Below are 55,623 nucleotides of genomic sequence, written 5' to 3'. Positions count from 1 at the left end.
CGGGCACGGAGCGAATCCCCTAAGTAGGCCTATGACAATCAGCCAGACTGCCGAAATCAGCGGCCTCTACCGCTATCCGATCAAGGGCCTGACGCCGGAATCCCTGGCCCGGGTCCCGTTGCGGACCGGCCAGACCCTCCCCGCCGACCGCCGCTACGCCATCGAGAACGGCCCGAGCGGGTTCGACCCGGAGGCTCCGGAGTGGAAGCCGAAAATCCAGTTTCTGATGCTGGCCCGCAATGAGCGGCTGGCGTCCCTCGACAGCCGGTTCGAGGACGCGACCAACAGCCTTACCATCCGCAAGGACGGCCGGATCGTCGCCAGCGGCGATCTCGAGAGCGCGGCGGGGCGCGCCGCCATCGAGGGCTACTTCACGGAGAATTTCCAGCCGGAGCTGAAGGGTCCGCCCAAGGTGCTGTCCGGCCACGGCCACAGCTTTTCCGACGTCGCCCGCAAGGTCGTCTCCATCATCAATCTCAACAGCGTTCGCGCCATCGAGACCATGCTCGGCGGTACTGCCGTCAATCCCCTGCGCTTCCGCGCCAATCTTTACGTGAAGGGCTGGCCGGCGTGGTCCGAGCTCGACCTGGTCGGAGAGACGCTTGCGATCGGGCAGGCCCGGCTAAAGGTGGTCAAGCGCATCAAGCGCTGCGCCGCCACCAATGTCGACCCCGAGACCGCACAGCGCGATCTCGAAATTCCGCCCACGCTCTCGCGCAATCTCGGCCACATGGACTGCGGCATCTATGCCGAGGTCATCGCTGACGGCGAGATCGGCGTGGGTGATAAGGTTGTCGTGGAAGAGCCGAAGCTGGTGTGAGCTAGCACCACTGCCGTAGGGTGGGCAAAGCGAAAGCGTGCCCACCATTCCGGTTCTCAGACTTTGAGACATCGCTGGTGGGCACGGCGCTTGCGCGCCTTTGCCCACCCTACGCACCGTCGCCTCAATTCGGCATCACATACGCATAGATCCGGCCGCGCGAGATCGGCGCCTCGCGGACGCGGTTGCCGTTGTTGCCGGAGATCATGATCGGATTCCCCTGCGCGTCGACGCCGGTGATGATGCCGACATGACCGCCGCCGCGCCGCCCCATCACCGCGATGGCGCCGACCTGCGGACCGGAGACACGCGTGCCGTAATGCGCGAACGAATTCGCCATGTCGGAGCCGGTGCCCTGATGGCCGGTGTGCTGCAGCACCATGTTCATGAAGCGCGCGCACCACAGGCTGCCGCGTCCGGTCGGGTTGCCGCCGATGTAGCGGCGTGCCTCGGAGACGAGACCCGACCCGCCGCCGAAGCCACTGCTTGCAGCCATGCCGTTATGGGCCATGCCGCCGCCGGCGTTCGGATTGTAACTGGCCTGCGTGTCGGCAAAGCCGCTCGCCTGCAACTGCGCCGCGCCGCGCTCGAAGCGCGAACTGCGTGCATGATGGCGATAGTGATTAAGTCTGGCGTGATGCACGTAAGCGTGCCGCTCTGCGCTATGACGATGATGCGGCCGCGCTGAGGCCGGAGAAACGAACGCGGCAACCGCCGCGAAGAAGATCGCCAGCGCGACAACACAACGCGACAGGCGAGACGCAAACAACTCGAACATTCTTCATCCTTCGTTGACACCCCCACTTCCAATCGGCCCATGCGGTGGGCCGACATCCGTCTGGCCGTTAAGCCGCCCGATGTGGCGAGAAAAAGACGCCGCGGCCGCGAATAGCTGCGATGATCTTGCGTCAGTGCTGGCTCGAGGCTGCCTCATTGCGGACAACAGCATTAACTGCGATTCTGAACTCACGGCTTGAAGAGAGGGAAACGGTTAATGCCCCATGCCACGACCAGGGACAACGTCCGCATCTATTTTGAAGAATCGGGTCAGGGAACGCCGATACTTTTTCTGCACGAGTTCGCGGCCGACTACTCCAATTGGGAGCCGCAGATGCGTTACTTCTCGCGCGGCCACCGCTGCATCACCTATTCCGCGCGCGGCTACACGCCATCTGATGTGCCGGCGGGTGAGGTCTACAGCTACGAACATTTCTACACCGACGCGCTCGCGGTGCTCGATCATCTCAGGATCGAGCGCGCGCATCTCGTCGGTCTTTCGATGGGCGCCTATTCATCGCTCCAGATCGGATTGAACGCGCCGCAGCGCGCACTGTCGATGACGCTTGCCGGCGTCGGCTCCGGCTCGGAGATCGAGAATCTCGACAATTGGCGCAAGCAGTGCCGTGCCAATGCCGAGCAATTCGAGGCGCTCGGCTCCGCCGAGGTCGCAAAAGTCACCCGCGAGGCGCCGAGCCGGATTCCATTCCTGGTGAAGGACCCGCGCGGCCACGCCGATTTCTACGCCGCGCTGGCGCGGCACGATTCCAAGGGTTCGGCCAACACCATGCGCGGCTTCCAGGGCGGCCGTCCCTCGATCTACACCATGACGGATGCGATCAGAGGCGTGGCAACGCCGGCATTGATCATCTGCGGCGACGAGGATGATCCGTGTGTGGGGGCTAGCCTGTTCCTGAAGAAGCATCTGCCGGCAGCGGGGCTCGCGATGTTTCCGAAGTCCGGTCACGTGCTCAATCTCGAAGAGCCCGCGCTGTTCAACGCGAGCGTGGAGCGGTTCGTGACGCTGGTGGAAGCGGGACGGTGGCCGGTGCGCGACCCAAGGTCGGCGGCGGCGCATTAGGGCGAAGGCCTTGGCTCGCACTCCGTCATTGCGAGCGCAGCGAAGCAATCCAGAATCTTTCCGCGGTGGGATTCTGGATTGCTTCGCTCCGCTCGCAATGACGATAAATTACTTCCCCTGCCCGCGGCTCAGCAAAAACACGCCCTGCTCGCCGAACAGATTCCACACCCACCATGGCAATCGCAGCCGCAGCGGACGGCCGTAGAGGTCGAGCGCTTCGGCACGCTCCATCTTGACGCCGATGGTGTCGCAGAGCTCGACGAAATCCTTGATGGTGCAGAAATGGATGTTGGCGGTGTCGTACCAGCTCGCCGGCAGATTCTCCGTGCGCGGCATGTGGCCGCCGACCAGGAGCTGCAGGCGCATCCGCCAGAAGCCGAAATTGGGGAACGACACGATGGCGCGGCGGCCGATGCGCAGAAGATTCTCCAGCACGACCTTGGGCTGGCGCGTCGCCTGCAGCGTCTGCGACAGGATCACATAGTCGAAGGCGTCGTCGGGATAGTTGACGAGGTCGGTGTCGGCGTCGCCCTGCACCACCGCGAGGCCCTTTGCCACGCAGCGGTTGACGCCCGCGCGCGACAGCTCGATGCCGCGGCCGTCGATGCCGCGGGTCTCCAGCAACTGAAGCAGATCGCCCTCGCCGCAGCCGACGTCGAGCACTTTCGAGCCCGGCTTGACCATCTCGGCGACCAGCAGATGGTCGGCGCGAAACGGGCCGGACTGCTCCGCAGCGAGGCCGTTGAGCGGCAGCACTTCCTGTACAGACATCGCTAGCCGTCCTTGTCAGTCATTCCCGGTCAGTCATTCTTGCCGGTGAGCCCGCGCGCCTTGCCTGCCGATTGCAGGAAGGCGCGGGAGATGTCGAAGAATTCAGGCACGTCGAGCAGGAAGGCGTCGTGGCCGCGATCGGTCTCGATCTCGGCGAACGACACCCGCGCACTCGACGCATTCAGCGCATGCACCAGCGCACGCGATTCCGAGGTCGGGAACAGCCAGTCGCTGGTGAAGGAGACCACGCAGAAGCGCGTCTCGATTCCGGCGAACGCCTTTGCCAGCACGCCGCCATGGTCGCCGGCGATGTCGAAATAGTCCATCGCGCGCGTGAGATAGAGATAGGAGTTGGCGTCGAAACGCTCGACAAAGGACGAGCCCTGGTAGCGCAGATAGGACTCGACCTGGAAATCGGCATCGAACGAGAAGGTCGGCAGCTCGCGGTCCTGCATGCGGCGGCCAAACTTGCGATGCAGCGCGGCGTCCGAGAGATAGGTGATGTGTGCAGCCATGCGCGCGACCGCGAGGCCGCGATGCGGATGGATGCCCTGATCGGCGTAGGCGCCATTGTGCCAATCGGGATCGGCCATCACGGCCTGACGACCGAGCTCGTGGAAGGCGATGTTTTGTGCCGAGTGCCGCGTCGAACAGGCAATCGCCAGCGCCGAGTAGACGCGCTTGGGATAGGCCGCGGTCCATTGCAGCACCTGCATGCCACCCATCGAGCCGCCGACGACCGCGAACAGCGTGTCGATGCCGAGCCGGTCGATCAGCATCGCCTGCGCGCGCACCATGTCGGGGATGGTGATGACGGGGAAATCCAGGCCCCACACCTTGCCGGTCGCGGGATCGATCGAGGCCGGCCCGGTCGAGCCCATGCAGCCGCCGATCACGTTGGAGCAGATGATGAAGTAGCGGCTGGGATCGAGCGGACGGCCGGGGCCGACCAGCGTCTCCCACCAGCCGGACTTGCCGGTGACGGGGTGCACATTGGCGACGTGCTGATCGCCGGTCAGCGCATGGCAGATCAGCACGGCGTTGGACCGATCGGCGTTGAGCTCGCCATAGGTCTTGTAGGCGATCTGGAACGGGGTGAGATCGATGCCGCAATCGAGCCGCAGCGGTTGGTCGGCGCCGAACTGCGCGACCTCCGAACTCGGATGATCGACCTCATGCGACCGATCGTCGGCACTGATCGCGGGACTGGGGACAGACTTGACGCCAACCATCTCTGACCATCGACCTCGTTTGCGATCGGACTTCAGATCGCGACTGACATCAGGCCATAAAAAACCCGGCCTGAACGATAGGTTCGGCCGGGATCGGAAGTGTCCCCGGCCTGTTTAGCGAGTTTTTTAACGTGGCTGCAAGCCGGCCGGCTCAAATGACCACGGAACAGGCAAAAACCTACCGGCTTGGGCGCTTTTCGTCAAGTCGCGGTTCGGATGAGCCAAATTCGCTCCCGTGCTGCCAGCCGACGCGGGCCTGACTTCTCTTTGCATTTCTCTTTGCTTTCGCCGCCCATCCTGCCTAATCAGAACCTCGACCACAGCCTCTCAACAGCACGTCGCAGATATGTCCCAACGTCCGCCCGCGCCACCATCGCTCCAGGAATTGCGCAAGGAGATCGACGCGATCGACGAGGGCATGCATCGCCTGTTGATGCAGCGCGGCGACATCATCGACCGCCTGATCCAGGTGAAGCAGACCCAGGAGGTCGGCTCGGCGTTCCGCCCGGCGCGCGAAGCCTCCATGATGCGCGACATCGTGCAACGTCATCGCGGCATCCTGCCGCTCGACACGGTCGAGAGCATCTGGCGCGTCATCATCTCCACATTCACCTATGTCCAGGCGCCGTTCTCCGTGCATGCCGACGTCTCGGTGAGCGAGCCGGCGATGCGCGATTCGGTGCGCTTCCATTTCGGCTTCACGGTTCCTTACGTCGCGCATTTCAGCGCGCAGGCAGCGGTCGAAGCGGTGGCGAAGTCCAAGGGCGATCTGGCGCTGGTCTCGGCGACTTCGAGCCGCACGCCGTGGTGGCTGGAGCTGGAAGCGGACGGCGCGCCAAAAATCATTGCGCGGATGCCCTTCGTCGAGCGCGCCGACCATCCGGCGGCGTTGCCCGTGTTCGCGGTCTCGCGCGTCGCCGACAGCGCCGTGGTGACGGAGGTCGAGACCTTCAGTGTGCGTGTATCCGGGTGGAACGTCGAGGTCGCGCGGGCGCTGTCGCCGCTCGCCGAGATCGTGGCGGTGCCCGATACCGCCTTCGACGGCGCGGCGCTGCTGGTCTCGGTCACGAGCGCCTCCAGCATCGACAAAATCAGGGCTGCCCTGATCGAAGCAGGGGCCTCGGTGCGCTCCACGGCCCTCGTCGGCAGCCACGCAACGCGCTATACGGTGCCCCCGACCGGGTCGAAATCGTAAGTCGCGAACTGACCTGGCCACACCGGAGTTGAAGATGTCCCGCCCCGTGCCGAATCCCGGCATTCTCGATATTGCGCCCTACACGCCCGGAAAGAGCCCGGTCGCGGAGCCGGGCCGCAAGGTGTTCAAGCTCTCGGCCAACGAGACGCCGTTCGGACCCTCGCCCAAGGCGATCGAGGCCTTCAAGCGCGTGGCGGACCATCTGGAAGATTATCCCGAGGGAACCTCGCGCGTGCTGCGCGAGGCGATCGGCCGTTCGTTCGGGCTCGATCCGAACCGCATCATCTGCGGCGCCGGCTCGGACGAAATCCTCAACCTGCTCGCCCACACCTATCTCAGCCATGGCGACGAGGCGATCTCGACCACGCACGGCTTCCTGGTCTACCCGATCGCGACCATGGCGGTCGGCGCCAGGAACGTCATCGCGGCGGAGAAGAACCTGACCTGCGACGTCGACGCCATCCTCGAGGTGGTGACGCCGCGCACGAAACTGGTCTGGCTCGCCAACCCCAACAACCCGACCGGGACCTATATCCCGTTCGACGAGGTCAAGCGCCTGCGCGCCGGCCTGCCCTCGCACGTGCTGCTGGTGCTGGACGCCGCCTATTGCGACTACGTCTCTCGCAACGACTACGAGATGGGGATCGAACTCGTCGCCACCACCGACAACACGGTGGTGACGCATACCTTCTCCAAGATCCATGGTCTCGCCGCACTGCGCATCGGCTGGATGTTCGGCCCCGAGCACATCATCGACGCGGTCAACCGCATCCGCGGTCCGTTCAACGTGTCGACGCCGGCGATGTACGCCGCCGTCGCCGCGATCGAGGACACCGCGCACCAGGCGATGTCGAAGCAGTTCACCGAGACCTGGCGCAACTGGCTGACCGAGGAGATCACCAAGGTCGGGCTGAAGGTGACGCCGGGCGTCGCCAATTTCGTGCTGATCCATTTCCCGACCGACAAGGGCAAGACCTCTGACGACGCCGATGCGTATCTCACCAAGCGCGGCCTGGTGCTGCGCGCGTTGAAAAACTACGGCCTGCCGCATTCGCTGCGCATGACCATCGGCACCGAGGAGGCCAACCGCCTCGTCGCCGAGGCCTTGCGCGACTTCATGGCCGGCAAATGAGCGTGGACCCGCACTTCCAGCGCGTCGCGCTGATCGGCTTCGGCCTGATCGGCGGCTCGATCGCGCGCGCAGCGAAGCTCCAGGGGCTGGCTTCCGAGATCGTCACCACCGCGCGCTCGGAGAAGACCCGCGCGCGGGTGCTCGAGCTCGGCATCGTCGACCAGGTCGTCGCGACCAACGCGGAAGCGGTGAAGGATGCCGATCTCGTCATCCTCTGCATTCCTGTCGGCGCCTGCGGGCCGGTGGCGCAGGAGATTGCTGCGCATCTCAAGCCCGGCGCTGTTATTTCCGACGTCGGCTCGGTCAAGGGCGCGATCGTCAGGGACATGGCGCCGCACCTGCCGAAGGATGTTCATTTCGTGCCGGCGCATCCGGTCGCGGGGACCGAGCATTCGGGCCCGGATTCCGGCTTCGCCGAGCTCTTCATTAACCGCTGGTGCATTTTGACGCCGCCGGAAGGCACCGACGCCGCGGCCACCGCGCACTTACGCGCCTTCTGGGCGGCAATGGGTGCCAAGGTCGAGGTGATGACGCCGGATCATCATGATCTCGTGCTCGCGATCACCAGCCATCTGCCGCATCTGATCGCCTACACCATCGTCGGCACCGCCGACGAGCTGCAGCAGGTGACGGAATCGGAGGTCATCAAGTTCTCGGCCGGCGGTTTCCGCGACTTCACCCGCATCGCGGCCTCCGATCCGACGATGTGGCGCGACGTCTTCCTCGCCAACAAGGACGCGGTGCTGGAGATGCTCGGCACCTTCACCGAGGATCTCGCAAAGCTCACCCGCGCGATCCGTCGCGGCGACGGCGAGGCGCTGTTTGATCACTTCACCCGCACCCGCGCCATCCGCCGCGGCATCGTCGAGATCGGCCAGGATTCGGCAGCGCCGGACTTCGGCCGGCCGCATGCGGCGCTGAAGAAGCCGTAGCTGAAGTAAACCCGGATGGGGCGCAAGCGCGGCTCCCTGCCTAGAACGGATAGTACCGGATCTGCGTCATGACGATGTTGTCGTCGGTCTTGGGCGCGCCGCCGACACCGGCGAAGGCGAACCGCTGCGTGTAGGAATACTGCACGCCCGCTTTCAGCGTGCCGTAGTTGCCCTGGTAGATGGTGTCGTAGATGCCGGCGGTGATCTGCCGGACTTCCCTGGTGTTACCGTTACAGGTCGCGGCCGGCGTGTTCTCGGTGAAGCAGCCGGTGTTGTTGTAGAGCGGATTGCCGTAGCCGAACGGAGTGATCCCGACATTGGCAAAACTGGCCTTGGCCTTTTCCAGACCGGCGTAGCTGTAGACATCGAGGCTCGGCGTCGCGTGCCAGATCAGGCCGACCGCGGCCGCCGTGATCGTCAGCGGCAGCACCGTGCCGTCCTGCGCCACCGCCGCATCGGGGAACGGCGTCGCCGTGAAGCGGCCGAGCACGCCATGCGCGCCGTAGAGCTGGAGGTCGAGGGTCTTCGGAATCAGCTCGGCGAAGACGTGGCCGCCGAAGCTGCCGGTGTCGTAGCCGTGGTTGGCGCCATTGAAGCGATCGAACAGCTGGCGATAGAGCGCCCAGGCTTCGACATGCAGCTTGTAGGGCCCGAGCCGCGGGTCCCACGCCGCCTTGACGGTGACGTCGGGCACCTGGTTCAAGCTGACATTGTTGAGGTTGTTGAAGAAGCTGCCGCCCGGCCCGGTCAGATTGACCTGGAGGTTCGGATTGAGCACGCCCTGCGGACCGGCCGCGGGCGTACCGACCGTCGGCATGTTGCCGCCGAAGAAGGCGGTCTGCGGATTTTCGACCGACGCGGCGAGCTTGAACTCGGGCCCGAGATCCTTCCAGACGCGCAGACCTGGCTGGCGTGCCGCCAGAAATCCCGGAACGGATTCGAAGTCGATCACGCCGGGCGCGTCGACGCCGCGAGGATCGATGCCCGTCTTGGTCGGCGCGTTCAGCGACCAGGATTGGCCGGCGAGGAAGTGCAGGCCGAGATCGGTCCGGTCGAGCTCGAGACTGAGCTGCCGCATCCGCGGATTGAAGGAGTTGGTGGCAACCGAGCTCGCCGTCTGCGCCGCGCCCTCGAAGTCGATTTCGCCGTAGCCCGCGAGATGCGTATCGGGATCGGCATTGCCTTCGGCCAGCACCGAGAACCGGCTCTGGCGCGCGGAGAACCGCGTCTCCGGGAAGTAGAAATTGTGGCTCTGCTGATAGGGAATGAAATTGTAGACCGAGCCGGTGTCGGAGGCGATGTTGCGGGAACGGTAGATGCCGGTGAGATCGACCCAGCCGCCGAATGTCAGCGTGACGCCCTTGTAGCAGATCTTGCCGCCCGCACATGCCTCGACGGGCAGCGCCTTGTAGGTCCCCGGCATCGGCATGGCTTTGGCCTGCACTTCGACCTGACGCGTCTTACGCGCCTCCGAATCCACCTTCTGCTGCAGCTCCTTCAGCTTGGTCTTCAGCGCCTGGATTTCGGTTGTGACATTGTCGTCGGCACGCGCCTGTCCCGAACAGGCAGCGAGTAGTCCCAGCATCAGTCCGCTGTTGATGATCCGCACGTAAGCCTCCCTCCACTTGGGAAGCAGGTGCTGTTGGTTGCGCCTCCGGCGCGTGCATGCTTCCCTGGTGTGGAGTGATGCGAATGGGCGAGCAGTTATTCGCAGGCCTGCGCATCTTCTGCGTCACGTTTTCCTGACGATCATGTCCGGAATATTTTCGCCGCTCGCCCGATCCGCACGCGCGCGATCGCCGCGCCGGTGATGCAGCGCGCATTGGGCCCGACCGGGACCATCACGATTAGGCGAAGCGGCCGTGACGTAGCCAGTGAGAGTGACGACAGCTAGTACAGCGGCGGAATCTGGCCGACCTGGACCGGGCCGAGCAGCACGGCGCCGTCGACGAATTTCAGCGGGAAGCTGCGGGCCTTCTTGCCCTCGAGCGTGCTCTCGGTGCCGATCGAGTTGATGCCGGCGGCCACGCCGGCATTGGCGTTCTGCTTGATGACCTTGCCGAGGCCGGGAACGGCACGGTCGAGCGCGCCAAAGAGATTGTTGAGGTCCTTGGACTTCACGCCGGGCGCGACGCGATCGAGCGTTGCCTGCGGCACGCCCTCTTCCAGCATCTTCTCGATGCCGAGCGCCGGGATGACGCGTTCAAGACCGGCCACGGTCATCTGCAATTCGCCATCCAGTCGGCCATTGGCCGAGAGGCCCAGCGTGCCGGCCGCGACCGCGATCATCTCGCCCTGCTGGATCCGCGACTGCACGATCTCGATGTGACCGCCGGCGGCCTGGATCTCGCGGAAGCGCTGCGGCCAGGGTTTTGGGGTGAGATCGGAAAGCCCGGTGATCTTCGCGCGCGTGTCGGCTTCGAACGGCTCGGCGAGCAAGGGATGAACGCCCTGGATGCTGCCCTGCGCGATCTGGAGCACGGTCTCGATCACAGGATGATCGGCCGGCGATCCGTCCGCGATGCGCCCATGCAGCTCAATCTGCTTGGCGCGCGCGAGCGGCACCTGCACCGAACCATCAAGCCTGACGATGCTGGGATCATCGAACACGATCGAGGCGCGTTCCGGGATGGCCGGCAAGCCGACCACGCTGCTGCGGCCGTTGCTCCAGTTCACCACGAAGGTGTTTTGCGTGACGCTATCAGTCAGCGTTGCCGGCGCGGAAAATTCGGCGATGACGTGCTTGGGATCGTAGACCTGCGCCAGAACCAGAATGTTGTCGAGCTTGGCCGTGAACGGCGTCTTGCTCGCATTCTGCGAGACCAGGGCGACGTTGGCGCCGGAGCACTGGACCTCGAAGCGGAACGGGAAGCCGGCAATCGAGCGCTTGGCGCAATCATAGATGCGGCCGGATTTGGCCTCCTGCGCGCGCCAGGCATCGGCCGCGACCTCGGCCTGCGAGGCCGCATAGAACCAGAAGCCGCTCCAGGCGATGGCGAGGATCAGGAGGAGGACGGGAGCAATGAAGAGCCCCCAACGGGAGCGCCGGCCTGCGGCAATAGTCATATTGGACATGCGGCGACCCTTTGACCCCAGATTTTGTCAAATGTAAGCGAGGCCGGCCCCCGACGAAAGGCGGAGAATTCGCTTCGCTTGGGGGCACGGTTCTGCTAGCCGTGCCCGAAATGTCGGAAATCACCCTCCCCTCCGTCACCAGCGCCAAGGGCGACCTCTGGGTGTTCGGCTACGGCTCGCTGATGTGGCGGCCGGGCTTCGAATTCGAGGAGCGCATCCCGGCGCGGCTGGTCGGCGAGCATCGCGCGCTCTGCGTCTATTCCTTCGTGCATCGCGGCACGCCGGAGCAGCCGGGCCTGGTGCTGGGCCTCGACCGCGGCGGCGCCTGCCGCGGCATCGCCTTCCGCATCGCTGAAAAGAACCGTGCCGACGTGGTCGCCTATTTGCGGGCGCGCGAGCAGGTGACCTCCGTCTATCGCGAGGTGATGCGCTCGGTGTGGCTGGAGAACGAAGCGCGCGAGCGCGTCTCGGCACTCGCCTATGTCGTCGACCGCGGTCATGTGCAGTACGCCGGCCGGCTGTCGCTCGCCGACCAGCACCGCCATGTGCTGCAGGGTCACGGCCAGTCCGGCGCCAACCGCGACTACGTGACGGCGACCGTGAAGGCGATCGAGGCCGAAGGCTTTCGCGACACGCAATTGCATCAGCTCGCGACCATGCTGCATGGCGACGCGCATTCGCTGCACGCGCCCGCTCCCGCGGAAGATCGAGAGAACCGCTAGCTCTCCGAGGGAGCGTAGCTCGGCGCGCTGCCGATCAACTGCTCCTGCTCGTTGCGGCCCGCTTCGACGATGCGAGCGGTCGCATCCTCGATCGCCGTCTGCACGCGCGCGAGAAACTCACCCTTGGGCAGGCCCGGAGGCAACGGATCGAGGAACTCCACCACCAGCGTGCCGGGATAGCGCATGAAGGTGCGGCGCGGCCAGAACAGGCCGGAATTGAGCGCGATCGGCAGGCACTGCACGCCACAGGACGAGTAGATCTGTGCAAAGCCGGTCTTGTAGTCCGGCGGTGCTCCCGGCGCACGGCGCGTGCCTTCCGGAAAGATGACGAGCTGGCCGCCTGCACGCACCGTCTCGCGCGCGCGACGTGTCATGTCCAGCAGCGCCTTGACGCCGGCATTGCGGTCGATCGCGATCATCCCGGTCTTGACCAGGAACTGGCCGAACACCGGAATCTGCATGAGCTGGCGCTTGAGGATGAAGATCGGGCGATTGAAGAAACCCAGCAACACGAAGGTCTCCCAGAACGACTGGTGCTTCGCCACGATCACCAGCGGTCCCTGCGGGATCTTCTCGACGCCGCGGAATTCCACCCTGATGTTGCAGACCACGCGCATCAGGACCAGTGTCGCCTTCGCCCACCATCTCGCGACCGTCAGCATGGCACGCGGCGGCAAGGCGAAGGTCGGCAGCGCCACGATCGCGAGGCACACCAGCACCGCGTAGAACAGCACGTTGAACAGCAGCGAGCGCAGGAAAATCAGGAACATCAAGAATCCGATCAATTGGCCTGTGCGGTGGCGGGCCGCCTGGATTGCAGGCCCGCAGGCTGCTCCGACAGTTCGGGGGAAAGGTCAATCCCGAAATCTTCCAGCCGCACCCTGAGCTCGGCGGCGACGTACTTGACATATTCGGACAACAGCAGCCGCAGCGTCGAGGCCGAGGTCCACCACGGCTCCTCGCGCCATTTGTCGCCGACCACGGCGAACGGAACCAGCGTGGTCCCCGGCATGGCATGCGAGAATTCCACCAGCGCGCGCGGCATGTGATAGTTCGAGGTGACCACGATCAGCGATTTGAAGCCGCGCCCCTCGGCCCAGCGCCGCGCCTCCGCCGCGTTGCCGCGGGTCGAGAGCGCGGTGCGGTCGAGATCGACGCAGCAGGCCATGAAGGATTGGTTCTCCGGCAGCGTCCGGGAGATGTCGCTCGCGGTCGAGGTCGGATGCACGCCCGAGATCAGGAGCCTTTTGCCGTAGCCGGCCGCCAGCAGCTCCATTGCATCCGAGACCCTCGAGGATCCACCGGTCAACACCACGATGCCGTCAGCCTTGCGGTCCGGCGCAATCTCGGCGCCGCGCAATTGCGACAGGAACGCGACGAAGCCCGCCGCTGCGCCGACGAAAACGAACGCGATCGTCGACACGACGGTCGCGCGCAGCCAGCCGCGCGGCAGTTTCGGCGATGTGTCGTCGATCGGCGAGGTCATATGATGTCGGTGATCCCTTCCCCGGATTATTTTAGGACGTTTTGAGGCGAAGTGGAGTCCGGTTTGTCGGGCTCAATCCACGTCGTTCAGTGTCGAGAAAAGGGTCTGGCGCGAGGCGACCGCTGTGATGGCGCCGATCAGGACGGCCTGCACCGCGAGCACCACATAGCCGGACGGCCGCAGCGAGAAGGTGCCGAGCAGGGCCGCGAACTGGTCGCCGACCGGGGTGCCGGAGAACCAGCCCGCGATCGACTCGGAGAAGCCGAACAACAGCATGGCGACGCCGCCGCCGATGACGCCGCCTTCCAGGCCGAGCCTGAGGAAATGCCGCAGGAAATGATTGGCGATGTAGCGGTCGCCGGCGCCGACGAAATGCAGAACCTCGACGATCGGGCGGTTCGCCGCCATCGCGCCGCGGGTCGCGAACGAAACCGAAATGATGGTTGCGACGATGACGAGCGCGAGGATGCCGATGCCGGCGAGCACGGTGGCGTTGGTCATCGAGCGCATCCGTTCGATCCAGGCGCGGTGATCGTCGACGCTGGCGCTTGGCGCCACTTGCGTCAAGCGGGCGCGCAAGGCGCCGAGATCGAGCGCTGTGCCCGGCTGCACGCGCGCAATGATCATGCGCGGCACCGGCAGATCGTCCATCGACAGCCCGGTGCCGAGCCAGGGCTCGAGCAGCTTGCCGCTCTCCTCCTTGGTGAACGGCTTGACCTCGACGATGCCGGCCTGCGCGCGCATCGCCTCGGTGACGGCAGCGGTATCGCGCTCGATGTCGCGTCCGGATTGCGGGCGGACCTGGATGGTGATCTCGCTCGCGACATCGGACTGCCATTCCGCGGCCGAGGCGCTGACCAGCAGCACGGTGCCCGTCGTCATCGAGGCGAGGAAAGTCATGATGGCGACAACGGCGACCAGCGCGCGGCCGTGGATCGAGGCGCGCGGCACGATCGGCGACATGTTGCGCGCCCTGGCCGGCAGCTGCGGACGTTCCTGTCCGAGATCGACCAATACGCCGCGCTCGTCGGTCCTACTCATAGACGTGCAGCCGGCCCTGATGCAGCACGAAGCGGCGCGCTTCGTACTGGTCCATCAGCGCGATGTCGTGGGTTGCGATAATGACGGCGGTACCGGATTTGTTGAGCTCGATGAACAGCCGCAGCAGTCGCCGCCCGAGCGTCGGATCGACGCTGCCGGTCGGCTCGTCCGCAAGCAACAGCTGCGGCCGCGAGATCACCGCGCGCGCGATTGCCGCGCGCTGCTTCTCACCGCCGGACAGGATCGGCGGCAGCGCATCCATGCGCTCGCCGAGCCCGACCCAGCGCAGCAGGTCGATGACTTCCTTGCGATAGCTCGATTCGCTGCGGCCCATGACGCGGAACGGCAGCGCCACGTTCTCGTAGGTCGTCATGTGGTCGAGCAGGCGAAAATCCTGGAGCACGATGCCGATGCGCTTGCGCAGATCCGCGATCTCGTCCTTGCCAAGCCGGGAGATGTCGTGGCCGAACAGATTGACGAGGCCACGGGTCGGCCGATGCGACAGGAACAACAGGCGCAACAATGACGTCTTGCCGGCGCCGGACGGGCCGGTGAGGAACTGGAAGGAATGCGCCGGAATCTGGAAACTGAGGTCGCGCAGGACCTCCGGCCCCAGACCGTAGCGCAATCCGACATTTTCGAACCGAACCAAGCTCAGCTCCGTTCGAGAGGGGACGCAGGTCGCACGCCAGCAAGGTTTCGCCGCATGCAATCAAGGGGTTGTGCGACCGTTATGGTTTCCGGTTCGTTAACGGTCGCCCTGTAGCATCCGAGGCAGCATCTTAGAACTATCCTTCCTTAGAAGTCCCTTGGCGCCCGGCTCCGCGCGACAAGGTCATCGTCGAGGCCGTCCATGCATATTGTCTGCCCCCATTGTACGACATCCTACGCGATCAAGCTTGCGAGCCTTGGGGCCAATGGGCGGACAGTCCGCTGCTCCCGCTGCAAGGAGACGTGGATGGCGCATCCCGCGGATGCCGTCGGGGAGGCCGCCGTGCCGGCCTTGGCCGAAGCCAGCCAGACTGACGACCAGTCCGACCTCGCCGAGCAGTGGAACTCCTACGCCAAGGACGATTCAACCGCCGAAACCCCGATGGTCGAAAGCCCCTCGATCGCCAGCGACTGGCCGACAGAGGACGCCGCCGAGCCCGAGGACGAGTGGTCGGCGGCGGCCCGCGCCGCCGAGGAGGAAGTCGTCGGCGCGCAGCACCAGTCCTGGTTCAGCGGCCTTTTCAGCCGCCGCGGGGCAAAGGTGAGCCGCCCGGCCCCGGCCGTGGCCCGGCGAAAATCCCATTTCGGCCTGCCGACCGCCTGCGCCGCCATGGGCGCGCTGGTGCTGGCGCTGGTGATCTGGCGAGGCGACATGGTCCGCCTGCTGCCGCAGACTGCGGCCTTCTACAAGATGGTCGGCTTTGAGGTGAACCTGCGCGGCCTCGCCTTCAAGGACGTCAAGCTCTCGACCGAGACCGTGGACGGTAAGCAGGTGCTGGTGATCGAGGGCGCGATCGTGGGCCAGGGCAAGAGGCCGCTCGATATTCCGCGCCTGCGCTTTGCCGTGCGCGACGCGCAAGGCGCCGAGATCTACGCCTGGAATTCGGTGCTGGAGCAGACCGTGCTGCAACCGGGCGAGCGCGCCTTCTTCCGCTCGCGCCTGGCCTCGCCGCCGCCGGAAGGCCGCAATATCGACGTTCGCTTCTTCAACCGGCGCGACATTGCCGGCGGCAGCGTGTAATCAGGCGCCGTCGCGTGCCGCACGGGAGGTTGATCCAAAGGTTGGTGTCATGCCAAGAGTGTTGATCGCCGATGACGAGGATTCGATGCGCCAGCTGGTGGCGCGCGCCATCGCCATGGACGGCCACGAGACCGTCACCGCACAGGACGGCGCCGAGGCGCTGGAGATCCTGACCCGCGAGGACGGCGCGTTCGATCTGTTGCTCACCGACATCCAGATGCCCGTCATGGACGGCATCGCACTCGCACTCTCCGCTGCGCGTGACTTTCCCCAACTGACCATTTTGCTGATGACCGGCTTTGCCGATCAGCGCGAGCGTGCCTCGAACCTCAATGCGCTGGTGCATGACGTGGTCACAAAACCATTCTCGGTCGCGGATATCCGCACGGCGGTGGCGGATGCGCTGGCGGCGAAGAAGGGGTAGTGGGCGGGGGCGGCCACATATTCCACTGTCATGCCCCGCGAAGGCGGGGCATCCAGTACTCCGCGGCCTCTCGATTCAATCACCGTCGTCTCTGGAATACTGGATCGCCCGCCTTCGCGGGCGATGACAGTGAGCTTGTGGCGACCCCGCCTCAAAAATCCTTCAGCAGCCGCTCGAGATAGTCGAGCTCGATCTGCGGACGCGCGGGGTCGCCGAGGCGGCGGCGGAGCTCCTCGAGGATGCGGCGAACGCGCTGGACGTCGATCTCGCCGGGGATCTTGACCGTGTAGTCGTCGCCGAACTCGCGGCCGTGCAGCGGACGGCCGAGCGGGTCGGTCTGGTTGCCGCCGCTCTGCTGGCGCCCGATGCGATTGCCGGGACCGTCGCCCTGGCCGTCGCCGTCGCCCTGCTGCATCGCCTCGGCCATCTTCTGCGCACCCTTGCGCATCGCATCCAGTGCCTTGCCTTGGGAATCCACCGCGCCGTCAGCATTGCCGTCGCCGAGTTTCGAGCCCGCATCGCCCATGGCGTTGTCGGCGGAATCGAGTCCGCCGTCATCATCACCCTGGTCAGCGTCCTGATCGCCATCCTGGCCGGGCTGGCCCTGGTCGCCTTGCTGTCCCTGCTGGCCCTTCTGTCCCTGCTGGCCTTTCTGGCCCTTCTGCGAGAGGCCGCGCTTGGCCATCTCGTCCTGGAGCTTCTTCAAGCGGTCGCGCAGCGACTGCTGGTCCTGCTGCAGGTCCGACATCGACTGGTCGCCCTGTTGCTGCTTGCCGCGCATGCGATCGCGCCGGGAGTCCTGGCCCTGCTTGTAGGTCTTGTCGCGCAATTGCTGCTGCTTGCGGATCATGTCGCCGAGCTCGTTGAGCGCCTGCTCCATGTCGCTCTCGCCGGACTGCCCCGGCTGCGCCATCTGCAGGCCTTCCAGCATCTGCTGGAGCTGATCGAGCAGCTGCTTGGCCGCGTCCTTGTCGCCGGAGCGCGACAGGCGCTCCATGCGGTCGATCATGTTCTGGAGGTCCTGCTGGCGCAGGATCTTGGTGTTGGGATCAAGCGGACGCGCGAGCTGCTGGGCATCCTTGTTGTTGCGGAACTGCTCGGCGAGCTGGCGCATGAAATTGTCGAGCGCCGCCCGCAGATCCTGCGTGAGCTTCTTGATCTCCTCGTCGCTGGCGCCGCGCTCCAGCGCCTGCTTCAGCGCGTCCTGCGCCGCGCGCAACGCCTTCTCGACGTCGGAGATGTTGCCGTCCTCGATCGTCACCGCGAGCGCCCACAGGCTCGCCACCACCTCGCGCAATGAATCATCCGTGCGCGCGGCCTCGAGCTGGTGCGCGACACTGTACAGGCCGAGATATTGTCCGGCCTCCTGCGTGAACAGCTCGGGCGCGATCATCAGCGCGTCGAGCGCGGTGTAGACGTCGGAATTCTTGTTGGCGTCGAGCGCGAGGATGCGGCGCTGCTCGATCAGCGCGCGTGCGAGTGGCTTGGTGAACAGCCGCTCGGGCAGGCGCATGTTGAACGGCTCGCTCTTCGCCTCGTTACCGGCCTCGTCCTTGGCGGTGAGCGTCAGCGTGACATCGGCGCCGGCATAAGGATCCTCGCTGAGATCCTTCACCGTCTGACCGACGCCGTTACGGGTGCGCGCATTCGGCAGCACCAGCGGAAATTTCGGCGGCTGGAACAGCGGCCGCGCCGCGGTCTTGTTATCAGTCTTGCCATCGCCGTCCTTGCCCGCATCGGCGGAACGCGGAGCGACTTGCGCCTCGGCGCCGGTGACGCCGTAATCGTCCTCGATCTTGTAGACGAGCTGGAGCGCGCCGCGCGCCTGGCGCTCCGGATCCTTGGCCAGCGCAATGGTCGGCGGGCGGTCCGGCGTTGCCGCAAAAGCCCATTGCGGCTGGCCCGAGGGGGCGCGGACATGCGCAGTGCCGTCGCCGGTGATGGTGAAATGCTTCTCGTTGGTGCCCTTGGGCGTGGCCTCAGCCGGCGCGACTTCCTTGAGGCCGCCGGACACCACGACATCCAGGCTGCCGCCGGAGGAGCGCACGATCAGCGTCGAGCCGGCGGGAACACCGAGCGGGCCGGAGGCCGGAAGCGCGGCCGCTTCCTTGTTGGCGGCCGACAGAATCACGGGCGGCTTGCCGGTGTAGAGCGGCGGCGTGACCCAGGCGTCGACACGGACATTGGTCGGCGTCAGCACGCCGTTCCAGTCGAAGGCAGCGCCGAGCCGCAATCCGCGCTCGTCGCCAGCGGCGAAGAAGGTCGCGACCAGCATCACCATGACCAGCGCACGCAGCGCCCAGGGGTCATGGATGGCGAGGTGCGGGTGCGGCAAACCGGCGCGGATGCGCTTGAGCGAGGCCAGCGTGCGCTCGCGCTGTGCCTGCCAGAGCGCCTGCGCAATCGGATCCTGCGAGGTTAGCGTGTCGGTGAGCGTCGTGGCCGGGCGATGACGGATGCCCGAACCGCGGTCGAGCCGGGCGAGCGCCTCCTCGCGGCTCGGCCAGCGAAACCGAATCAGGGGGAACAGGGCGGCAGCCGCAAGGCCTGCGAAAATGACGAGACCGATGGCACGGGTGACCAGGGGCAGTGCCAGCCAGAGGCCGGCCCAGGACACCACCAGGAATAGGCCGACGACGGTGAGAATACGCGCCAGCCCGGGCCAGGCACGTTCCCACGCGATGGCATAAGTGGACCGCTTGAGGGCCTGCGCCAGCTTCAACCGCGACAGAGCGTCGCCATCGCGGATCGGGTCTGACGGCTCGGGGGTGACGCCGTTCAATCAACTCTCCAGGTTACCCGGTGGAGTGAAGCGTACCACAACGGCAGCACTGAGGCATCCGTTCCTGTACGGGACATCCCCCTTTTCCCGCATAACACGAGGACGTGACTGCTCCGGCTCAACCCCGTAGTTTCCGCGCCGCCATCCAAGGAAAACAAGGAAACGTCATGGACAAGAAGATGCACGACAAGGGCCTGGAAGTCCGCAAAGCGGTACTGGGCGAGGCCTATGTCAACAACGCGCTGAAGAACGTCGACGACTTCAACCGTCCGTTCCAGGAGATGCTCAACGAATATTGCTGGGGCACGGTGTGGGGCCGCGAGGAGCTGCCGCGCAAGACCCGCAGCATGCTCAACATCGCGATGATCGCGATCCTCAACCGCCAGCATGAATTCCGTGCGCATCTGAAGGGCGCGCTCACCAACGGCGTCACCCGCGACGAGATCCGCGAGATCCTGATGCAGGTCGCGATCTATGGCGGCATGCCGGCCGCCGTCGACAGCTTCAGGATCGCGCGCGAGGTGTTTGCGGAGATCGACGGAAAGGCGTGAGGCCGACAAACAGCATTCAACGTATTGCTCCGTCATTGCGAGCGAAGCGAGCAATCCAGAAAGCCTCTGCGGCAACAGTCTGGATTGCTTCGTCGCTTCGCTCCTCGCAATGACGACGGGAAGGAAATAACACCATGGATATCGGATTCATCGGCCTTGGAAACATGGGTTTCCCGATGGCGCGGCGGCTGGTCGAGGCAGGACACAAGCTCGTCGTGTTCGACACCCGCAAGGAGGTCGTTGACAAGCTTGTCGCGCGCGGCGCGACCGCTGCGGCATCGCCGAAGGATGTTGCCGACAAGGTCGAGACTGTGATGGCGAGCCTGCCGTCGCTGCAGGCCTCGCTGGAGGTCGCAACGGGCGCGAACGGCGTGATCGAGGGCAGCCGCGCCAAACGTTTCATTGATCTCTCCACAGTCGGCTCGGCGATGGCGGCGAAGATTCACGGCCTGCTCGCCAAGCGCAACATCGTGCAGATCGACTGCCCGGTGTCCGGCGGCGTCGGCGGCGCCGAGAAGGGCACGCTGGCGGTGATGGTGTCGGGGCCGAAGGCGGAGTTCGAGCTGTTGAAGCCCGCGCTCGACGTGATCGGAAAGGTGTTCTTCATCGGCGAGAAGCCGGGCGCTGCACAGACCATGAAGCTCGCCAACAATTTCCTCTCGGCCACCGCGATCGTGGCGACGTCGGAAGCCGTGGTGATGGGCGTCAAGGCCGGGCTCGATCCCGCCGTGATGATCGACGTCATCAATTCAGGTTCGGGCATGAACACGGCGAGCCGCGACAAGTTTCCGCGCTCGGTGCTGCCACGGACCTTCGACTTCGGCTTCGCCACGGGGCTGATGGTGAAGGACGTGCGGCTGGCGCTGGAGGAGATGAAGCAGCTCGGCCTGTCGATGGAGGTCGCGGATGCCGTCGGGCGGCTGTGGGAGACGGTGATCAGCGCCGAAGGCGCCGAGTCCGATTTCACCGCAGCGATCAAGCCGATCGAGAAGAAGGCAGGTGTGGTGGTCGGCGGCAAGACCGGCGGATTGGCGGGGAAATAACCGCGCAGCCCGAGCTGTCGAGACGCCATCGCGCCCTGATCCTCACAACCGAGACGCGAAGCTGCGGGCTGCTTCGCGAGGTGGCGCTTCATCCTTGAGTTGTATTCGTTGTGGGGTATCCTGCGGGCCCTACACGACTGCAAAAAAAATCAGGGAGGACGGAATGAAGCGTCATCGACACTTACTTGTCGGTGCGACCACGGCCCTGTTTGCCTGTGTCGCACTCGGTACGTCGCCCGCCATGGCGACGGCGTGCACCAATCTTCGATCCTTGCAACTGCAGCACACGGTGATCAATTCGGCGGACGACAACACGACCGGCACCTTCGTGCCGCCTGGCGCGAGCCCGATCACCGGCCTTCCCGCCTTCTGCCGCGTCACCGCAACCGTGATCCCGAGCTCGGATTCCAGCATCAAGATCGAGGTCTGGCTGCCCGAGACCACGTGGAACGGCAGGTTCCTCGGCACCGGCGGCGGCGGCTTCCAGGGCGTGATCACCTACAACGAGCTCGCCATCGGCATCCAGGGCGGCTTTGCCGCGACCAACAGCGACCTCGGCACCGGATCATCGGGATGCAATCCGCTATTCTGCGGCTCGGCCGGCAACATGGGAAATCCGCTCGCGATCGAGTTCGGCGATCCGACGGCGCCGTCGACCGGCCTGTTCGGGCATCCCGAGCGGATCAAGGATTTCGGCTACCGCGCCATCCATCTGATGACCGAGCGGGGCAAGGAGATCGTCAGCGCGTTTTACGGCCATCGATCGCAACGGGCCTATTTTGCCGGCTGCTCCACCGGCGGCCAGAACGCCCTGATGGAGGCACAGCGCTTCCCCAACGATTATGACGGCATCCTCGCCGGCGCCGCCGCATTCAACCGCACCCATTTGCACATGGCGGGACTCTATGGCTGGCAGAACACGCATGCGAGCCCCGGCCGGTTCATCCAGGCCGGCCAGATGACGCTGATCAACCAGGCCGTGCTGAAGCAATGCGTCGGCCAGGACGGCGGCGCCAAAACCGATCAGTTCCTGACCGATCCGCGCGACTGCCATTTCGATCCGAAGGTCCTGCTCTGCACCGGCGGCAACGCACCGCCGGCCTGCCTGACCCCCGACCAGGTCACGACCATGCAGCGCTATTACGCCGGCACGATCGACCCGGTGAACGGACAGCTCGTCAATCCGGGCTCCGAGCGCGGCAACGAGACCGACGACATCCTCGCCCTCGGCCTGGCGTTTCAGGAACGACTGCCCGAGCCGGCCTTCGACGGCCTGTTCTACTGGGTGTTCGGCCCGAGCTTCGGCTATCCGGCAAGCCCGACCAATTTTGCCAATTTCGATTTCCACCGCGACATCGACAAGGTCGACGACCAGCTCGCCACGGTGCTGAACGCGACCAGCACCGATCTCGGCGAATTCAGGGGACACGGCGGCAAGCTGCTGATGTACCACGGCTGGGCCGACCCGCTGATTCCGTCCCAGAGCAGCATCAACTATTTCCTGGCCCTGGTGGGGAATGAAGGCCCGGGATTCCAGCAAGGCCTCCAGCCGGTCGGCTTCTTCGATCACGGCAACGGCAATCCGGCGCTGCGACGGACCCAGAGTTACGCGCGTCTGTTCATGGTGCCCGGGCTGTACCACTGTTCCGGCGGCCCCGGTCCCAACACGTTCGATGCGCTCACACCGCTGGTCAAATGGGTCGAGGCCGGCGTCGCGCCGGAGACGATCCTCGCCACGAAGTTCGTGGCCGATACGCCGCCCGCGGTTCAGATGACCCGGCCGCTCTGCGTCTTCCCCAAGGTCGCGAAATACAACGGCAGTGGCGACACCAACAACGCAGCGAGCTTCACCTGCGTCACCGACGAGAACGATTTCAACCAGAAACCGGCTCCGAAATACGGGCCGTGACAAACACGCGGCGCCGGCGAGCGCATGCTCGCCGGCGTCCTCACAGCCACGGCGCCGGCGTATCCATCGCGATCAGCTGCTCGACCTCGATGCGCGGGCGCACGACCGCGTATTGATCACCCTTCACCAGCACCTCAGGCACCAGCGGTCGCGTGTTGTAGGTGCCGGCCTGCACGGCGCCGTAGGCGCCCGCGGTCATGATGGCGATGAGATCGCCCACCTTCGGCGTCGGCAGCGTGCGGTCGAGAGCGAGGTAGTCGCCGGTCTCGCAGACGGGGCCGACGACGTCGGCCACGACGGTCGCCGCGCCCTTTGCCGGCTGCGTCACCGGCAGGATGTCGTGATGCGCCTCGTACAGCGTCGGGCGGATGAGGTCGTTCATCGCGGCGTCGATGATGACGAAGTTCTTGCCGTCGCCGTGCTTCACATAGATCACCTTGGCGACGAGGATGCCGGCATTGCCGACGATCATGCGGCCCGGCTCGAACATCAGGGTGCAGCCGAGATTGTGGCTGACGCGCCTGACCATCGCGGCATAGGCATCCGGCGCCGGCGGCGCCTCGCGGTCCATGTAATAGGGAATGCCGAGCCCGCCGCCGAAATCGACGTGGCTGATGTTGTGGCCGTCGGAACGCAGCGTCTGCACGAATTCGGACAGGATGCGGAACGCGGTCTCCATCTTGGACAGGTCGGTGATCTGGCTGCCGATATGCACGTCGGTGCCGGTCACTTGGATGCCCGGCAGCTTCGCGGCCCGCGCGTAGACCTCGCGAGCATGCGCGATCGGGATGCCGAACTTGTTCTCGGACTTGCCGGTGGAGATCTTGGCATGCGTGCCGGCATCGACGTCCGGATTGACGCGGATGGAGATCCGCGCGGTCTTGCCCGTCTCGGTCGCAAGCCGCGAGAGCAATTCGAGCTCGGGCTCGGATTCGACGTTGAGACAGAGGATGTCGGCGGCGAGCGCGGCGCGCAGTTCGTCTTCGGTCTTGCCGACGCCGGAGAACAGGATCTTGCTGGCAGGGATACCGGCGGCCAGCGCGCGCTTCAGCTCACCGCCGGAGACGACGTCAGCGCCGGCACCAAGCTTCGCCAGCGTGCGCAGCACCGACTGGTTGGAGTTCGCCTTCATGGCGTAGCAGACCAGCACCTTCTCGCCGGCAAAGGCATCGGCGAAGACGCGGTAGTGCCGCTCAAGCGTGGCTGTTGAATAGCAATAGAACGGCGTGCCGACGGTTGCGGCCAGCTCGGACAGGTTCACCGCCTCGGCGTGCAGCACGCCGTTGCGGTAGTCGAAATGGTTCATGGCATTGGCTCGGTTGCCCCAGCCTATCGGCTGGGCTTATCGTCCAGGAGCGGGTCGAGGATAAACGGTTTCTTCTTGCCCTTGGTCGCCGCCGGGGGGGCATCCGCGCCATAGGTCGGATTGAACACGCTCGGCGTTTTCTGGGCTTCGGTCTCGGTGTCGGTCGGCGCGGCGATATTGGCCGTGGACGCGTTGGAGGCGGTCGGCGGCAGATCGAGCGGGCCCTTGCGGCCGCAGCCGGCGAGCGCAAGCGCGCTCAGGCTCAAGACAATGATGGCCCACCCCGAGCCGGCCGGGCGAAACTTTGACGTCACGACGAAATCCCCACTACGCGGGGCGCACCATACAGAGATTGGCGCGCTCTGGCGAGAGCCGGATGACCATGAAACATAAGCGAAATTTTGCCTTCAGCCCAATTTTCGCTCTTTTTCCAGCCGCTTCGCCCAGGCCTTGGCCTGCGACGTCACGTTCTTCGGCGCGGTGCCGCCGAAGCTGGTGCGGCTCTTCACCGACGATTCGACCGAGAGCACGCCAAGCACGTCCTTGGTGATCCTGGGCTCGATCGCCTGCATCTCCTTCAGCGGCAGCTCGTGCAGCGCCACGCCGCCCTCGGCGGCCTTGGCGACTATGCGGCCGGTGACGTGATGGGCCTCGCGGAACGGCATCTTCAGCGTCCGTACCAGCCAGTCGGCGAGATCGGTCGCAGTGGCATAGCCCTCGCCTGCGGCGGCCTTCATTTTTGCCTCGTCCGGAATGAGGTCGCGGACCATGCCGGTCATGGCGCGGATCGCCAGCGACAGCGCTGCAAAGCCTTCCATCGCGCCCTGCTTGTCCTCCTGCATGTCCTTTTGATAGGCGAGCGGCAGGCCCTTCATCACGATCAGGAGACCGTTGAGCGCACCGATGACGCGGCCGGTCTTGGCCCGCACCAGCTCGGCCGCATCAGGATTGCGCTTCTGCGGCATGATCGAGGAGCCGGTGGTGAACTTGTCGCTGAGGCGGATGAGGCCAACCAGCGGCGAGGTCCAGATCACGATCTCCTCGGCGAAGCGCGACATGTGCACGGCGCAGATCGAGGCCGCCGACAGCGTCTCCAGCACGAAGTCGCGGTCGGAGACCGCATCAAGCGAGTTCGCCATCGGACGGTCGAAGGCCAGCGCCTTGGCGGTGGCATGACGGTCGATCGGGAACGAGGTGCCGGCGAGCGCGGCCGCGCCGAGCGGGGATTCATTGAGCCGCTTGCGCGCATCCTGGAAACGGCCGCGATCGCGCGCAGCCATCTCGACATAGGCGAGCAGATGGTGACCGAACGTCACGGGCTGCGCGGTCTGCAGATGCGTGAAGCCGGGCATCACCGTTCCCGCATGCTCCAGCGCGCGCTCCACCAGCGCCTGCTGGAACGCGGCGAGCGCGGCATCGGTCTCGTCGACGATCTCGCGGACATAGAGACGGAAGTCGGTCGCGACCTGGTCGTTGCGCGAGCGCGCTGTGTGCAGGCGGCCGGCGGCCGGCCCGATCAGCTCCGACAGGCGGCTCTCGACATTCATATGAATATCCTCGAGCGCGCGCTTGAACTCGAAGCCGCCCTTCCCGATCTCTGACAAAATCGTGTCTAGACCCTTGCCGATATTTTTCGCATCAGAGGCCGTGATGATGCCTTGGCTGGCAAGCATCGCGGCGTGGGCCTTGGACGCGGCAATGTCCTGGGCGAAGAGGTGACGATCGACGTCGATGGAGACGTTGATCTCTTCCATGATCTCATCGGGACGTTCCGAGAACCGGCCGCCCCACATCTTGTTGCTCATGATCCCCTGCTCACGCCTTGCTTTGCCGCACGTTTGCTGGCGGAGGCCAGCCGTATTAAGAGGCCCCTGATAGCCATATCTGCGACCGGATGACAAACGATATGCTCGACCAGAAGCCCTCCGCCACGCGCCGGATCCCCATCGTCATCGCCACCGTGGTGGTCGGCGGGCTGGCCGGCTTCGCCGCGCTGTACGGGCTGGGCCTGAGCCGGGCGCCATTAGGCGATCCGGCCTGCCGGGCTGCGGTGGCCACCGCCCAAAAGATCGCTCCGCTCGCCCATGGCGAGGTGGCGGCACTGACCATGGCGAGCGCCCCCCTGAAGCTGCCGGACCTGGCCTTCGAGGATGCCGATGGCAGGCCGAAGAAGCTGTCCGATTTCCGAGGCAAGACGCTGCTGGTCAACCTCTGGGCGACCTGGTGCGTGCCGTGTCGGAAAGAGATGCCGGCGCTGGACCAGCTCCAGGCCAAGCTTTCCGGCCCGAATTTCGAGGTGATCGCGATCAATATCGACACACGCGACCCCGAGAAGCCGAAGAATTTCCTGAAAGACGCCAGCCTGACTCGGCTTGGCTACTTTACCGATCAGAAAGCCAAGGTTTTTCAGGATCTTAAGTCGATAGGCCGAGCCCTGGGCATGCCGACCTCGGTGCTCGTCGACCCGCAGGGCTGCGAAATCGCGACGATTGCGGGACCGGCCGAATGGGCGAGCGACGACGCGCTCAGGCTGATCCGGGCCGCGCTGGGGCCGACCGCTGCGTCGCTTTAAGCGGTGATATTGAGGTTGCCGCCAACGCCTGCGCCGACATTGGCGAGCGAGGGCTGACCAGCGCCCAGCAGCGTCAGGACGGCGGATTTCTCCGCATCCGCGTTCTGCTTCATCAGCGTTGCCGAGATGTTCGACTGCAGCGCGCCTTGCTGAGAGGCCAGCATGGTGCTGACCATCGCCATCGTGTCCATTACGCAAATCCTCGTACCGGCGGCAGCCTAGGGGCGAGCGGTTAACGCGACATGAATTGTCACAAGATGGATCAGCGCGTCGGAACCGGCTTGGCACCGCGGTAGTCGTAGAAGCCGCGCTGCGTCTTGCGGCCGAGCCAGCCGGCCTCGACGTATTTCACCAGCAGCGGGCACGGGCGGTACTTGGAGTCGGCCAGGCCCTCATGCAGCACCTGCATGATCGAGAGGCAGGTATCGAGACCGATGAAATCGGCGAGCTCGAGCGGGCCCATCGGATGGTGGGCGCCGAGCTTCATCGCCGCGTCGATCGCCTCGACGTTGCCGACACCTTCGTACAGCGTGTAGATCGCCTCGTTGATCATCGGCAGCAGGATGCGGTTGACGATGAAGGCCGGAAAATCCTCGGAGACCGCGACCTGCTTGCCGAGCTTGGCGACGAATTCCTTGGACGCCTCGAAGGTCGAATCGTCGGTGGCGATGCCGCGGATCAGCTCCACCAGCTCCATCAGCGGCACCGGATTCATGAAGTGAATGCCGATGAAGCGCTCGGGCCGGTCGGTGGCGGCGGCGAGCCGCGTAATCGAGATCGAGGACGTATCGGAGGCGACGATCGCCTCCGGCTTCAACACCGCGCAGAGCTCGTGGAAGATCTTGCGCTTGACCTCTTCCTTCTCAACCGCGGTCTCGATCACGAGATCGCAGTCGGCGAGGTCGTCGAGCTTCTCGGCGAGCTTGATGCGCGCCATCGCCTTGGCCTTGTCGTCCTCGGTCACGCCCTTCTTGGAGACCTGGCGGGCCAGATTGCCGTTGATCGTCGCCATGCCCGACTTGAGGCGGTCGGCCGAGATGTCGTTGAGCACCACGTCGAAGCCGGCCAAGGCCGCGACATGCGCGATGCCATTGCCCATCTGACCCGCGCCGATCACGCCGACCTTCTTGATTACTGCCGCCATAATGTCATCCACCGGAACGGCGCGCAGATCGCGCCCTGCCTATCCCCTGAGCCGGGGAAGTCTGATTTATCAGAAGCTCGATTAGATCAGAATCCTGGCTCGAAACCTAGATTGGATCGCTTCGAAGGCGTGCCCCACGCCAAAGAAAACGCCTCGAAAAAGCAACACCGGCCGGAGTTTATGCCTCCGGCCGGTGTTTTTAACGCGTTTTACTTGCCGAGTTTGCCGAGTTCGGCCGTCAGCTCCGGAACCGCCTGGTAGAGGTCGGCGACCAGGCCGTAGTCGGCGACCTGGAAGATCGGCGCGTCCTCGTCCTTGTTGATCGCGACGATCACCTTGGAGTCCTTCATGCCGGCCAGATGCTGGATCGCGCCGGAAATACCCACCGCGACATAGAGCTCGGGGGCCACGACCTTGCCGGTCTGGCCGACCTGCCAGTCGTTCGGCGCATAGCCGGCGTCGACCGCCGCGCGCGAGGCACCGACACCGGCGCCGAGCTTGTCGGCGAGCGGCTCGATGTACTTGGCGAAGTTCTCGCGGCTCTGCATGGCGCGGCCACCGGAGACGATGATCTTGGCCGAGGTCAGCTCAGGACGGTCGCTCTTGGCGACTTCCTCGCCGACAAAGGACGACAGGCCCGGATCGGCCGCAGCCTGAACGCTCTCGACCGGCGCGCTGCCGCCGGCAGCTGCCGCCGCGAAGGTCGAGGTACGGACCGTGATGACCTTCTTGGCGTCCTTCGACTTCACCGTCTGGATGGCGTTGCCGGCATAGATCGGACGCTCATAGGTATCGGGCGCGACCACCTTGGTGATCTCCGAGACCTGCATGACATCGAGCAGAGCTGCGACGCGCGGCATCACGTTCTTGAAGCGCGAGGTCGCGGGCGCGACGATCGCGTCATAGGAGGGCGCCAGCGAGACGATCAGGGCGGCCAGCGGCTCGGCCAGATCGTGCGCGTAGGGCTCGCCTTCGGCGACCAGCACCTTGGCAACGCCCGTGAGCTTCGAGGCAGCCTCGGCCGCAGCCTTGGTGCCCTGCCCGCCACCGGCGACCAGCACATGGACGTCGCCGCCGAGCTGGGACGCCGCGGTCAGCGCCTTGTTGGTGGAGTCCTTGAGGACTTCCTGTTCGTGTTCGGCAATCAGCAACGTCGTCATCAGAGCACCCCGGCTTCGTTCTTGAGCTTCGACACCAGCTCGGCGACGTCCTTCACCTTGACGCCGGCCTTGCGGCCCGCGGGCTCAGCCGTTTTCAGAACTTCGAGGCGCGCGGTGATGTCGACGCCGTAATCGGCGACGGTCTTGTCCGCGATCGGCTTCTTCTTGGCCTTCATGATGTTGGGCAGTGAGGCATAGCGCGGCTCGTTAAGACGAAGATCGGTGGTGACGATCGCCGGCCCCTTCAGCTTCACGGTCTGCAGACCGCCGTCGACTTCACGCGTGACCTTGAAGTCGCTTCCTTCAACTTCGAGCTTCGAGGCGAAGGTCGCCTGCGACCAGCCGAGCAGCGCGGCCAGCATCTGGCCGGTCTGATTGCTGTCGTCGTCGATCGCCTGCTTGCCGAGAATGATCAGGCCGGGCTGCTCTTCTTCCGCGACCTTCTTCAGGATCTTGGCGACGGCGAGCGGTTCGACGGTGCCGTCGGCCTTCACCAGGATGCCGCGGTCGGCACCCATGGCGAGCCCAGTGCGGATCGTCTCCGATGCCTGCGCCGGTCCGATGGAGACCACCACGACCTCGGTAGCCTTGCCGGCTTCCTTCAGGCGCAGCGCTTCCTCGACCGCGATTTCATCGAAGGGATTCATCGACATCTTGACGTTGGCGAGTTCAACGCCCGATCCATCGCTCTTGACGCGGACCTTGACGTTGTAATCGACCACCCGCTTTACCGGCACTAAGACCTTCATCGATCCTCTTTCACTCAATTTGGGAGGGGGGCTATTCAACTGGCGCGGAACCTAAAGGCCTGATCCGGCCCGGTCAACGCGCGACAGGGCCAAATTTTAGACCTTGGAAATGCGCTGCTCAATGGGTCAGCGGTTCTGGCCCGGAATCCAGAGCACGTCGCCGGCGCCATTATGGTTGGCCGCACGGCTGGCCACGAACAGGAAGTCCGACAGGCGGTTCATATACTGGATGCCAGCTGCACCGACCGGCTCTCCGGGCCGGGCCGCCAGTTCCACCATCATACGTTCCGCCCTGCGGCAAATCGTGCGGGCGACATGAAGGTAGGCGGCGGCCGGCGTGCCGCCCGGCAGCACGAAAGACGTGAGCGGCGCGAGCTTGTCGTTGAGCGCGTCGATATCGTGCTCGAGCCGCTCGACCTGGCTCGCCACCACGCGCAACCGTTCCGCTTTGCCTTCCCGCTCGGGCACCGCGAGGTCAGCGCCAAGGTCGAATAGATCGTTCTGGATCCGGCCGAGCATCGCATCGAGCTCGGGCGCATCCTTTGTGTACAGGCGAACAACGCCGATCGCGGCATTGGTCTCGTCGACCGTGCCATAGGCCGCGATGCGCAAATCATATTTCGGACGGCGCTCGCCGGTTCCGAGTGCTGTCGTGCCGTCGTCACCAGTCTTGGTGTAGATGCGGTTGAGCACGACCATGTTAGCGCCCCATGGCCCAGACGGCGAGCATGGCAACCACGATCGCCACGAACTGAAGCAGTACGCGCAAGCGCATCAACTTCTGCGAGGTGTTGGGCGAGCCGCCGCGCATCATGTTGACGAGACCGAGCAGCAGCACAATCGCCACGGCGCCGGCTGCCACCGGCAGGATGAAAGTACTCAGGAGAGATGCCATCAGGGCTAGATAACACCGTGTGCGCCGGTCCGCTATGGCGCACGCCGTCATTCCGGGCTCGATGCTCGGGCTTGCGCTCCGCGCGGTCCTACGCATCGCCCCGGAATGACAACGGGGGAAACGGGTAGCGTTTTCGCGATCTGGCTTTTAGGCCAATTATATCAGATGTTAGCCCAATGATCTTGAGAGCGATCCGCTACATCTACGTCGTCGCGATGGACGCGTTTTATACCTTCCTGGCCGACGACGGCTGGGCGATCGCGAGCCACATCGCGCTGTCGACGCTGATGGCGCTGTTCCCGTTCCTGATCGTGCTGACGTCGCTGGCCGGCTTCTTCGGCTCCAAGGAGCTCGCCGACCAGGCCGCTGGTCTGATGCTTCAGGTGTGGCCCACGCAAGTGGCGGATGCGCTCTCCGGCGAGATCCACGACGTGCTGACCACCACCCGCACCGGCGTGCTGACGATCGGCGCGGTGCTGTCGGTCTACTTCGCCTCGAACGGCGTCGAGGCGCTTCGCGTTGCGCTGAACCGCGCTTATGCGGTGGTGGAGATGCGGCGCTGGTACTGGCTGCGGCTGGAATCGATCGGCTACACGCTGGTCGCGGCCATCACCGCGCTTGCCATGGCATTCCTGATCGTGCTCGGCCCGCTCTTCATCGAGGCAGCGCGACGCCACATTCCGCTGTTCGTCGAATCCAACGAGAGCATCCTGACCTGGCTGCGCTACGGCATCACCATCAGCGCGCTGGTGGTGGCGCTGATCATCCTGCATACTTGGCTGCCGGCCGGACGGCGCGGCTTCCTCCAGATCCTGCCCGGCATCGTCTTCACCATCGTGGCGTCGCTGATCTCGGGCGTCGTGTTCGGCCAGTACCTGGCGCGCTTCGCCAACAATTACGTCACGATGTATGCGGGGCTCGCCTCGGTGATCATCGCGCTGGTGTTTCTGTATTTCATCGCCGCGATCTTCGTCTTCGGCGGCGAGCTCAACGCCGCGATCATCAAGTCGCGGCTTCCTCACGGCGTCTCGCTTCAAGCAGCGCAGTCGCTAAAGCCCGCGGGGACACAGGCTTGACCAGGAAGGCGTTGGCGCCGGCCTCGCGCGACGCCGCCTCGTCCTCGCCGCGACCGGACACGCCTATGATCGGGATCTGAGCCAGCGGCGCCTGCATCGTGCGGATCCGGCGGATCGCCTCAACGCCGTCGATGCCCGGCAACACCATATCCATCAGCACCGCATCGAAACCGCCCTGCGCGAGCCGGTTCACCGCGTCCTCGCCGCGGCCGATGAACTCGGCATGATGACCGAGCTCGGTCAAAATTGTGTTGAGCACGACGCGGCCGAACGGATTGTCCTCCACGCTGAGCACGCGCAACGCCGCCAGCGCATTCGGCTCCTCACCGCCCGATTTGCGGGACTTCGCGGGACCCGCCGCATCCAGCGACACCGTCAGCGTGAAGGTGGCACCACCGCCGCGCCGTGGCGCGACCGTGATGTCGCCGCCCATCGCGCGCGCCAGCTGCTTCACCGAGGACAGACCGAGCCCGGCGCCGCCGAAGCGCGAAGCGATGGTGACATTGGCCTGGGTGAACGGGCGGAACAGCCGCTTGATCTCGGCCATGGTCAGGCCGATGCCGCTGTCCGACACCGCAAAGGCGACGCCGACTTTGCGCTTGCCTTTCACCTTGTCCTTGGTCTTGCCTCTTCCGCTGTCCTTGGCGGGGCGCCAGGGCGTCGCCGATATCGCCACGCCGCCCTGGTCAGTGAACTTCACGGCATTGTCGATCAGATTCTCGAGCGCGGCGCGGAGGCGGACGGGATCGCCGACCACGAGGCCCGCAAGCTTGTCGGAGATATCGACCTCGGCCTGAAGACCCTTGGCGGCGGCGCGGCCGGCGAGCGAATCGCCGGTGCTGCGGGCGAGCGCCCGCAGATCGAACAAATCCTGCCGCAGCGTGCTGCCGCCCGCGCCCTTGCCGGTCTTGGCGGCATCGACGAATAGCGTGGCAAGGTTCGCCAGATGCTCGGCACCGGCCTTGATGGTATCGGCCCAGCGCCGTTCCCGCTCGCCGAGATCGGAGGTCGAGAGCAGGTCGCTGATCGCCAGAATCCCGGTCAGGGGGGTGCGGACCTCGTGGGCAAAGGCGGCCAGCGCCACCTGAACCATGTCCGGTGCGGCCGGCTTGGCGCCGCGCTTGCGTACCTTACCGGCCGCCGCGGGTCGCTTCCGCGGCGGTCGCCTGGACGCCCGCGTAGTGCGCGTTTTCGCCGCCATAAATCCCCTTCGAAGTATATCCCCTTCGAACCCCTGGCTATCGGCTAAGCATGGCACGGCGGAACCCCTGGAGTCACGGCGGCGTTTTGCTAACCCCCAGAGAAACTTAGCCTAATCCCACGAACGTGCGGATACCGGCGGGCGATATGCCCGCAGCGCGTAACTCCCGCAGACCGGTCGAGCGGTCCGATTTCGACAGCTTCCGCCCGTGGGCGTCGCGAATCAGGCGGTGGTGGCGGTAGGCGGGCTCAGGCAGGCCGAGCAGAGCCTGGAGCAGGCGGTGGACCGAGGTGGCGTGGAACAGGTCCTGGCCGCGCACGATCTCGCTCACACCCTGGAGCGCGTCGTCGACCACGACGGACAGATGGTAGCTGGTCGGCGTCTCCTTGCGGGCCAGGATCACGTCGCCCCACGCCTCGGGCAGTGCGGCGACCGTGCCGCGCTCGCCATCGGGGCCCTCACCCAACTCATTCCAGGTCAGGCCGGCAACGCGCCGGCAGGCGGCCGCCATGTCGAGCCGCAACGCGTAAGCCGCGCCGGTATCGATCAGACGCGACCGCTCGCCGGCCGCCAGCGATTTCGCGTTACCGGGATAGAGCGGTGCACCGTCGGGATCGCGCGGCCATGGTCCATGGGCCTCGCGCGCAGCCACGAGCCTGGCGATCTCGGCGCGGCTTTCGAAGGCGGGATAGACGAGGCCGAGCGCGGCGAGTTTTTCCAACGCAGCGCGATAATCGGCGAGATGCTCCGACTGCCGCCGCACCGGCGTCTCCCAGGTGATCCCCAGCCAGGCGAGGTCCTCATCAATCGCCGTCTCGAACTCCGGCCGGCAGCGCGTCGCGTCGATGTCCTCGATCCGCAGCAGCAGCCGCCCGCCGGTTTGCTGCGCGCGATCGAAATTGAGCAGCGCCGAATAGGCGTGGCCGAGATGCAAGAGGCCGTTCGGGCTGGGGGCAAATCGGAAAACGGGTGGCGGCATAGGCAAAGATCTCGTCATGGCCGTGCATAGCCGTCAAGGACGGCGTCGCTTCCGCTCGCCCATAACCCGGCCATCCATCTTCCAAGACCCTGTTACGATATGAGATGGATGCACGGGTCAAGCCCGCGCATCACGAGTTAGGCAACCATGACCATCCACCTCGAAGCCCAGTCCGATCTCGAAGAGGCCGTCCATACGCTGGTCAAGCGCGATCCGCGTCTGAAGCCGGTGCTCGAGATCGCGGGCATGCCGGCGTTACGGCGGCGCGAGCCGGGGTTTGCGGGACTTGCCCATATCGTCTGTGGACAGCAGCTCTCGACCGCGAGCGCCGCGGCGATCTGGGGACGCCTGTCCGCCGCCTTCGATCCGTTCGACCACGAGGCCGTGCGCCGTGCCCGCACCGACCGGCTGGGGCGGCTCGGCCTGTCGGCCGCCAAGATCAAGACACTGAAACATCTCGCGCGCGAGATCATCGCGGAGCGGGTGAATCTCGACGTGCTCGCCGAAGAAGATGCGGATGCCGCGCATCACACGCTGATCTCGCTGCCCGGCATCGGGCCCTGGACGGCGGACGTCTATCTCCTGTTTTGCCTCGGCCATGGCGATGCCTGGCCGGCCGGCGACCTCGCCGTGCAGGAGGGCATCAAGATTGGCCTCGGCCTTCAGGCACGGCCGACGGAAAAGCAGATGGCGCCGCTCGCCGAGCCCTGGCGTCCGTTCCGTGGTGCTGCCGCGCATCTGTGGTGGAGCTATTACCGCGCGGTGAAAAAGCGCGAGGGCGTGCTTTCGGCGTGAGGCCGCGGAACAGCGTTCAAAACTATGTTGCTGTTGCAACGAAGCGTGCGTGGTCAACGAGATGCCGGCACAGTCACAAGCCGGGATTTCGCCGCCAACAACATGAGGCGCATTCCGCCCGAGCAGAGCCACATGCTCTCGCTGCTCGGGTAACGCGCTTTCGACATCGACTGAACCAGTATAGCGTCCGACCTCAGAGGAAACGCCAGAGGAAACGCCGCGAAGACGGCACGAGGTCGCGTATGCTGGACAAGACGAAGGATATTTCCGTCTCCGCGCAAGCCTGGCTGGACGAATTCGAGCGCACGCTTGCTCGATCCGATCGCGCTGCTCTCGACCGCATGTTCGTCGCCGAATGTTTCTGGCGCGATGTGCTGGCACTAAGCTGGAATCTACAAACCATCGCCGGACGCGATAACGTCGCTCGAGCATTGACCGGCCTCGCACCCAATGCGGCGCCGAGCAATCTCAGGATCGCCACGAACCGCGCAGCGCCGCGCTGGGTGACACGTGCCGGCACAAACAATATCGAGGCGATCTTCAATTTCGAGACCGCGCAGGGCCGCGGCAGCGGCATCTTGCGGCTCGTGCCCGATGCCGCCGACGGCGATCGTTTGACGGCGTGGACGCTACTTACCGCGCTCGACGAGCTCAAAGGTTTTGAGGAACAGCTCGGCACGTCGCGACCGCGCGGCCAGGCCTATTCGCGCAATTTCCGCGGGCCGAACTGGCTCGACTTGCGCAAGGCCTCGCGCGACTATTCCGATCGTGATCCCGCCGTACTGGTGGTTGGCGGCGGCCAGGCCGGGCTCGCGATCGCGGCGCGGCTGAAGCAGTTGCAGATCGACACGCTGATCGTCGATCGCGAGACGCGGGTCGGCGATAATTGGCGCAAGCGCTATCACGCGCTCACCCTGCACAACCAGGTGCAGGTCAATCACCTGCCCTACATGCCGTTCCCGCCGAGCTGGCCGACCTACATCCCCAAGGACAAGCTCGCGAACTGGTTCGAAGCTTACGTCGACGCGATGGAGCTAAACTTCTGGACCAGCACCGAATTCGAAGGCGGCGCCTATGACGAGGCCAAGGGACGCTGGACGGTGACGCTGCGCCGCACCGACGGCAGCAAGCGCACCATGCATCCGCGTCATGTGATCATGGCAACCGGAGTCAGCGGCATCGCTAACGTGCCTGATATTCCGACTCTCGATCGTTTCAAGGGCACGCTGCTGCATTCCAGCCGCTACGAGGACGGCGAGAACTGGCACGGCAAGCGCGCCATCGTCATCGGCACCGGCAACAGCGGTCACGACATCGCGCAGGATCTTCATTCCAGTGGCGCCAAGGTGACGCTGGTGCAGCGTTCGCCGACGCTGGTCACCAATATCGAGCCGTCGGCACAGTTGGCCTATGCGATCTACAATGAGGGCACGCTCGAGGACAACGATCTGATCGCGACCTCGATGCCGACGCCGCTGGCGAAGAAGACCCATGTGATGCTGACGGAACAGTCGAAGGAGCTCGACAAGGAGCTGCTCGACGGACTGCGCCGCGTCGGCTTCAAGCTCGACTTCGGCGAGGCCGGCACCGGCTGGCAGTTCAAATACCTCACCCGCGGCGGCGGCTATTACTTCAACGTCGGCTGCTCCAACCTGATCGTCGAAGGCGCGATCGAGCTGAAGCAATTCGAGGACATCGACGGCTTCACGGCCGATGGCGCGCAGCTGAATGATGGCACTACCATCGCAGCCGATCTCATCGTGCTCTCGACCGGCTACAAGCCACAGGAATACCTCGTGCGAAAGATGTTCGGCGACGGCGTCGCCGACCGTATCGGCCCGGTCTGGGGCTTTGGCGATGGTTTCGAGCTGCGCAACATGTATGCGCGCACCGGGCAGCCCGGCCTGTGGTTCATCGCCGGCAGCCTCGCGCAGTGCCGGATCAACTCGAAATTTCTTGCGCTGCAGATCAAGGCGATCGAGGAGGGGATTTTGGGACGGGCCGCGGCTGCAAACGAGCAAGACAGAGGCAACTGAAGAGGGGACAACACATGCCAGCGATTCTCGGCACCGGCGAACACCGCTACCGCGTCGTCGAAAATTTCGCGAAGCTTCCCGACGGCTGGCAGCTCACCGACGTCGCCTCGGTGGCGGTCGACAGCAAGGACCGCGTCTATGTCTTCAACCGCGGCGCCCATCCGATGGTGGTGCTCGACCGCGAGGGCAATTTCCTGCGCAGCTTTGGCGAAGGCCTGTTCTCGCGCGCGCACGGGCTGCACATCGATGCCGACGACAATCTCTACTGCACCGATGACGGCGACCACACCGTGCGCAAATGCACCACCGACGGCAAGGTGCTGCTGACGATCGGCATTCCCGCAAAGCCTGCGCCATTCATGAGCGGCGAGCCGTTCCATCGATGCACCCACACCGCGCTGTCGCCGAAGGGCGAGATCTACGTCTCCGACGGCTATGGCAATGCCCGCGTGCACAAATACACGCCCGACGGCAAGCTTATCAAAAGCTGGGGCGAGCCGGGCACGGATCCCGGCCAGTTCAACATCGTGCACAACATCGCCACCGATGCCGATGGCTGGGTCTATGTCGCCGATCGCGAGAACCATCGCGTGCAGGTGTTCAACGGCGAGGGCAAATACGAGACGCAGTGGAACAATCTGCACCGCCCCTGTGCGCTGTGCTGCTGCGGCAGGGGCAAGAGCCCGACCTTCGTCATCGGCGAGCTCGGCCCCGGCATGGCCGTCAATCGCAAGGTGCCCAATCTCGGCCCGCGGCTGTCGATCGTGGACGCCACGGGAAAGCGCATCGCGCGGCTCGGCGGCGAGCAAGGCCCGGGTGTCGCCAGCGGAAAGTTTCTGGCACCACATGGCATCGCGCTGGATTCGAAGGGCGATATCTATGTCGGCGAAGTCGGCGTCACCGACTGGAAGACGAGCTTTCCGGACGAGGAGATGCCGGCCGCGGTCCGCGCGACGCGGTGCTTGCAGAAGCTGGAGCGGGTGCAGGAGTAGCCCAGCCCATCATTCCGGGGCACGGCCTCCCCAAATCGCGGCGTTTTTGAGCATCTGCCACCCCGCCGCCGTATTGCTTGCGCCTGAATAAGTCGCTCAACGGGCTTCACAATCCCGTCACGCTGCATGTAGTATGTCAATACATGCTGCTTCGCAGCGTATATTGGAGGCCGGGAGCGTTACTTGAACGCACATGTCTCGCAAGGCAGTTGGCCGGTGCTGGTCCTCAACGCGGACTTCCGGCCGCTGAGTTACTACCCACTGTCTCTGTGGTCGTGGCAGGACGCGATCAAGGCGGTGTTCCTCGATCGCGTCAATATCGTAGCGCATTACGATCAGGCGGTTCACAGCCCCACGCTGCAAATGCAGCTGCCGAGCGTGGTTTCGCTCAAATCCTTCGTCAAGCCGACCACGCATCCCGCCTTCACCCGGTTCAACGTCTTCCTGCGCGATCGTTTCGCCTGCCAGTATTGTGGCTCGCCTGAAGACCTCACCTTCGATCACATCGTCCCGCGCAGCAAAGGCGGCCAGACCACCTGGGAGAACGTGGTCGCGGCGTGCTCGCCCTGTAACCTGCGCAAGGGCAATCTCACGCCGGCGCAGGCCAAGATGTTTCCGCGCCAGCACGCCTTCGCGCCGACCGTGCACCAGCTCCACCGCAACGGCCGCCTGTTCCCGCCGAACTACCTGCACGACAGCTGGCTGGACTATCTCTATTGGGATACGGAGCTGGATCCGTAGCGCTCGCTCGTCGCGCTGTGCTAGGACTCGATCCGTTCGAGCGGTCGAAACCGTTGACGCATCACAAAACGACCTCGCGATCACGGTTGCAGTCCGAGCGAGGACCGGTCCTCCGCTCGCCTCACCTGATACGCAAAGACTTTAATCGGTAATTCCAGGGCTATCGGATCCAACCGTCCGTTCAGCCTGTCGTTAACGATGGCCGGTGGCGGCTTCGGACCGCAAATTGCGATCCAAAGCCGGAATCCTTTCCGGTTCGTTACCGTCCCTTAAGGCCCGCTCGGCAATCTGAGCTGCAAAGCGCAGTCTCGCCGTAAGGTCGTCATATATGCTCACCGCAACCCTGGAGCAGATTCAAGCCTCGCCACGGAAGCGGACGATCTATGTCTGCGTCATTCTCTCGCTCCTCGCAGCCATACTGATCTTCAAGGCCTTCCGGTTCTTCGAAGGCGGCCTCTGGTACGGCAACCAGACACCCGACTTCACCGCCTTCCACATCGTGGCGCAACGAATCTGGCTCGAGGATCTCGACCTGACCTACCAATTCGCGTCATTCACGAAGATGCAGCTCGCGGCAGCCGGCGGCCCGGCCGACGTCATGCCCTGGACCTACCCGCCGCAATTCGACCTGGTGCTTGCGCCCCTCGCGTTTCTTCCGGGCTGGGTCGCCTATTTTCTCTTCACGGCGGTCACGCTGGCGGCCTATCTGATGACGCTCCGCGCCATCGCCGGAAACAACTTCGCGCTCGTGCTCGTCGTGTTTTTCCCGGCTATCGCGATCACGATCGCTATCGGCCAGAACGGCCTGTTGACCGGCGCGCTGATCGGGCTGATCTGCATTAACGCGGAACGGCGCCCGGTGCTCGCCGGCATCACGCTCGGCCTGATGGTCATCAAGCCTCATCTGGCCGTTGCGGCCGGCATCTACATGCTGTTGACGCGCCGCTGGCCGGCGGTGCTGACCGCCGCGATCGTGGTGGTCGCGAGCTCGCTCCTCTGCACGCTCGCCTTCGGTCCGCAAATCTGGCTCGCGTGGCTCGGCAGCATCCGGGAAGCCGCAGGCTTTCTGGAGGAAGGCCGCTACCAGCTGTTTCGGATGATCTCGGCCTATGCGGCCCTGTACAACGCCGGCCTCCCCGCCACTGGAGCGTTCTGGGGGCAGATGGCAATGGCAGGTCTTGCGCTGGCCGCCGTCGCACTTGCGGTTGCTCGCGGACCGTCTCCCCGCTTCGCGCTCGGCATCGTCGCGGTCGTCTCCGTGATGATCAGCCCCTACGCCTACGACTATGACCTGCCGATCGTGGGGATCGGGCTTGCCCTGCTGCTTCCGGACTTTGCCAGCTTGGCGAGCTCGCGCGAACGCAGCGCGGTCTACGCCCTGCTCCTGCTGGCTAACGCCTATGGGCTGCTGCAATCGGCCCGGCTGTCCGCAGAGAACGTCACCGCGAGCGACCTGCAAAATCACGTGGCTCCGGCCGTTGGCGGCTTCGCCCTCATGGCGGTACTCGCGATATTGCTGCGGTGCCTGCTGCGCGACGCCAAGCCTGCCGCCATCCGCCTGCATGGCGAGCCCGCATAGCTCCGCGCACTGAAGCGATTACGTCCGTTGGCGCTTGGCAGGCGAGCCCGGCCTGCTCCACCGCGATTGGCGCATGCGGGCCATGGCGGGCGACGGAACCGGAAAGGTCCGCGCCCGTTCAGATCAAAGACCCCGCGACGGCTGACGCCGCAGCGCAACCGAGGGAGGCCCACCATGCCGGCAGCCGAGAAGGATCATGTCTACAAGATCCTGGAACTGGTCGGATCGTCCGAGACTTCGATCGAGGACGCGGTCAAGAACGCGATCGGCCGCGCGTCCAAGACCGTGCGCGAGATGAAATGGTTCGAGGTGGTGCAGACACGCGGCCACATCGAGAACGGCGCGGTGCGCCACTACCAGGTAACGCTGCGCGTCGGATTTACGCTGGATGGGTGAAGCGGCAAGCGCGAGGTGAAAACATCACGCCGCGGAACCGTGGTTAACATCCGCCGACGAAACTGGATCGAAATGCCGACAACTCCCTCCGGTTGAGTACGGCCCCGCGCAATCATCACAGTTGTTGCAATGGGCCGTTAAGGCCAAAGTGAGAGGTTTGCACCGAATTGGAGCAAACCCGATGGTCACCAGCCGCGAACTCGGCAAGACCCACCTTCCGCTCTGGGCGGCGGGATTCGTTGCGCTGATCTGCGTGACGATTTTGGGCTTGAGCGTCTGGCGCGAATGGGAAACGCGCGATGCGGAGCTCAGAAGCGCCGAGATCGACGTTACCAATCTGGCGCATTCGCTGATCCAGCACGCGGACGACACGTTCGAGCTCACCGATACGATCCTGGTCGGACTAGTCCACCGGCTCGAGCTCGACGGGACCGGCCCCGATACGATCACAAGGCTCCAGGCGTATTTGCCGACCCGCAAATCGTCGGAGCGCATTCGCGGCATCTTCGTCTATGACGAGACCGGCCGCTGGCTTGCCACTACTGAGCATGTCGATTTCTCCGGACTCAACAACAGCGACCGCGAATATTTTCAGCGTCATCGCGATTCGCGGGATCGCGACACGCTGATCGGGCGCCCCGTCAGGAGCCGCGCCGGCGGCCAGTGGATCATCACTGCGTCGCGCCGGATCAACCATCCCGACGGAAGCTTCGGCGGCGTCGCCCTGCTGACGATTGACGTCAGCTATTTCGTCAAGTTCTACGAACGCTTCGACCTCGGTCCGCACAGCTCGGCGTCGCTGCTGAACAACGACGGCATCATGTTGGCGCGCAGCCGCGACGAGAGCAGCGCCTTCGTCGGACGCGACCTGTCCAATGCTCCGTTGTTCAAGCAATGGAAAAGCCGTCCGGCTGCGGCGGTCTACTATTTCAAGTCGCCGCTGGATAACGTGCAGCGGCTGAGCTACTACCAGCGCAGCAGCCGCTATCCCCTGATGGTGCTGGCGAGCAAGTCGCAGGATGACGTGCTGGCCCCCTGGCGCCGCGCGGCGGGCGTACGCATGACCGTTGTCCTCTGCCTCGTCCTGCTGATCGCGGCGATCGGCTTCTATCTGGTCCGTCAGTTGTCGCAGCGGCAGCGCATGGCACAGGTCCTCGTCGCCAAGGAAGCAAATTTCCGCTTGCTGGCCGAGCAATCCAGCGACATGGTGACCCGGATCGGGCTGGATAACCGGCTGCTCTACGTCTCTCCCGCATGCGTGCGCATCACCGGCTGGCCCGCCGAGGAACTGCTGGGCACGTCGGCTCTGGCCGGCATCCACCCGGATGACATGGAACGGGTCGAGCAGGCCATCGCCGCGCTGAAGAACGGCGAAGCCGAGGAAGCGCGGTTCGTCTATCGCCAGCGCCATCGCGACAAGGGCGAGATCTGGGCCGAGGCGGCACTGCACGTGACGCTGGCGTCGGACAGTGGCGAGATCGACGGCGTCGTCGCTGTCGTGCGCGATATGACCGAGCAGAAAGACCTTCAGGACAAGCTCGCCGCGCTTGCGACGACCGACGGCCTCACCGGGCTTGCCAACCGGCGCGCATTCGATGAACGCCTGGCCGACGAATGGGCGCGCGCCCGGCGCGATGGCACGCAGCTATCACTTCTGCTGATCGACCTCGATCATTTCAAGAAGTTCAACGACCATTACGGACATTTGGCCGGCGACGGGTGTCTGCGCGCGCTGGGCCGGATCCTATCCACACAGGCCAGGCGCCCGGCCGACCTCGCAGCGCGCTATGGCGGCGAGGAATTCGTCGTTCTGCTACCGAACACCGGCCCGGACGGCTGCGCCGAGGTCGGCGAAGGAGTCCGCCAGGCGCTGCACGATCTCGCCATGCCGCATGCGCAAAATCCGGCTTCCCGGCTGGTGACGGCCAGCGTCGGCGCCGCGACGAGTTTCCCGTCCCAGATCGCGACGGACTGCAGCACGCTGATCGCAGCTGCCGACCGCGCGCTCTACGCCGCCAAGGACAGCGGTCGTGACCGGCTCGTGATGGCGGGGCAGGTCGTCCCCTGGCCCGCCAAGAGCGCATGACGGATCCATCGCTCTCCGGGCATGGCCAACGCGGGCGAACGGGCTGCTCCGTCAGGCGAGATCGACGCCGCGCCGCTCCGGGATGAGCGCGAGCAACGCCACGATGTCGATGAGGTAGAGCAGTGCAAGGCCTGCGATTGCGGTCGGGAAGCCGTAAGCGACACTGACGATGCCGACGACCAGCGGACCGAAGCCGGCAACGGCGCGACCGATATTGAAGAACACGTTCTGCGCAGTGGCGCGCGCCGCGGTCGGATACAGCTCGCTCATCAGCGCGCCGTAGCCGCCAAGCATGCCGTTGACGAAGAAGCCCATCGCGGCTCCGCCGATCAGCAGCGCACCAGCACTCGTCAGTTGCGAATAGACCACCACCATGACGGCCGCGCCCAGCATGTAGGTCAGAAACGCCGCACGGCGGCCGAAACGATCAGCCGCATGACCGAACAGGAAGATGCCGAGTGCCATGCCGGCGATGGTGACTGATGTCCAGAGCGCCGATTGTGTCAGGCCGTAGCCGAATCGCGTCGAGAGATAGTTCGGCAGCCAGATCATGATGCCGTAATAGCCGAAATTCTGCACCGAGCAGAGAATGATCATGCCGATGCCGATCCGGATCGTCTCCGCATCGGCGACGAGCGCGTGAAGTGACGAGCCGGTATTCGCCGCATTCGCCTTGTGCGCGATGAAGACGTCCGGTTCGTGCAGCTTGCGCCGGATGACGTAAGCGACCACCGCCGGAAACACGCCGAGTGCAAACATCCCGCGCCAGCCAATGATCGGCAACAGCACCGGCGTCACCAGCGCCGCCGTCAGCACGCCAAACTGCCAGCCAAGCCCCACATAGGACGTTGCCCGCGCCCGCTTGCTCGCGGGCCAGGCCTCGGCCACCAGGGCCATGCCGATGCCGAATTCGCCGCCGAGGCCGATGCCGGCGATGGCCCGGTAGGTCAGCAGGTCCCAATAGCCCTGGGCCAGCGCACACAGGCCGGTGAAAACCGCGAACAGGACGATGCTCCAGGTCAGAACCCGCACGCGGCCGAGCCGGTCCGACAACATGCCAAAGACCAAGCCGCCAACGACCGCGCCGACCAGCGTTCCCGTCACCAGCGAGGCCGCCTGCGGCTGGGTGAAATGAAGGTCTTTCGAAATCGCCGTCAGCATGAAGCCGAGGATGAGGAGGTCGAACCCATCCATGGCATAGCCGAGCGCCGATCCCCACAGCGCCCTGCGCGCTTCCGCAACGCGATCCGTCGCACGGTCCATATCAACCGCGCCGAGAGTTACATCCTGTACCTGGCTCATGCGCTCCCCTACGCCGGCCGGTCCCTTGGGATCAAGGCCTCCGACGACCTATGCACCGCGCACCTCAGGCCAGATGGCACGCCACGAAGTGCCCGCCTGCGCCTTCCTTCAGTTCCGGCGCGCTTTCCGCGCAGCGTGGCTGGGCGATCGGGCAACGGGTGTGGAAGTGACAGCCTGCCGGCGGCTTCATCGGGCTCGGCACGTCGCCCTTGAGACGGATGCGGTTGCGCTTGAGCTTGGGATCCGGCACCGGAACGGCGGAGAGCAGCGCCTTGGTGTAGGGATGCTGCGGATTGCGATAGAGGTCGCTCGCCTTCGCCAGCTCGACGATGCGGCCGAGATACATCACCGCGACGCGGTCCGAAATGTGCTCGACCACCGAAAGGTCGTGCGCGACGAAGAGATAGGTGAGGTTCAACTCGGCCTGGAGATCTTCCAGGAGGTTGATGACCTGCGCCTGGATCGAGACGTCGAGCGCGGACACCGGCTCGTCGCAGACGATCAGCTTCGGTTCGACCGCGAGCGCACGCGCGATCACGATGCGCTGGCGCTGGCCGCCGGAGAATTCGTGCGGGTAGCGGCGCATGTGCTCGGCCTTGAGGCCGACCTTCACGAGCAGGCTTGCGACGCGATCCTCACGCTCCTTGGCCGACGACCCGAGCTTATGAATAACGAGGGCTTCGCCGAGAATGGCGCCGACCGTCATGCGCGGATTGAGCGAGGCGAACGGATCCTGGAACACGAGCTGCATGTTCCGCCGCATCGCGCGCAGGTCGTTGCCGCCTAGCTTGCCGACGTCCTGGCCGTCGAATACGACCTCACCATCGGTCGGCTCGATCAGGCGCAGCACGCAACGCCCGGTCGTCGACTTGCCGCAACCGGATTCGCCGACGAGACCGAGCGTCTCGCCGCGATTGACCGAGAACGACACGCCGTCGACCGCATAGACGGTGCCGACCTGGCGCGACAACAGCCCGCCAAGCACGGGGAAATATTTCTTCAGGCCGCTGACGCGGAGCAGGGGTTCGCTCATGCCAGTGCTCCTGCCGCGTCTCCCAACTGCACATCTCCCAGATGGCAAGCCATGCGATGGCCGGGCGCGATCTGGCGCAGCAGCGGCTCCTTCTCGGTGCAGACGTCCATGGCAAACTTGCAGCGCGGCGCGAAGCGGCAGCCGACCGGCGGATTGATCAGGATCGGCACCGAGCCGCCGATCGCCTCGAGCCGCGTCTTGTGCTCGCTGTCGAGATCGATGCGCGGGATCGAGCGGATCAGGCCCTGCGTGTAGGGATGGCGCGGATCGGCGAAGAGAGCGTCGACATCCGCCTCCTCCACCACCTTGCCGGCATACATCACGACGACACGCTGCGCCGTCTCGGCGACGACACCCATGGCATGGGTGATCAGCATCACCGCCATGCCGAAGCGCTCTTTCATGTCCTGGAGCAGGTCGAGGATCTGCGCCTGGATGGTGACGTCTAGCGCGGTGGTCGGCTCGTCGGCGATGATCAGCTTTGGCTTGCAGGCCAGCGCCATCGCGATCATCACGCGCTGGCGCATGCCGCCCGAGAACTGGTGCGGATAGTTGTGCACACGGCCTTCGGCGTTGGGGATCTGGACCAGCTTCAGCATCTCGATGGTGCGCTCGAGTGCCTGCTTCCTCGTGACGTTCTCGTGGCGGCGCAGGCTCTCGGCGATCTGCTCGCCGACCGTCAGCACCGGATTGAGCGAGGTCATCGGCTCCTGGAAGATGAAGCCGATCTCCTTGGCCCGGATCTCGTCGAGCTGGTTGCTCGTCAGCGGCACCAGATCGCGGCCCTCGAAGATGATCTCGCCGGCCGCGATGCGGCCCGGCGGCATCGCGATCAGCTTCAGGATCGACATCGCGGTGACGGTCTTGCCGCAACCGGACTCGCCGACGACGCAGAGCGTCTCGCCCCTGTTGATGGTGATGTCGACGCCATCGACGGCCTGCAGGATGCCGTCGTCGGTGGAGAAGTGGGTCTTGAGACCTTTGATCTCGAGCAGCGGCGCCATCAGATCACCCGTCGCGCATCGAGCGCGTCACGCAGACCGTCGCCGATGAAGTTGATGGCGACCACCGCGATGAAGATCGCGCCGCCCGGAAACAAGGCCCAGTGCGGGCCGATGTCGAGGAAGTCCTTGGCATCGTACAGCAGCCGGCCCCAGGTCGGGGTATCCGGCGGAAAGCCGAGGCCGAGGAAGGACAGCGTCGATTCCGCGATGATCGCGGCGGCAACGTCGATGGTGCCGGCGATGATCACCGGACCAAGCGCATTGGGCAGGATGTGCTTCACCACCTGCCGCACCGGGCTCGCACCGAGTGCACGCGCGGCCTCGACGAACTCCTTCTCGCGGATCGACAGGAACTGCGCACGCACCAGGCGCGCCACCGGCATCCAGCGCAAACCGCCGATCACGAGGACGATCAGGATGAAGATGCCGCCCTCGGGGCCGAACACCTGCTTCAACCCGTCGCGGAACAGATAAATCAGCAGCAGGAGCAGCGGCAGCTGCGGCAGCGACAGAAAGAGGTCGGTGAGCCACATCAATCCGTACCCGAGCGCGCCGCGCGACATGCCGGCGACCGCGCCGACCAGCGTGCCGATGAACACCGACACTAGCATCGCGGCGAGCCCAACCGCGAGCGAGATGCGGCCGCCATAAATCATGCGCGCCAGAATATCCTGACCGAGATCGTCGGTGCCGAACGGATGAGCCAGCGACGGGCCTTGCATGCCCGCCACGATATCGATGTCGTTGATCGAAACACGCCAGATGAAGGGACCGATCACCACCGCAAGAATCAGGATGAGAAGCAGAAACGCGCTGACGACGGCGAGCTTGTGCCGGCTGAAGCGCCGCCACGTCTCGCGCCAGGGCGAGTAGACGCCCCGCTCAGCGGAGGGAGATGCGAGGGTCAAGCCAGCCATACAGCACATCCGCGATGAGATTGAAGAGCACCACCAGACAGGCGAACACGAAGGTCACGGCCATCACGACCGGGGTGTCATTGGAGAGAATGGAGGAGATCAGCAGCGAGCCGATGCCGGGAATGCGGAATATCTGCTCGGTGACGATGGCGCCGCCAAACACCGCAGGCACCTGCAGCGCGATCAGCGTGACCACCGGAATCATGGCGTTGCGCATCACATGCTTGACGATGACATTGGCCTGCCCGAGGCCCTTGGCGCGCGCCGTGGTGACGTAGTCGAGCCGGATCACGTCGAGCATCGCCGAGCGCACGAAGCGCGTCATCGACGCTGCCTGGAACAGCCCCAGCACCGCCACTGGCATGATCGCCTGCCGGATCATTTCGAGCACATAATGGATGCCCGTGGCCTTGATGTCGGTGGTGTAGACGAAGGGCAGCCAATCCAGCGTGACCGAGAAGATCAGGATGAACAGGATGCCAGTGAAGAAGGTCGGCAGCGAGAAGCCGACGAAAGCGAGCGTGTTCGCGATCTGGTCGAACAGCGAATAGGGCTTCGTCGCCGCATAAACGCCGACGGGAATCGCAATCAGCAGCGCCAGGACCTGCGCCGAGCCGATCACGTAGAGCGTGGCCGGCAGGCGCTGGAGGATGAGCGTGTCGACGTTCATCCGGCTGACAAAGGAGAAGCCCCAGTCGCCGTGCAGCATGGCGTTGAGCCAGTGCAAATAGCGAAGGTAGATCGGATCGTCGAGGCCGAACTTGGCCCGAAGCGCTTGTTGCACTTCGGGCGGCACGTTCGGATTGGTCGCAAGCTCGCTGAAGGGGTCACCTGGCGCGAGCGCCAGGACGACGAACAGCACGAGCGAGATTCCGAGCAGGCTCGGAATCGCGATCATCAGACGACGCAGGACGTATTGACTCATGCGCGAATAATCCGCCTCAACGTCCGTCCTCAGCCCTCTCGGTACCAGTCCTGGAGATTGTCGGTTTGGTTGGCCCAGCCTGACAGCGCCGGACGAAGCGTGTTGCTCGCAGCCTCCACCGCGAGACGGTGCATCACGGGAATGACGACGGTGTCCTGCCACATCAGATCATTGCACTTGATGTAGAGCGCAGCTCGCTTGACCGGATCGGTCTCGGTGTCGGCGGCGTCGACCGCGGCATCGAAATCCTTGTTGACCCAGCGCGGGAAGTTCTGCCCCTGCCACTTGTTCTCCTTTGTGGCCAGGTTGCGCGAATGGTAGCGGCGCATATGGAGGCCCGGATCGGGCTGCGTCATCGGGATCTGGAACATCTCGATATCGGCGTAGAACTTGGAATAGGTGTCGGGGTTGGCGACGTCGGAGGAGAAGAACACCGAGGCCACGACCGATTTCAGCTCGACGTCGATGCCGGCCTTCTGGCAGGCTTGCTTGACGATCGCCTGGGTCTTCTGGCGCGGGCCGTTGATCGAGGTCTGGTAGACGAACTTCAGCTTCTTGCCGTCCTTCTCGCGGATGCCGTCGGCGCCGGCCTTCCATCCGGCCTTATCGAGCAGCGCGACCGCCTTCTCGACGCTGAATTCCCATTTGGTGTTCTTGGACACGAAGTCGTCGGGACCATTGAGGTAGTTCGCGGTGGCGCGGCCTGCGCGGCCGTAGATCGCCTTCTTGATCGAGTCGCGATCGACCAGTAGCGCGAGCGCCTGGCGCACCGCGGGGTCCGACAGGGTCGGATGCTTGGTCTTCAACGACGAACGCTCGCCGTCGACCTCGGTGTTGGGATCGGTGAAGTTGATGGCGATGAACTCGATGTCGCCGCCGACGGCGTAGAGCGTCTTGCCCTTGCCGCCCTTCTCCAGGCGCAGCAGGACCTCGTCCTCCACCTGCATGTTCCAGGCGAAATCATATTCGCCGGTCTGAATCACGGCACGCGCCGCAGAGACCGCGTCGCCGCCGCCCTTCATTTCGATGCTGTCGAAGAACGGCCGGTTGGCCATGTGGTAGTCGGGATTGATCTCGCCGCGCACCAGATCGCCCGGCTTGAACTCGACGAACTTGTAGGGACCGGTGCCGACCGGCTTCAGATTGTTCGGGGCCTCACGGGACTTGCCGCCCTTGTACTCGGCGAACAGATGTTTCGGGATGATGCAGCCATAGGCACCGACGAAGGCGTTGGCCCAGAACGGCGTCGGATTCTTGAACGTGATGCGGATGGTGAGGTCGTCGATCTTCTCGACAGTGAGGTCGCTATAGGGACCGCTGGAAACCGCCGCAGTGGCGGGGTCGCTGGCATATTCCCAATTGAACACGAGGTCGTCGGCCGTGACGGGCTTGCCGTCGTGCCATTTCACGCCGGGCTTGAGCTTCCAGATCACGGTCTTCGCATCGGCGGACAGGCCGCCATTCTTGATCGACGGGATTTCGGCGGCAAGGATCGGATTGAGGTGGCCGTCGACGTCCCAGCTTGCGAGCGGCTCATAGAAGAGACGCGAACCGTCCTGATCCTTGGTGCCGGTGGCGAAATGCGGATTGAGCAGCGTCGGTCCCTGCCACCACAGCAGCTTGAGCGGGCCACCGCCGCCGCGCTTGGTTGGAGGATAGGGAGACGGGCTCTGGGCCATGGCGACGCCGCCGATGGCGAGGATCTGGTTTGCCAGGGGCGCGGTGAGGCCGACGGCAGCGAGGCGCTGGATGAAGGCACGGCGATCCATCCGCCCGTCCTTCACGTCACCGATCATCGAACGCAGTTCTTTATCCAGCATGGTTGTCCCCCGTCTGGTTCCCGTATGGATGCAGGCGGCCGCGGGGCGGCCGCCGGGTTTTGGCTGGCGGTAGATGGCACACTGAATAGGCCGCGCGTCAACTGCGACCGTGTGTGTGCAAACGGTCTTCTGGCTGTCTGTTGAGCAAAACTTCCTTCCGCAGCCCAAGGGTTCGGCATTCCCGCGTCAAAATCCGCCGGAAACCAAGTTGCACTGCGAAAAGTTTGTTCGCGAGATCAGACGAAGTATCGAGACGGAATTCTACGCCACGGACATATCGAGCGGCGGCGCGACGTGGTCCGGTAGCGGGCAGACATAAGGCGTCTTGGTCGTCCGCTTCGTGAGATCGGCCTTCGCAGCCTTGATCAGTTCCGGTTCTGTCAACGCCTTGATGCCGAGGCCAGCCATGGCCTTGGCCGCCTGCACCATGGCCTTGTGGGCATGCGGGCTCTTGCCCTGCGCGACCACCTGCCAGGTGTGGAACGGCGTGCCGATTGCAACCGTTGGTGCGTGAACCTGCACGGTCGGCACTACCCAGCTCACATCGCCGACATCCGTCGAGCCAACCAGCGGGTTGCGCTTGGCGTCGAGCGGCACCAGGAAGTCCGCCAGCGGCCGATCGGTCGGCTCCATGCCGATCGCGTAATAGATGGACGCAATGTCCTTGTCGGTCAGCGTCGCGCGGATCTGGCTCGCGAAGCTCTTGTCCGCATCGTCGAAATGCGGCGGTCCGAGCTCTTCCATGACACGGTGCAGCGCCTGCTCCAGCGGCGTATTCGGCAGGATGTTGGAGACCGCGGAGATGATCTTCATCTCCATCTTGGTCTCGGTCATAAGAGCCGCACCCTGGGCAATCTTGTTCACGCGCCCGACCAGCTCGTTCATGCCGGGGAGATCACGGGCGCGAATGGAATAGCGCACGCGGGCATGCGCCTGCACCACGTTGGGCGCAATGCCGCCAGTGTCGAGCAGCGCGTAATGCACGCGTGCATCGCTGGGCATGTGCTCGCGCATGTAGTTCACGCCGACATTCATCAGCTCCACCGCGTCGAGCGCGGAGCGGCCGAGATGGGGCGAAGCCGCGGCATGCGATGTGCGGCCGGTGAAGATGAAGTCGGCGCGGGTGTTGGCAAGCGACGGCGTCACCGCGACTTCCCAGAAACTATGCGGATGCCAGGTGATGGCGATGTCGGCATCCTCGAACGCGCCGGAGCGCACCATGAAGGCCTTGGCCGCGCCGCCCTCTTCCGCCGGGCAGCCGTAATAGCGCACGCGGCCGGGCACCTTGTTCTCGGCGAGCCAGTCCTTGACGGCCGTGGCGGCGAGCAGCGCCGCGGAACCGAGCAGATTGTGACCGCAGCCATGGCCGTGGCCGCCGGTCTCGACCGGACGGTGCTCGGCAACGCCGGCCTCCTGGCTGAGGCCCGGCAGCGCGTCATATTCGCCCATGAAGGCGATGACCGGACCGCCCTCGCCCCATTCGCCCATCACAGCAGTCGGAATGCCCGCCACCTTCTCTGTGATACGGAAACCCTGGTGGCGCAGCTCAGTGAGATGCTCGGCGGCGGAACGCGCTTCGGTGTAGCAGACTTCGGGCATGCCCCAGACCTTGTCGCTGAGGTCGATGAAACGTCCTTTGATCGTGTCGATGCCACGCCAGATGTCGCTGCGATTGTCCATGGTTTGGTCCGTGATCTCTTGGTCAAACGAAGCCGCAATGGTTAGCAGCTTCATTGAACTCCGCCTAGCATCCCGCGGGACACCAGCCATGCGACCGATGCCGGATTGGGCGGCTGCCGGCCGAATTCGGGCGAACAATTTCTGTCATCTTCGGAAATCGGCGGCGCGGCATCTGGAATAGTTGCCGTCAAGTCTTTCAAGACGGCCTCCTCCGGCCTAAATTATGCTTGCTTCGTGCGTCGTTCCGCTGCCACGGCGGAGCGATGCTCTCAGCCAGGAGAACTCCATGCCCGCCTTGACCGAATGGAGAGTGCCGCCGGCCAATCAGCCGCGTGCGAGCGATTACGGCTTCGATCTCGACCGTGCGCTCGCCTCCGTCATTGGCCTGCACGCCATCATCCCGCCGGATGCCTTCAGCGCCGAAACGCTCGGTACCGAGCGCGCCGGCAACGGCGTCGTCATCGACGACGGGCTGGTGCTCACCATCGGCTATCTCATTACCGAAGCGGAATCCGTCTGGCTTCACCTCGGCGACGGGCGCGTGGTGGAGGGACATGTGCTCGGCTTCGATGCCGTCACCGGCTTCGGCCTGGTACAGGCGCTCGGCCGGCTCGACATCGAGCCGCTGCCGCTCGGCTCGTCGGCGGAGACCCGGCTCGGCGACCGCGTCGTGGTCGGTGGCGCCGGGGGACGGACGCGATCGGTCGCAAGCCAGATCGTCGCCAAGCAGGAATTCGCCGGCTACTGGGAGTATCTGCTCGACGAGGCCTTGTTCACCTATCCCGCCCATCCGAATTGGGGTGGCACCGGATTGATCAACGCGCGCGGCGAGCTGATCGGCATCGGCTCGCTCCAGCTCGAGCGAGAACGCGACGGCAAGGCCGAGCACGTCAACATGATCGTGCCGATCGACCTGTTGAAGCCGATCCTCGATGATCTCCGCAAGTTCGGCCGCGTCAACAAGCCGGCACGGCCCTGGCTCGGACTCTATTCGACCGAGATCGACAACCGCGTGGTGGTGATCGGGATCTCCGCCAACAGTCCCGCCGCGCGCGCGGAACTCAAGACCGACGACATCATTCTTGCGGTGGATGGCGACAAGGTCACGAGCCAAACGGCGTTCTACAAGAAGATGTGGAGTCTCGGCGCCGCCGGCGTCGACGTGCCGCTCACCGTGCATCATGAAGGCGTCACCTTCGACGTCACCGTGACGTCGACCGACCGCTTCAAGCTTCTGAAGGCGCCGAAGCTGCACTGATCCGAACAAGGGAAGCGGCAATGACCGAGGCCGTGGTGGATGACATCGTGGCCATGCTGCCGCCGTTGCTCAACGCGCTGGAGGCGCTCGGCTTCTTCCAGCGGCATCTGCATCCGCTGGCCTTCGCCACCGTGATGAACGCCATCGGCGCGCCGGACGATGCGCTTCGGTCGGCACATGCAGCAATCGGCGCGTGGCCGGAGCAATTCGCCGGACTGCGCGAGCGGCTCGATCGTGCCTGCAACGAGACGCTCGCCGGCTTCGCCGCCATCCGCGATGTCGAGCGCGGCAACGGCGATCTCGTCGCGGTGTTCCGCGCGTTGCGCCATGTGCCGCGCGCACAGGAGGCGCTGTATCCGCTATCGCTGCAATTTCCGCCAGTGAGCAACTTCTTCCTCAACAGCGCCAGTCGCGAGAATGGTGAGCTGCTGGCGCGGCTGGAAGTCGGCGCCAGCGAGGACACCGGCATCTTTCACGATCACAACGAGCCCGGCAGCCGCGGCGGCTTCTCGGTCTATGTTCCCGAATATTACACGCCCGATCGCAGCTGGCCTCTGGTGATGGCGCTGCATGGCGGCAGCGGCAACGGACGCGGCTTTCTGTGGAGCTGGTTGCGCGATGCCCGCAGTCTTGGCGCGATCCTGGTGGCGCCGACAGCGACCGGCTCGACCTGGGCGCTGACGGGCGACGACGGCGACACGCCCAATCTCATGCGCATCCTCGAAACCGTGCGCGGTCGCTGGAGCATCGACGCCTCGCGCCTGCTGCTGACCGGCATGAGCGACGGCGGCACCTTCAGCTATGTCAGCGGTCTCGACGGTGCTTCGCCATTCACCCACCTCGCGCCGGTGTCGGCGACCTTCCATCCGCTGATGGCGGAGATCACCGACGCCACGCGACTACGGGGCCTGCCGATCTTCATCACCCACGGCAAGCTCGACTGGATGTTTCCGGTGCAGACCGCACGGCAGACGCAAGCGGCACTCACCGCCGCCGGCGCCGATGTCACATACCGCGAGATCGACGACCTCAGTCATACCTATCCGCGCGAGATCAACGCTGAGCTGCTGCAATGGCTGAACGGGTGATGAACGAAGCGTCCTTAACCGCGCCGCACTGTCGCGGAACCATCACTCCGGGCCCGACGTTATCCGCCCGACACCGGAGGTTCGCCATGCAGACTTTTTTCGGAATGATTTTGGGTGCGCTGCTGCTCGGCTGCGGCGTGTATGTCTATGACGCCATGCAGACGTCGTCAGTCGCCAATGGCGAGGTCGCGACTGCCAATCGCACCATCGTGAACTGGGATGTCGCGAAGGCCGACTGGGACGCGCTACGCGACCGCGCGCATAAGGACTGGGTCAGGATCTCGTCGAAGTAATCTCGATCGACCGAATATGAACAAGGCGCCGTCGCGATCCGCGGCGGCGCCTTTGTGCTGGCTGCGATCGGCCGCTTGCGCGTCAGTTCATCTTGGCTTTGCGGGCGTCGGCGATGACCTGCTCGAACTCGGCCATGCTGAGCACACCAGGCACGCGGTACTTGCCGACAATGAAGGACGGCGTGCCGCGGAAGCCGAAGGCTTCAGCCTGGTCGTTGTTGCGCTTGAGGATCGCGTCGATGTCCTTGGAGCGCGCGATGAGGTCGCGCTTGAGGCGGTCCATGTCGACGCCGGCGGCCGCGAGCAACTCGTTGATGCGCGACTCGGTCAGGCGCGAGCTGACGCCCATCATGGCGTCATGGGCCTGGTGGTATTTGTCCTGGAATTTCGCGGCGAGCGCGATCCGGGCAGCCGTCACCGAGACGGGCCCGAGGATCGGCCAGTCTTTCAAGACCAGCCTTACCTTGCCGTCGTCCTGGATGACCTGGCGCAATTCGGGCTCGAGCTTTCGGCAATAGGGACAATTGTAGTCGGACCACTCGATGATGCTGATGTTGCCATCGGGATTGCCGGCAACGGGCACGTCCGGATCGCGCAGCACCTTGGCTTCGGTGAGCACTTCGTCATCACCAGTGCCTGCGCGCGCCAAGGTCATACCGCCAGCCGCGAAAGTGCCTGCCCCGATCAGCGTCAGCGCCGCGCGGCGGCTCAGCCCAAGGCCCTTAGTCCTGAATCCAGCCATATCTCGTCCCGTTTCGGTCCCATCACCGCAATTACGGCTCCGGACCGGGAAGTGTTACGCCCCATATAGAGTGTGGCGAGGACGATGTCATCGCACCAGCAGGGTCACCACCATGGGGACCAGGAACGAGGTCACCAGAGCATTGAGGCTCATGGCGATGCCGGAGAAGACGCCGGCGATCTCGTCGACCTGGAACGCGCGTGCCGTACCTATGCCGTGCGCGGCAAGGCCGGCAGCAAAGCCGCGGGCGCGGAAATCGGTCACGCCGGTGCGGTTCATGAGCGGCGAAACAATGATCGCGCCCATGATGCCGGTGAGGATGACCGCAACCGCCGCCAGCGAAGGATCCGCGTGCAGGGATTCGGCGATGCCCATGGCAACGCCGGCGGTGACCGATTTCGGCGCCAGCGACAGCACCACGTCGCGCGGCAGGCCGGCAAATTCGGCCAGCAACACGACCGACACCACGGCCGTCACCGAACCTGCAACCAGCGCCACCAGCATTGGCACGATGGAGCTAACCACCCGCTTGCGGTTCTCGTAGAGCGGCACGGCGAGTGCGACGGTGGCGGGCCCAAGCAGGAAGTGTACGAATTGGGCGCCGGCGAAATAGGTGGTGTAGGACGTACCGGTCGCGAGCAGGAACACGCCGATGATCCACATCGCATGCAGCACGGGATTGGCAAGCGGATGGCGTCGCGTCGCCAGCGACACCGCATCCGTGGTCGCATAGACCAACAGCGTCACCGTCAGCCAGAGCAGCGGCGATTGCGAGAGATAGACCCAGAGCGAGAACGGATTGTCCTTCATCGGGCGTCCTGTTGCTTCAACAGGCGGCTGATCAGGCGGAAGGTCAGGACGGTCGCGAGCAAGGTGAGGACCACCGAGAGCGCGAGCACCAGGACGATCGCGATGCCGTGGGAGGCGAGCAGATCAAGCTTCTGCACGACACCGACGCCGGCGGGCACGAACAGCAGCGACAGATGAGCCAGCAGGCCCTTGCTTGCGGTCTCCACGCCGTCGTTTCGCAGCGGTCCGCGCGCGAGCCGTGCAAAGCGGTCGCGTGCGAGCAGCAGGACGAGAAGCAGCACCAGGCCAAGCACGGGTCCCGGCAGCGGCAGGGCGAGGCCGCGGACCACGGCCTCGCCG

The 55,623-nt window shown here is 64.8% G+C and carries 54 protein-coding genes and 1 riboswitch (1 of these 55 only partly in view); of the genes, 23 read left to right on the top strand and 31 right to left on the bottom strand.

The annotated features are described in order from the left end of the window. The first annotated feature begins 31 nt into the window (after positions 1 to 31). The gene (locus tag ABID59_RS32845) at positions 32 to 820 is read left to right on the top strand and encodes an MOSC domain-containing protein (protein ID WP_354086105.1); all 789 of its coding nucleotides are present in this window, start codon (positions 32 to 34) and stop codon (positions 818 to 820) included. Positions 821 to 944: 124 nt separating this feature from the next. Here the strand turns inward: ABID59_RS32845 and ABID59_RS32840 are convergent, their stop codons facing one another. Next, complete coding sequence (locus ABID59_RS32840; protein WP_354086104.1) at positions 945 to 1,598, bottom strand: NlpC/P60 family protein; 654 nt, start codon at positions 1,596 to 1,598, stop codon at positions 945 to 947. 216 nt (positions 1,599 to 1,814) lie between these two features. On the opposite strand from ABID59_RS32840, the gene ABID59_RS32835 reads away from it, so the two are divergent. Beyond that, the gene (locus ABID59_RS32835) at positions 1,815 to 2,678 is read left to right on the top strand and encodes an alpha/beta fold hydrolase (protein ID WP_354086103.1); all 864 of its coding nucleotides are present in this window, start codon (positions 1,815 to 1,817) and stop codon (positions 2,676 to 2,678) included. Between the two features lie 108 nt (positions 2,679 to 2,786). Here ABID59_RS32835 and metW read toward each other — a convergent pair whose 3' ends face one another. After that, positions 2,787 to 3,449 carry a methionine biosynthesis protein MetW gene (gene metW / locus ABID59_RS32830; RefSeq protein ID WP_148751712.1) on the bottom strand — a complete coding sequence of 221 codons (663 nt, stop codon included), beginning with the start codon at positions 3,447 to 3,449 and terminating at the stop codon, positions 2,787 to 2,789. Between the two features lie 29 nt (positions 3,450 to 3,478). Further along, positions 3,479 to 4,681: a homoserine O-acetyltransferase MetX gene (gene metX / locus ABID59_RS32825; protein ID WP_354086102.1), complete on the bottom strand. Its 1,203-nt coding sequence runs from the start codon at positions 4,679 to 4,681 to the stop codon at positions 3,479 to 3,481. Between the two features lie 93 nt (positions 4,682 to 4,774). Next, positions 4,775 to 4,854, bottom strand: a riboswitch (SAM riboswitch). Positions 4,855 to 5,027: 173 nt separating this feature from the next. Between metX and ABID59_RS32820 the strand changes: the two genes are divergently transcribed. Genes ABID59_RS32820 through ABID59_RS32810 form a run of 3 tightly spaced genes read left to right on the top strand, consistent with a single transcriptional unit; the run spans position 5,028 to position 7,940 of the window. Next, a complete protein-coding gene (locus tag ABID59_RS32820; protein WP_354086101.1) occupies positions 5,028 to 5,876 on the top strand; it encodes a chorismate mutase in 849 nt (282 codons plus the stop codon). 34 nt (positions 5,877 to 5,910) lie between these two features. Further along, positions 5,911 to 7,008 (top strand): histidinol-phosphate transaminase, encoded by a 1,098-nt coding sequence (gene hisC / locus ABID59_RS32815; RefSeq protein ID WP_354086100.1) that lies wholly within the window; start codon positions 5,911 to 5,913, stop codon positions 7,006 to 7,008. Beyond that, on the top strand, positions 7,005 to 7,940 hold the full coding sequence (locus ABID59_RS32810) for a prephenate/arogenate dehydrogenase family protein (RefSeq protein ID WP_354036952.1): 936 nt from the start codon (positions 7,005 to 7,007) through the stop codon (positions 7,938 to 7,940). Before hisC ends, ABID59_RS32810 begins: the two co-directional genes overlap by 4 nt. A 40-nt stretch (positions 7,941 to 7,980) precedes the next feature. On the opposite strand, the gene ABID59_RS32805 is transcribed toward ABID59_RS32810, so the two are convergent. Then, positions 7,981 to 9,549 carry a hypothetical protein gene (locus ABID59_RS32805; RefSeq protein ID WP_354086099.1) on the bottom strand — a complete coding sequence of 523 codons (1,569 nt, stop codon included), beginning with the start codon at positions 9,547 to 9,549 and terminating at the stop codon, positions 7,981 to 7,983. A gap of 281 nt (positions 9,550 to 9,830) precedes the next feature. Further along, entirely contained in the window at positions 9,831 to 11,015 is a 1,185-nt protein-coding gene (locus ABID59_RS32800; RefSeq protein WP_354086098.1) for a DUF2125 domain-containing protein, read from the bottom strand. A gap of 110 nt (positions 11,016 to 11,125) precedes the next feature. Here ABID59_RS32800 and ABID59_RS32795 point away from each other — a divergent pair, with 110 nt between their 5' ends. Then, entirely contained in the window at positions 11,126 to 11,737 is a 612-nt protein-coding gene (locus ABID59_RS32795) for a gamma-glutamylcyclotransferase (RefSeq protein ID WP_354086097.1), read from the top strand. On the opposite strand, the gene ABID59_RS32790 is transcribed toward ABID59_RS32795, so the two are convergent. The 4 genes from ABID59_RS32790 to ftsE form a co-directional block, all read right to left on the bottom strand. Next, on the bottom strand, positions 11,734 to 12,507 hold the full coding sequence (locus tag ABID59_RS32790) for a lysophospholipid acyltransferase family protein (RefSeq protein ID WP_148751705.1): 774 nt from the start codon (positions 12,505 to 12,507) through the stop codon (positions 11,734 to 11,736). The genes ABID59_RS32795 and ABID59_RS32790 overlap by 4 nt on opposite strands. Positions 12,508 to 12,518: 11 nt before the next feature. Further along, positions 12,519 to 13,223: a YdcF family protein gene (locus tag ABID59_RS32785; RefSeq protein WP_354086096.1), complete on the bottom strand. Its 705-nt coding sequence runs from the start codon at positions 13,221 to 13,223 to the stop codon at positions 12,519 to 12,521. A gap of 72 nt (positions 13,224 to 13,295) precedes the next feature. Then, positions 13,296 to 14,264 carry a cell division protein FtsX gene (locus tag ABID59_RS32780; RefSeq protein WP_148751702.1) on the bottom strand — a complete coding sequence of 323 codons (969 nt, stop codon included), beginning with the start codon at positions 14,262 to 14,264 and terminating at the stop codon, positions 13,296 to 13,298. Beyond that, a complete protein-coding gene (gene ftsE / locus ABID59_RS32775) occupies positions 14,257 to 14,916 on the bottom strand; it encodes a cell division ATP-binding protein FtsE (protein ID WP_148751700.1) in 660 nt (219 codons plus the stop codon). The genes ABID59_RS32780 and ftsE overlap by 8 nt, the downstream gene beginning before the upstream one ends. A 201-nt stretch (positions 14,917 to 15,117) precedes the next feature. On the opposite strand from ftsE, the gene ABID59_RS32770 reads away from it, so the two are divergent. Both ABID59_RS32770 and ABID59_RS32765 read left to right on the top strand, forming a co-directional pair. Continuing rightward, positions 15,118 to 15,996: an MJ0042-type zinc finger domain-containing protein gene (locus ABID59_RS32770; protein WP_148751698.1), complete on the top strand. Its 879-nt coding sequence runs from the start codon at positions 15,118 to 15,120 to the stop codon at positions 15,994 to 15,996. A 49-nt stretch (positions 15,997 to 16,045) separates the two neighbouring features. Continuing rightward, positions 16,046 to 16,420 carry a response regulator gene (locus tag ABID59_RS32765; protein ID WP_148751696.1) on the top strand — a complete coding sequence of 125 codons (375 nt, stop codon included), beginning with the start codon at positions 16,046 to 16,048 and terminating at the stop codon, positions 16,418 to 16,420. A 151-nt stretch (positions 16,421 to 16,571) separates the two neighbouring features. Here ABID59_RS32765 and ABID59_RS32760 read toward each other — a convergent pair whose 3' ends face one another. Further along, positions 16,572 to 19,202 (bottom strand): TIGR02302 family protein, encoded by a 2,631-nt coding sequence (locus ABID59_RS32760; RefSeq protein ID WP_354086095.1) that lies wholly within the window; start codon positions 19,200 to 19,202, stop codon positions 16,572 to 16,574. A 167-nt stretch (positions 19,203 to 19,369) separates the two neighbouring features. Here ABID59_RS32760 and ABID59_RS32755 point away from each other — a divergent pair, with 167 nt between their 5' ends. The 3 genes from ABID59_RS32755 (at position 19,370) to ABID59_RS32745 (ending at position 22,705) form a co-directional block, all read left to right on the top strand. Further along, positions 19,370 to 19,753, top strand: coding sequence for a carboxymuconolactone decarboxylase family protein (locus ABID59_RS32755; protein WP_008567285.1), 384 nt, complete (start codon positions 19,370 to 19,372; stop codon positions 19,751 to 19,753). A 134-nt stretch (positions 19,754 to 19,887) separates the two neighbouring features. Then, positions 19,888 to 20,796: an NAD(P)-dependent oxidoreductase gene (locus ABID59_RS32750; protein WP_354086094.1), complete on the top strand. Its 909-nt coding sequence runs from the start codon at positions 19,888 to 19,890 to the stop codon at positions 20,794 to 20,796. A gap of 163 nt (positions 20,797 to 20,959) precedes the next feature. Then, positions 20,960 to 22,705: a tannase/feruloyl esterase family alpha/beta hydrolase gene (locus ABID59_RS32745; protein WP_354086093.1), complete on the top strand. Its 1,746-nt coding sequence runs from the start codon at positions 20,960 to 20,962 to the stop codon at positions 22,703 to 22,705. A 40-nt stretch (positions 22,706 to 22,745) separates the two neighbouring features. On the opposite strand, the gene lysA is transcribed toward ABID59_RS32745, so the two are convergent. The 3 genes from lysA to argH all read right to left on the bottom strand — a co-directional run bounded on the left by lysA (position 22,746) and on the right by argH (position 25,816). Further along, the gene (lysA, locus tag ABID59_RS32740) at positions 22,746 to 24,011 is read right to left on the bottom strand and encodes a diaminopimelate decarboxylase (RefSeq protein WP_148751690.1); all 1,266 of its coding nucleotides are present in this window, start codon (positions 24,009 to 24,011) and stop codon (positions 22,746 to 22,748) included. A 23-nt stretch (positions 24,012 to 24,034) separates the two neighbouring features. Next, a complete protein-coding gene (gene lptM / locus ABID59_RS32735) occupies positions 24,035 to 24,325 on the bottom strand; it encodes an LPS translocon maturation chaperone LptM (protein ID WP_354086092.1) in 291 nt (96 codons plus the stop codon). Between the two features lie 93 nt (positions 24,326 to 24,418). Then, on the bottom strand, positions 24,419 to 25,816 hold the full coding sequence (gene argH / locus ABID59_RS32730) for an argininosuccinate lyase (protein ID WP_354036938.1): 1,398 nt from the start codon (positions 25,814 to 25,816) through the stop codon (positions 24,419 to 24,421). 101 nt (positions 25,817 to 25,917) lie between these two features. Here argH and tlpA point away from each other — a divergent pair, with 101 nt between their 5' ends. Beyond that, entirely contained in the window at positions 25,918 to 26,583 is a 666-nt protein-coding gene (gene tlpA / locus ABID59_RS32725) for a thiol:disulfide interchange protein TlpA (RefSeq protein ID WP_354086091.1), read from the top strand. Here tlpA and ABID59_RS32720 read toward each other — a convergent pair. From ABID59_RS32720 to ABID59_RS32695, 6 genes are all read right to left on the bottom strand, one after another. Next, complete coding sequence (locus ABID59_RS32720) at positions 26,580 to 26,774, bottom strand: hypothetical protein (protein WP_148751685.1); 195 nt, start codon at positions 26,772 to 26,774, stop codon at positions 26,580 to 26,582. The two genes, tlpA and ABID59_RS32720, sit on opposite strands and share 4 nt — an antisense overlap. 71 nt (positions 26,775 to 26,845) lie before the next feature. Then, on the bottom strand, positions 26,846 to 27,727 hold the full coding sequence (locus ABID59_RS32715; RefSeq protein ID WP_148751684.1) for a 3-hydroxybutyryl-CoA dehydrogenase: 882 nt from the start codon (positions 27,725 to 27,727) through the stop codon (positions 26,846 to 26,848). Positions 27,728 to 27,936: 209 nt separating this feature from the next. After that, positions 27,937 to 28,887, bottom strand: a complete 951-nt coding sequence (locus tag ABID59_RS32710) for an electron transfer flavoprotein subunit alpha/FixB family protein (RefSeq protein WP_354036937.1) — start codon at positions 28,885 to 28,887, stop codon at positions 27,937 to 27,939. After that, complete coding sequence (locus ABID59_RS32705) at positions 28,887 to 29,636, bottom strand: electron transfer flavoprotein subunit beta/FixA family protein (protein WP_148751682.1); 750 nt, start codon at positions 29,634 to 29,636, stop codon at positions 28,887 to 28,889. The genes ABID59_RS32710 and ABID59_RS32705 overlap by 1 nt, the downstream gene beginning before the upstream one ends. Before the next feature lie 126 nt (positions 29,637 to 29,762). Further along, positions 29,763 to 30,335, bottom strand: a complete 573-nt coding sequence (locus tag ABID59_RS32700; protein WP_148751680.1) for a cob(I)yrinic acid a,c-diamide adenosyltransferase — start codon at positions 30,333 to 30,335, stop codon at positions 29,763 to 29,765. 1 nt (position 30,336) lies between these two features. Then, positions 30,337 to 30,531 carry a twin transmembrane helix small protein gene (locus ABID59_RS32695; protein WP_148751678.1) on the bottom strand — a complete coding sequence of 65 codons (195 nt, stop codon included), beginning with the start codon at positions 30,529 to 30,531 and terminating at the stop codon, positions 30,337 to 30,339. A gap of 182 nt (positions 30,532 to 30,713) precedes the next feature. On the opposite strand from ABID59_RS32695, the gene ABID59_RS32690 reads away from it, so the two are divergent. Then, on the top strand, positions 30,714 to 31,607 hold the full coding sequence (locus tag ABID59_RS32690; RefSeq protein ID WP_148751816.1) for a YihY/virulence factor BrkB family protein: 894 nt from the start codon (positions 30,714 to 30,716) through the stop codon (positions 31,605 to 31,607). On the opposite strand, the gene ABID59_RS32685 is transcribed toward ABID59_RS32690, so the two are convergent. Continuing rightward, positions 31,534 to 32,808: an ATP-binding protein gene (locus ABID59_RS32685; protein ID WP_354086090.1), complete on the bottom strand. Its 1,275-nt coding sequence runs from the start codon at positions 32,806 to 32,808 to the stop codon at positions 31,534 to 31,536. The genes ABID59_RS32690 and ABID59_RS32685 overlap by 74 nt on opposite strands. Before the next feature lie 106 nt (positions 32,809 to 32,914). Next, a complete protein-coding gene (gene gluQRS, locus ABID59_RS32680) occupies positions 32,915 to 33,787 on the bottom strand; it encodes a tRNA glutamyl-Q(34) synthetase GluQRS (RefSeq protein ID WP_354086089.1) in 873 nt (290 codons plus the stop codon). A gap of 147 nt (positions 33,788 to 33,934) precedes the next feature. Here gluQRS and ABID59_RS32675 point away from each other — a divergent pair, with 147 nt between their 5' ends. The 7 genes from ABID59_RS32675 (at position 33,935) to ABID59_RS32645 (ending at position 42,412) form a co-directional block, all read left to right on the top strand. Next, positions 33,935 to 34,582 carry a DNA-3-methyladenine glycosylase family protein gene (locus ABID59_RS32675; RefSeq protein ID WP_148751672.1) on the top strand — a complete coding sequence of 216 codons (648 nt, stop codon included), beginning with the start codon at positions 33,935 to 33,937 and terminating at the stop codon, positions 34,580 to 34,582. Between the two features lie 242 nt (positions 34,583 to 34,824). Beyond that, positions 34,825 to 36,618 (top strand): flavin-containing monooxygenase, encoded by a 1,794-nt coding sequence (locus ABID59_RS32670; protein ID WP_354086088.1) that lies wholly within the window; start codon positions 34,825 to 34,827, stop codon positions 36,616 to 36,618. Positions 36,619 to 36,632: 14 nt separating this feature from the next. Beyond that, on the top strand, positions 36,633 to 37,610 hold the full coding sequence (locus tag ABID59_RS32665; protein ID WP_354086087.1) for a peptidyl-alpha-hydroxyglycine alpha-amidating lyase family protein: 978 nt from the start codon (positions 36,633 to 36,635) through the stop codon (positions 37,608 to 37,610). 183 nt (positions 37,611 to 37,793) lie between these two features. After that, positions 37,794 to 38,351, top strand: coding sequence for an HNH endonuclease (locus ABID59_RS32660; RefSeq protein WP_148751668.1), 558 nt, complete (start codon positions 37,794 to 37,796; stop codon positions 38,349 to 38,351). A 328-nt stretch (positions 38,352 to 38,679) separates the two neighbouring features. After that, the gene (locus ABID59_RS32655) at positions 38,680 to 39,930 is read left to right on the top strand and encodes a glycosyltransferase family 87 protein (RefSeq protein WP_354086086.1); all 1,251 of its coding nucleotides are present in this window, start codon (positions 38,680 to 38,682) and stop codon (positions 39,928 to 39,930) included. Positions 39,931 to 40,104: 174 nt separating this feature from the next. Then, the gene (locus ABID59_RS32650; protein ID WP_354036929.1) at positions 40,105 to 40,326 is read left to right on the top strand and encodes a dodecin; all 222 of its coding nucleotides are present in this window, start codon (positions 40,105 to 40,107) and stop codon (positions 40,324 to 40,326) included. Between the two features lie 181 nt (positions 40,327 to 40,507). After that, positions 40,508 to 42,412, top strand: coding sequence for a sensor domain-containing diguanylate cyclase (locus tag ABID59_RS32645; RefSeq protein ID WP_354086085.1), 1,905 nt, complete (start codon positions 40,508 to 40,510; stop codon positions 42,410 to 42,412). Positions 42,413 to 42,463: 51 nt separating this feature from the next. Here the strand turns inward: ABID59_RS32645 and ABID59_RS32640 are convergent, their stop codons facing one another. The 7 genes from ABID59_RS32640 to ABID59_RS32610 all read right to left on the bottom strand — a co-directional run bounded on the left by ABID59_RS32640 (position 42,464) and on the right by ABID59_RS32610 (position 51,093). Next, positions 42,464 to 43,714 (bottom strand): MFS transporter, encoded by a 1,251-nt coding sequence (locus tag ABID59_RS32640; protein WP_354086084.1) that lies wholly within the window; start codon positions 43,712 to 43,714, stop codon positions 42,464 to 42,466. Between the two features lie 64 nt (positions 43,715 to 43,778). Further along, a complete protein-coding gene (locus tag ABID59_RS32635) occupies positions 43,779 to 44,747 on the bottom strand; it encodes an ABC transporter ATP-binding protein (protein ID WP_354086083.1) in 969 nt (322 codons plus the stop codon). Next, positions 44,744 to 45,751 (bottom strand): ABC transporter ATP-binding protein, encoded by a 1,008-nt coding sequence (locus ABID59_RS32630; RefSeq protein ID WP_148751663.1) that lies wholly within the window; start codon positions 45,749 to 45,751, stop codon positions 44,744 to 44,746. Before ABID59_RS32630 ends, ABID59_RS32635 begins: the two co-directional genes overlap by 4 nt. Beyond that, positions 45,751 to 46,668 (bottom strand): ABC transporter permease, encoded by a 918-nt coding sequence (locus ABID59_RS32625; protein WP_354086082.1) that lies wholly within the window; start codon positions 46,666 to 46,668, stop codon positions 45,751 to 45,753. Before ABID59_RS32625 ends, ABID59_RS32630 begins: the two co-directional genes overlap by 1 nt. Then, entirely contained in the window at positions 46,634 to 47,593 is a 960-nt protein-coding gene (locus ABID59_RS32620; protein WP_354086081.1) for an ABC transporter permease, read from the bottom strand. The genes ABID59_RS32625 and ABID59_RS32620 overlap by 35 nt, the downstream gene beginning before the upstream one ends. A 29-nt stretch (positions 47,594 to 47,622) precedes the next feature. After that, entirely contained in the window at positions 47,623 to 49,413 is a 1,791-nt protein-coding gene (locus ABID59_RS32615; RefSeq protein WP_354086080.1) for a peptide ABC transporter substrate-binding protein, read from the bottom strand. A 261-nt stretch (positions 49,414 to 49,674) separates the two neighbouring features. Further along, positions 49,675 to 51,093, bottom strand: coding sequence for a M20 family metallopeptidase (locus tag ABID59_RS32610; RefSeq protein WP_187434890.1), 1,419 nt, complete (start codon positions 51,091 to 51,093; stop codon positions 49,675 to 49,677). Positions 51,094 to 51,379: 286 nt separating this feature from the next. Here ABID59_RS32610 and ABID59_RS32605 point away from each other — a divergent pair, with 286 nt between their 5' ends. The 3 genes from ABID59_RS32605 (at position 51,380) to ABID59_RS32595 (ending at position 53,732) form a co-directional block, all read left to right on the top strand. After that, entirely contained in the window at positions 51,380 to 52,351 is a 972-nt protein-coding gene (locus tag ABID59_RS32605; protein ID WP_148751658.1) for a S1C family serine protease, read from the top strand. A 20-nt stretch (positions 52,352 to 52,371) separates the two neighbouring features. After that, entirely contained in the window at positions 52,372 to 53,439 is a 1,068-nt protein-coding gene (locus tag ABID59_RS32600; RefSeq protein ID WP_354086079.1) for a carboxylesterase family protein, read from the top strand. An 86-nt stretch (positions 53,440 to 53,525) separates the two neighbouring features. After that, positions 53,526 to 53,732, top strand: coding sequence for a hypothetical protein (locus ABID59_RS32595; protein ID WP_354086078.1), 207 nt, complete (start codon positions 53,526 to 53,528; stop codon positions 53,730 to 53,732). An 82-nt stretch (positions 53,733 to 53,814) separates the two neighbouring features. On the opposite strand, the gene ABID59_RS32590 is transcribed toward ABID59_RS32595, so the two are convergent. The 3 genes from ABID59_RS32590 to ABID59_RS32580 all read right to left on the bottom strand — a co-directional run. After that, positions 53,815 to 54,474: a DsbA family protein gene (locus ABID59_RS32590; RefSeq protein ID WP_148751655.1), complete on the bottom strand. Its 660-nt coding sequence runs from the start codon at positions 54,472 to 54,474 to the stop codon at positions 53,815 to 53,817. A gap of 87 nt (positions 54,475 to 54,561) precedes the next feature. After that, a complete protein-coding gene (locus ABID59_RS32585) occupies positions 54,562 to 55,284 on the bottom strand; it encodes an LrgB family protein (RefSeq protein ID WP_354086077.1) in 723 nt (240 codons plus the stop codon). Further along, positions 55,281 to 55,623: the 3' portion of a CidA/LrgA family protein gene (locus ABID59_RS32580; RefSeq protein WP_148751652.1), read on the bottom strand. The gene runs 41 nt beyond the window's last position; only the last 343 of its 384 coding nucleotides appear in the window; the start codon falls outside the window, past its right edge — the gene reads right to left on this strand; its stop codon occupies positions 55,281 to 55,283. Before ABID59_RS32580 ends, ABID59_RS32585 begins: the two co-directional genes overlap by 4 nt.

The organism is Bradyrhizobium sp. S3.3.6 (assembly GCF_040546905.1).
In the GTDB taxonomy this organism is placed as follows: Bacteria; Pseudomonadota; Alphaproteobacteria; order Rhizobiales; family Xanthobacteraceae; genus Bradyrhizobium; species Bradyrhizobium cytisi.
This window is presented reverse-complemented; position numbering and strand designations above follow the sequence as displayed.

Excerpts from the sequence above, each read along its gene's own strand:
- ABID59_RS32810 (WP_354036952.1), top strand. The coding sequence starts at position 7,005 with ATGAGCGTGGACCCGCACTTCCAGCGCGTCGCGCTGATCGGCTTCGGC.
- ABID59_RS32790 (WP_148751705.1), bottom strand. The coding sequence starts at position 12,507 with ATGTTCCTGATTTTCCTGCGCTCGCTGCTGTTCAACGTGCTGTTCTAC.
- ABID59_RS32765 (WP_148751696.1), top strand. The coding sequence starts at position 16,046 with ATGCCAAGAGTGTTGATCGCCGATGACGAGGATTCGATGCGCCAGCTG.
- ABID59_RS32590 (WP_148751655.1), bottom strand. The coding sequence starts at position 54,474 with ATGGCTGGATTCAGGACTAAGGGCCTTGGGCTGAGCCGCCGCGCGGCG.
- ABID59_RS32750 (WP_354086094.1), top strand. The coding sequence starts at position 19,888 with ATGGATATCGGATTCATCGGCCTTGGAAACATGGGTTTCCCGATGGCG.
- ABID59_RS32695 (WP_148751678.1), bottom strand. The coding sequence starts at position 30,531 with ATGGCATCTCTCCTGAGTACTTTCATCCTGCCGGTGGCAGCCGGCGCC.
- tlpA (WP_354086091.1), top strand. The coding sequence starts at position 25,918 with ATGCTCGACCAGAAGCCCTCCGCCACGCGCCGGATCCCCATCGTCATC.
- ABID59_RS32795 (WP_354086097.1), top strand. The coding sequence starts at position 11,126 with ATGTCGGAAATCACCCTCCCCTCCGTCACCAGCGCCAAGGGCGACCTC.
- ABID59_RS32655 (WP_354086086.1), top strand. The coding sequence starts at position 38,680 with ATGCTCACCGCAACCCTGGAGCAGATTCAAGCCTCGCCACGGAAGCGG.
- ABID59_RS32685 (WP_354086090.1), bottom strand. The coding sequence starts at position 32,808 with ATGGCGGCGAAAACGCGCACTACGCGGGCGTCCAGGCGACCGCCGCGG.
- ABID59_RS32800 (WP_354086098.1), bottom strand. The coding sequence starts at position 11,015 with ATGTCCAATATGACTATTGCCGCAGGCCGGCGCTCCCGTTGGGGGCTC.
- ABID59_RS32840 (WP_354086104.1), bottom strand. The coding sequence starts at position 1,598 with ATGTTCGAGTTGTTTGCGTCTCGCCTGTCGCGTTGTGTTGTCGCGCTG.
- ABID59_RS32780 (WP_148751702.1), bottom strand. The coding sequence starts at position 14,264 with ATGAGTAGGACCGACGAGCGCGGCGTATTGGTCGATCTCGGACAGGAA.
- ABID59_RS32755 (WP_008567285.1), top strand. The coding sequence starts at position 19,370 with ATGGACAAGAAGATGCACGACAAGGGCCTGGAAGTCCGCAAAGCGGTA.
- ABID59_RS32710 (WP_354036937.1), bottom strand. The coding sequence starts at position 28,887 with ATGACGACGTTGCTGATTGCCGAACACGAACAGGAAGTCCTCAAGGAC.
- ABID59_RS32625 (WP_354086082.1), bottom strand. The coding sequence starts at position 46,668 with ATGGCTGGCTTGACCCTCGCATCTCCCTCCGCTGAGCGGGGCGTCTAC.
- ABID59_RS32785 (WP_354086096.1), bottom strand. The coding sequence starts at position 13,223 with ATGACCTCGCCGATCGACGACACATCGCCGAAACTGCCGCGCGGCTGG.
- ABID59_RS32585 (WP_354086077.1), bottom strand. The coding sequence starts at position 55,284 with ATGAAGGACAATCCGTTCTCGCTCTGGGTCTATCTCTCGCAATCGCCG.
- ABID59_RS32820 (WP_354086101.1), top strand. The coding sequence starts at position 5,028 with ATGTCCCAACGTCCGCCCGCGCCACCATCGCTCCAGGAATTGCGCAAG.
- ABID59_RS32705 (WP_148751682.1), bottom strand. The coding sequence starts at position 29,636 with ATGAAGGTCTTAGTGCCGGTAAAGCGGGTGGTCGATTACAACGTCAAG.
- ABID59_RS32670 (WP_354086088.1), top strand. The coding sequence starts at position 34,825 with ATGCTGGACAAGACGAAGGATATTTCCGTCTCCGCGCAAGCCTGGCTG.
- hisC (WP_354086100.1), top strand. The coding sequence starts at position 5,911 with ATGTCCCGCCCCGTGCCGAATCCCGGCATTCTCGATATTGCGCCCTAC.
- ABID59_RS32645 (WP_354086085.1), top strand. The coding sequence starts at position 40,508 with ATGGTCACCAGCCGCGAACTCGGCAAGACCCACCTTCCGCTCTGGGCG.
- lysA (WP_148751690.1), bottom strand. The coding sequence starts at position 24,011 with ATGAACCATTTCGACTACCGCAACGGCGTGCTGCACGCCGAGGCGGTG.
- ABID59_RS32720 (WP_148751685.1), bottom strand. The coding sequence starts at position 26,774 with ATGGACACGATGGCGATGGTCAGCACCATGCTGGCCTCTCAGCAAGGC.
- ABID59_RS32615 (WP_354086080.1), bottom strand. The coding sequence starts at position 49,413 with ATGCTGGATAAAGAACTGCGTTCGATGATCGGTGACGTGAAGGACGGG.
- metW (WP_148751712.1), bottom strand. The coding sequence starts at position 3,449 with ATGTCTGTACAGGAAGTGCTGCCGCTCAACGGCCTCGCTGCGGAGCAG.
- ABID59_RS32675 (WP_148751672.1), top strand. The coding sequence starts at position 33,935 with ATGACCATCCACCTCGAAGCCCAGTCCGATCTCGAAGAGGCCGTCCAT.
- gluQRS (WP_354086089.1), bottom strand. The coding sequence starts at position 33,787 with ATGCCGCCACCCGTTTTCCGATTTGCCCCCAGCCCGAACGGCCTCTTG.
- ABID59_RS32845 (WP_354086105.1), top strand. The coding sequence starts at position 32 with ATGACAATCAGCCAGACTGCCGAAATCAGCGGCCTCTACCGCTATCCG.
- ABID59_RS32630 (WP_148751663.1), bottom strand. The coding sequence starts at position 45,751 with ATGGCGCCGCTGCTCGAGATCAAAGGTCTCAAGACCCACTTCTCCACC.
- ABID59_RS32770 (WP_148751698.1), top strand. The coding sequence starts at position 15,118 with ATGCATATTGTCTGCCCCCATTGTACGACATCCTACGCGATCAAGCTT.
- ABID59_RS32600 (WP_354086079.1), top strand. The coding sequence starts at position 52,372 with ATGACCGAGGCCGTGGTGGATGACATCGTGGCCATGCTGCCGCCGTTG.
- ABID59_RS32620 (WP_354086081.1), bottom strand. The coding sequence starts at position 47,593 with ATGAGTCAATACGTCCTGCGTCGTCTGATGATCGCGATTCCGAGCCTG.
- ABID59_RS32835 (WP_354086103.1), top strand. The coding sequence starts at position 1,815 with ATGCCCCATGCCACGACCAGGGACAACGTCCGCATCTATTTTGAAGAA.
- argH (WP_354036938.1), bottom strand. The coding sequence starts at position 25,816 with ATGAGCAACAAGATGTGGGGCGGCCGGTTCTCGGAACGTCCCGATGAG.
- ABID59_RS32745 (WP_354086093.1), top strand. The coding sequence starts at position 20,960 with ATGAAGCGTCATCGACACTTACTTGTCGGTGCGACCACGGCCCTGTTT.
- ABID59_RS32595 (WP_354086078.1), top strand. The coding sequence starts at position 53,526 with ATGCAGACTTTTTTCGGAATGATTTTGGGTGCGCTGCTGCTCGGCTGC.
- ABID59_RS32605 (WP_148751658.1), top strand. The coding sequence starts at position 51,380 with ATGCCCGCCTTGACCGAATGGAGAGTGCCGCCGGCCAATCAGCCGCGT.
- metX (WP_354086102.1), bottom strand. The coding sequence starts at position 4,681 with ATGGTTGGCGTCAAGTCTGTCCCCAGTCCCGCGATCAGTGCCGACGAT.
- ABID59_RS32700 (WP_148751680.1), bottom strand. The coding sequence starts at position 30,335 with ATGGTCGTGCTCAACCGCATCTACACCAAGACTGGTGACGACGGCACG.
- ABID59_RS32650 (WP_354036929.1), top strand. The coding sequence starts at position 40,105 with ATGCCGGCAGCCGAGAAGGATCATGTCTACAAGATCCTGGAACTGGTC.
- ABID59_RS32715 (WP_148751684.1), bottom strand. The coding sequence starts at position 27,727 with ATGGCGGCAGTAATCAAGAAGGTCGGCGTGATCGGCGCGGGTCAGATG.
- ABID59_RS32610 (WP_187434890.1), bottom strand. The coding sequence starts at position 51,093 with ATGGACAATCGCAGCGACATCTGGCGTGGCATCGACACGATCAAAGGA.
- ABID59_RS32635 (WP_354086083.1), bottom strand. The coding sequence starts at position 44,747 with ATGAGCGAACCCCTGCTCCGCGTCAGCGGCCTGAAGAAATATTTCCCC.
- ABID59_RS32665 (WP_354086087.1), top strand. The coding sequence starts at position 36,633 with ATGCCAGCGATTCTCGGCACCGGCGAACACCGCTACCGCGTCGTCGAA.
- ABID59_RS32640 (WP_354086084.1), bottom strand. The coding sequence starts at position 43,714 with ATGAGCCAGGTACAGGATGTAACTCTCGGCGCGGTTGATATGGACCGT.